Source organism: Streptomyces sp. NPDC039736, assembly GCF_055596485.1.
The window spans coordinates 438,198-494,296 of sequence record NZ_JBVIUQ010000006.1 but is presented as its reverse complement, the minus strand read 5'-3'; the positions used below and the strand labels follow the sequence as shown (position 1 = coordinate 494,296).

Here is a 56,099-nt window from a genome sequence, read left to right as displayed (position 1 = left end):
GAACAGGGTGATCACGGCGACCGTCAGCAGCAACGCCACGGCCGGCCCCGCGAAGGAGGCGGGCCCGGCCCGCAGCCCCCCGAGCGCGAACCTCAGCACGCCGGGCCTCCCAACTGCCGCGCGATCCGGGCGGCGGACGGCCGCACCAGGTCCTCGACCAGCACCCCGTCGGAGAGGAACAGCACCCGGTCGGCGAAACTCGCCGCCACGGGGTCGTGCGTCACCATCACACACGTACGCCCCTGCTCCTCGACGCCCGTGCGCAGCAGCCCCAGCACCTGCAGGCCGGTCGCCCGGTCCAGGGCGCCGGTCGGCTCGTCCGCGAACAGGACCCGCGGCCGGGCGTACAGGGCGCGGGCCACCGCCACCCGCTGCTGCTGGCCGCCGGAGAGCCGCCCCGGCCGCTCCTTGCCCCGCCCGGCGAGCCCCACCTGCGCGAGTGCCCCGGCCACCGCCGCCCGGTCGATCCGCTCGCCCGCGAGCCGGGCGGGCAGCGCCACGTTCTGCTCGACCGTCATGGCGGGCAGCAGGTTGTACGCCTGGAAGACGAAGCCCGCGTCGGCCCGGCGCAGTCGCGCCAGCCGCCGCTCGGACAGTCCGGTGATCTCCGTGGACCCCCAGTGGACCGTTCCGGACGTCTGCCGGTCCATCCCCGCCACGCACTGCAGCAGGGTGGACTTGCCCGATCCGGAGGGGCCCATCACCGCGGTGAAGCTGCCCTCCGCGAAGACGACGTCGACGCCGCGCAGGGCGTGGACGGCGTCGCGGCCACGGCCGTACGAGCGGCGCAGGTTCTCGGCACGGAGCCGCAGCCCCGGACGCGGACTCGGCTCCGGCGGGCCCGGTGCGTGCGGGGGACGGTCGGGGACTTCGGTACGGATCGGCATGGGTCAATTCTTGGCTGCGCGGCCCGCGCGGACCACGGGGGTACCGCCCGTCCCGGGGGTTCGGATATCCGCCCTACCCCCGGGGCCCGACCTCCTGCAAGTACGTCACCACGGCCTTCACCCTGCGGTTGTCCGCGTCGGTCGCCGGCAGGTCGAACTTGGTGAACACGGAGGCCACGTGCTTCTCCACCGCCCGCTCCGAGATGACGAGCAGCCCGGCGATGGACCGGTTCGAGTGCCCCTGGGCCATCAGGTCCACCACCTCCCGCTCCCGGGGGGTCAGCCGGTCGAGCGGCCGGGTCCCGTTGTTCAGCAGCCGGCTGACGATCACCGGGTCGAGCACCACCCCGCCGGCCGCGACCCGGCGCAGCGCGTCGACGAAGTCGGCGGTGGCGGAGACGCGCTCCTTCAGCAGGTAGCCGACGCCCGCCGGGTCGCCCGCCAGCAGCCGGGCCGCCCAGGAGGTGTCGGCGTGCTGGGAGAAGACCAGGACGCCCAGCCCCGGGTGCTCGGAGCGCAGTCGCACGGCGGCGCGCATCCCCTCGTCGGTGTGGGTGGGGGGCATCCGGATGTCGACCACGGCCACCTCGGGAAGGTGGTCGGCCACCGCGGACAGCAGCCCGTCCGCGTCGCCCGCGGTGGCGACCACCTCGCAGCCGCGCGCGGTCAGCAGCTCCACCATGCCTTCCCGGAGGATGACCGAGTCCTCGGCGATGACCACCCGCACTGTCCGCTCCCGCCCTCGCCCGCCGTCCACCGTGCCCTCATTCAACCAGCAGGCCGACGGCCCCGGCGTTTCAGGCGGCACGCCCGAACCCGGTGCGGGCGTGCCGCTTCACCTCCTCGGCGGCGCGGGCCTCCGCCGCCCGGCGGAGCTGACGGTCGACGGTGAGGTCCCGGGCGTGCCCGATGAGCGAGGGAAGTGCGAGGAGGACGGCGACGAACGCCACGGCCAGGAGGTCCAGGAATGTGTTCATGCCTCAACTCTGCTGCTGCGAGGCCGCTTTGATGAGTGGCAGGACTGTCACCATTCATCGAATTACTGCCACACTGAGGACATGCTGAACAACGTGGCCGTCGCCCTCGTCGACGGCGTCAACCCCTTCGAACTCGGCGTGGTCTGCGAGGTCTTCGGCATCGACCGCAGCGACCAGGGCCTGCCCGTCTACGACTTCGCCGTCTGCGCCGTACGCCGGAGCGAACTGGCCACCCGGTCCGGCTCGTTCACCATCAACGTCGCCCACGGACTCGACCGGCTGGAGGAGGCGGACCTGATCTGCGTCCCCGCCGACCAGCACTGCGCGTCCCGCACCTACCCGGAGGAGCTGCTGGCCGCGCTGCGCCGGGGCGTCGAACGCGGGGCGCGGGTGCTGAGCGTGTGCACGGGCGCGTTCGTCCTGGGCGCGGCGGGACTCCTCGACGGCCGCCGCTGCACCACGCACTGGCGGCACGTGGACGAGCTGGCCCGGCGCCACCCGCTGGCCCGGCTGGAGCCGGACGTGCTGTACGTCGACGAGGGCAGCGTGATCACCTCGGCGGGCACGGCCTCGGGCATCGACGCCTGCCTGCACCTGGTGCGGCAGGAGAACGGGCCCGAGGTGGCCAACACCATCGCCCGGCGGATGGTCGTGCCGCCGCACCGGGACGGCGGGCAGGCCCAGTACATCGAGCGCCCGCTCACCCACGGGCCCTGCGACACCGTGGGCGAGGTGCTGGTCTGGATGGAGCGCAACCTCGAACGGGAGGTCACCGTGGAGGAGCTGGCGGCGAGGGCCCACATGTCGCCGCGTACGTTCGCCCGGCGCTTCCAGCAGGAGACGGGGACGACTCCGTACCGCTGGCTGCTGCGGCAACGGGTGCTGCTGGCGCAGGAGTTGCTGGAGGCGACGGACGAGACGATCGACGTGGTCGCCGGCCGTACGGGCTTCGGCACGGCGGCCGGGCTGCGGCACCACTTCCTGCGGACGCTGGGGACGACCCCGCACGCGTACCGCCGGACCTTCCGGGGCCCGGCGCGGGCCGCGTGAAGGGACCCGCGCGCCGGGGCCCCGCGGTGCGCCGCAGCGCCGACCTCGTCCAGGAGGTCCTGCCCGGTCTGCGGCCCCGGCCGTGAACGGGGCACAACGGCCGGTGCCCGGCCGCTCCTTCGAGGGGCCGGGCACCGGGAGGACGACCGGGCACTAGTCGTTGGGGACCGTCTCGTAGCGCGGGGTGCCCTCTTCCATCTGCTTGAGGGCGGCCTTGCGCTCGCGCTTGGAGAGGCGGTCGATGTAGAGGCGGCCGTAGAGGTGGTCCGTCTCGTGCTGGAGGCAGCGGGCGAAGTAGCCGGTGCCCTCGACGGCGATCGGCTTGCCCTGGGCGTCCTGGCCGCGGACGACCGCGTAGTCGGGGCGGGCCAGCTCGGCGTAGGCGGTGGGGACGGAGAGGCAGCCCTCGTTGGAGTCGTCCAGGACCCGGCGGTCGGCGGGCAGCTCGTCCAGGACCGGGTTGACCACGACTCCGGTGTGGCGCACGCCGTCGTCGTCGGGGCAGTCGTACACGAAGACCTTGAGGTCGACGCCGATCTGGTTGGCGGCCAGGCCCACGCCCTCGGCGGCCTTCTGGCTGGCGAACATGTCGTCGATGAGGGAGGCCAGCTCGTCGCCGAACTCGGTGACGTCCCGGCACTCGCGGTGCAGCACCGGGTTGCCGACGACCGTGATGGGCCGGGCGGTGCCGCGCTCGCGGTGTGCCAGCTCGCGCGCCTCGCAGTCCTCCGTGTCCACCACGAACTCCGTACCGACCTGCTCGTCGACCTGCTGCTGTTGCGCCATGTCCGCCGTACGCCTTCCTCAAAACTCAGGTGGGGTTGTTGCCCGTACAGCGTACGCGGCCGACTCGGCGCCCGAGGTCTCAGCAGACCTCTTCGAGGTCCCGCCACTCGCGGCTGTCCGGGCTGTCGGCGACCCACCCGTCGAGCAGCCCGCGCACCAGTTGCGGCGGCGCGGCCAGGCCGCACTCGCGTTCGGGGACCCAGAGGTCGCCGTTGGTGCGGTGGCCGAGCGGGCCGGGGTGGCCGGGTTCGGAGTGGTCGTGCGGGTCGAGGTGCTGTTCGCCGTCGCCCTCGTCGGAGGGCATCCGGGACTCCGAGCAGGAGCGGCACAGCAGGCGTACCGACGAGGACCAGTCCTCGGCGGCGAATCCGGCGTCCGCGGCCAGCCGCTCCAGGGCGTCCCGGTCGGCCTCGGTGGCGGCCTCCAGGAGGACCACCCAGGTGGGGACCGGGGAGGGGGCCCACAGCTCGATCTCGTCGAAGACCGGGAAGGAGGGCCCGGCGGCCGTCACCCGCTCGCCGTGCGGCACCCCGTCGTGCAGGACGACCTCGCCCCAGCGCCGCCCCGAGGAGGGAAGCGGAATGGACAGCACCTCGATGCGGGCGGGGTCCAGCCTGCGCCCCCACACCACTTCGGCCTCGCCCTCGGGCGAGAGCCGGACGGCCGCGCTGCCCAGCTCCATGCCGACCGGTTCGCCGCTCTCGGTGGGGGCGCCGGGCACCTTGAGCCCGTACGCCTGCCAGGCGCGGCGGGCGAGCGGCCAGTCCTGGAGGGCGGTGGCGGCGATGCCGACGTTCCACCAGTCCGGAGCGCCCTCCTCGCGGTCGAGCAGGGCGACGGCCCGCAGGCCGGCGGCCCGCGCCTGGTCCCAGTCGTGCCGGAACTTGTGCAGCAGCGCCAGATTGAACCAGGACTCCGAGAGCCAGGGTTCGAGATCCGCCGCACGCGTCAGCAGCGCTCCCGCGTCCTCGTACCGACCGTCGCCGATCAGCGTGAACGCGCGGTCGGTGGCCTGCCGCCACGAGGCGGAGGGCCGATGCCGTACCTTCCCGAAGATCCTCACGATTCCCGCCTGCCGGTTGGCTCCCTCCCCTGCGCGTCTCCGCTGTCAGGGGCTCTCTTCGCATCCAACCATGCCCGGTCGGAGGCCCGCTCATTACCCACTGGTTACCCCGGTGGGGACAGGGCGACTCCGAGCGCGCGATCCTCCCGTCGCAGGACGCGGGCCAGGGATTCCACGACCTCGCTCTGGTATTCGCGCCCGGTGTCCAGCCGCAGGCGTTCCAGCGCGCTCAGCGGGCCGCCCAGCCCTCCTCCGCATTCCCCCGAGAGGTCGTCGTACGCGTTGACAGTACGGACGATTCTGGCGGCGAGGGGCTGCTCGCGGTACGGATCGGCCTGCCGCTCCACGACCGCGGCGACCTCCGCCGGAACTCCGGTCCGCCGCACGACCGCGCCCCCGAGCAGGGCGATGCGGCGCTGCTCGTCGGCGGGGAGCGAGGCGGTGGCCCCGGCGGGCACCGGGTCGACGAGGGAGAGCTGGCCGATGTCGTGCATGAGGGCCGCGTACTCCAGCACGGTCACCTCGTTCCCCGAGAGCCCCAGCTCGCGGCCGACGGCCGCCGCCAGCGCGGCCACCCGGTGGGCGTGCCCCGGCCGGGTGTACCCGGCGATCTCGGTGGCGCGGGCGAGCGAGGCGATGGTCTGCCGGTAGGTGTCCCTGACCTCCCCGTACCGCCGGAAGGACAACTGGGTGAGCAGCAGCGGCACGCAGAACACGGGCAGCGCCCACAGCCCCACCACGCCCACCGCCAGCGCCATCACCACGCCGGTCGCGCACACGGCCGAGCCGATGCCGCGCAGGGCGCGCAGCTCGTCCCGCAGGAGCGGCCCGTACGGATGCCCGGTCCTGGCCCTGGTCAGTGCGGCGCCGAGCACGGCCTCGCAGAGCCCGGTGAGCGCGAGCAGCACCGCCAGGAGGAGCGCGTACAGCGTGCCGTGCCCGATGAGGCCGTCGACGACGCCGGAGTTGTAGGCGGGCTGGAAGAGGACCGCCGCGAACCCTCCGACCAGCACGCGCCGGGCGCAGCGGTCGGCGTCCGGGCGGCCCCGGCGGGCCAGCACGCCGAGGGCCGCCCCGGCGGTGCTGACGACGACGACCTGGGAGACCCCGTGGGCGGTGGTCTCGCCGCCGCAGTGCCCGAGCAGGGCGTACGCGAGGGTGCCGGCGGCGCCGAGCGGCGCGGCCTCGCCGCCCCGGTGGGCGAGTTCGCCCAGGCAGACGAGCAGGCCGAAGGCGAGGGCGGCGGCGGGCTCGTCGAGGCCGTCCCGGACGAGGAGGACGAGGGCGAGAAGGACCCAGAGGAGGGCGGCCGCGCGCACGGCGAGGACGACCGGAGGCTGCTTCACCCCTTCCCCCCGGACACGTCCAGGCCCTCCGGCAGGTGGGGGGCGGCCCCGGCCGGTTCCGCCGAGGAACGTGGCCGGGCGGGGGCGGGCAGGGGCAGCGGCCGGGGTCCGGCGGCTCCGCGGGAGGGGTCCGCGTCCTCGGTCCGGGGCGGCTCGGCAGCCGTTTCGCCGGCGGTCACCTCGGGGTTCCAGCCCTCCCGGTCCAGCGCGGCGACCAGGGCGTTCACCATGCGGGCGTCGAACTGCGTGCCCGCACACCGCTCCAGCTCCGCCAGGGCCTCGGGCACCGGGCGGGCCCGCCGGTAGGAGCGGGTCGAGGTCATCGCGTCGAAGGCGTCCGCGACGGCCACCACCCGTGCGAACTCCGGGATGCGCTCGCCGGAGAGGCCGTACGGGTAGCCGCTGCCGTCCATCCGTTCGTGGTGGTGCAGGATCGCCGCGCGGGCCTCGCCCAGGAAGCCGATGCCGCGCACCATCTCGTGCCCGTACTCCGGGTGCAGTTCGATGACCCGGCGTTCCTCCGGGGTCAGCGGCCCGTCCTTGCGCAGGATGCGGGTGGGCACGCCGAGCTTGCCGACGTCGTGCAGGATTCCGGCGAAGCGCAGGACCTCCCGGCGTTCCTCGTCCATGCCGAGTTCGGCGGCCATCATGGCGGAGGCGCGGCCGACCCGTTCGCTGTGGCCGCGGGTGTAGCGGTCCTTGATGTCCACCGCCTGGACGAGCGCCCGGATGGTGGACCGGTGGGCGTCGCGCTCGCGCTGGTACTGCGTGAAGACCCAGCAGGACAGGTACATCGGCAGCAGCACGAAGAGGGCGGCGACCGGACCGTACGGGCTGCGCCACAGGACGGCCATCATCAGCCCGGCGAGGCCGTGCACGCAGTGCGGGGCCAGCGAGCGCGGGAAGAGGCCGCGCCAGGCAGTCCGTACCGGCATCCTCTCCGCGGTGACCAGGATCCCGCCGTCCAGCGCCGTCAGGACGGCGCAGAAACCGAGGACCGCCACCCCGGCGGGCACCAGCGCCCCCGGGAAGCCGCCCGCCCCCTCGCCCCACCAGGTGCGCAGGAACGACGCCGTCCACACGGCGACGGACAGCTCCGCCGCCCGCCACACCCGCCGCACCCCGCTGGGCCTGCGCCACACCCGCCCCAGCAGCGCCCCGGGCAGCACGGCCAGCGCGGCGGCGGACGGCGGCAGCAGGAAGACGGCTGCCAGCGGTACGGGGAAGAAGGCGCCCGGATCGACGGAGACGGAGTGCCCGACGAACGTGCAGCGGGGCAGCAGCTCGCAGACCGCGTAGAGGACGGCGAGCAGGGCGACGGCGTCCCAGGGGGCCCGCGCCAGGCCGCTCGCGCCGGACAGGACGCACCCTCCCGCGAGCAGCACGGCGCAGGAGAGGTAGACCCGCGCACCCGCCGGCAAGGCTCGCACCCGCTCCCCCGCAACCTGTTCAGCTCCGCTGCCGAAATCGTGCGCCAGGCTAGCGAGCCGGGGGGCCGGAAAAGCGCGAAGGCCGCCGGTTCCCCCCAACGGGTGACGGGGAGGGCCGGCGGCCGGCGGTGGCGTCGTTCCGCCCCGGGCCGGCGGCCCGCGGCGGTTCTGCTACTTCTTGGCCTCGGAGGCGACGTCCGCCGGAACCTCGGACGGCATCAGGTCCGGCGCCGCCACGTCCTGCTCGGGCACGGCCTGGCCGGCACGAATCAGGTCGATCCGGCCGAGCACCTTGGACCGCAGGTCGGCGGGGACGTCGTCGGAGCCGCAGCAGCGCTTGACGAGCTTCTTCACGGCCTGCTCCAGGCCGTACTTCTCCAGGCACGGCGAGCACTCCTCGAAGTGCTCCTCGAACTTGGTGCACTCGCCGTCCGGCATCTCTTTGTCGAGGAACTCATAGAGATGGTCGAGCACCTCTGAGCAGTCCGTCTCGTGCGGATCTCCGCAGCTCATGAGCCCGAGCCTTTCCCGTCGTTCGACTCTCCGGAGGCGGAGGAGGCGCCCGCGGGCACCAGTCCGCGCTCGCGTGCGTAGTCCTCCAGCATGCCGCGCAGCTGGCGGCGGCCCCGGTGCAGCCGGGACATGACCGTACCGATGGGTGTCCCCATGATGTCCGCGATTTCCTTGTAGGCAAACCCCTCGACATCCGCGAGATACACCGCGATGCGGAACTCCTCCGGGATCGCCTGGAGGGCGGACTTGACGTCCGAGTCGGGCAGGTGGTCCAGCGCCTGCGACTCGGCGGAGCGCAGTCCGGTCGACATGTGCGACTCGGCGCGGGCCAGCTGCCAGTCCTCGATCTCCTCGGAGGCGCTGCGCAGGGGTTCGCGCTGCTTCTTCCGGTAGGAGTTGATGAACGTGTTCGTGAGGATCCGGTAGAGCCAGGCCTTGAGGTTCGTGCCCTCGCGGAACTGGTGGAAGGAGCCGTAGGCCTTCGCGTAGGTCTCCTGGACCAGGTCCTCGGCGTCGGCGGGGTTGCGCGTCATGCGCAGCGCCGCCGAGTACATCTGGTCGAGGAAGCCCAGCGCGTCCCGCTCGAAGCGCGCGTTGCGCTCGGCGGTGGTCTCCTCCGCGTGGCCGGCATCGGTCCCTGCGTCGGTCCCTGTGACCGGACCCACCTCCTTCAGCGCCGTGGCGGACCCGAACGCGGACCCGCTCGACTCGGAGGATAGACGACTACCCTGCTTGCCCGCCGCCCGAGCGGCCGTGGCCGCCGCCCCGGAGATCACCGTCCACTCCAGGTCGGAGGCCTGCGGGCGGCGTGGGCAGATGGTGGAACCCATGCGGCGAACTCCCTCTTGTTTCTGCGTCGGACGCAGGTGACAACAGCGGTCCGGCGCCGCGCATTCCCGGGGGGTCAGCGGAGTGAGCGGGTCCACTCCAGGACGGCGTCCGTGATGACGCCGAGGACCTCCTCCTCGGTGCGGCCCGCCCTCCCGGGGACCTTGAAGCCGTGGTCGGCGTGCGGGACTTCGACGAGAGCGAAGTCACCCCCGGGGAACTCTTCGGGTTTGCCGAAGGGGTCGTTCCCTCCTTGTACGACGAGGGTGTCGACCCCGGTCCCCAGGAGCTCGTCCCGGCGCGACTTCTCGGGCCGGCCCGGAGGGTGCAGGGGGAAGCTCAGGGCGAGCACGGCGCGGGCGCCCAGGTCCCGGGCGGTGCGGCAGGCGACGCGGGCCCCGGCGCTGCGGCCGCCGACGACGACGGGCAGGCCGGGCCCGCGGAGTTCCGGCCACAGGCCGCGCCAGGCCAGGTCGAGGGTCTTGGGGGCCGGGGCCAGCTTCTTGCCGGCGACGCGCCAGGGCTGCTCGACGAGGACGACGGTGACGCCCTCCGGGGGCAGGGCCCGGGCCAGGGCCTGGAGGTCCCGGGCCTCGATGCCGCCGCCGGCTCCGTGGCCGAGGGCGAGTACGGTGCGGGGGTTCCGGGCCCGGTGCCAGTGGAGCCTGGCGGCTCCGGCGTCGGTCTCCACGGTGACGACGTGATCCATCCGCCCATCCTGCCGGTTCCGGACCCCGGCTCCCGCGCGGGTGCGCCGTGGTCCCCGTCCCGTGCGGGGCCGTTCGTGGTCCCGGTCCCGGTCCCGTGCGGGTGCGTCGTGGCCGGTCGCGCGGTTCCCGGCGCCCCTGACGGCACGCGCTCCGGGCAGCCGCCCCCGCCCCGGCGCCGGCCGGGCCCGTACCCCTCAGAAGAGCGTGGCGACCTCCGGGCCCGCCAGCTCCTCCAACAGCTCCGGACCGTTGTTGCGGACATTGCTGACCGCCGTCCCCACCGGGTACGCCCGCACCGCCCCCGCCCCCGGTGGCACCAGCAGCCCCCGGGCCTCCTCGACCTCCGTCACGGAAGGGTCCAGCCACGCCCGCCACTTGTCCGGCGTCAGCATCAGCGGCATCCGGGGGTGGATCTCCGCCAGCGACGACGGGCCGCCCTCCCCCGCCGGGCCCCCGGCCAGCGGCGTCGTCTCGGCCTCGGTCGTGACCACCGAGCAGGTCGCCCACCAGGCCCGGGGGTGCTCGTCGGGGAGGGTCCGGTCGCGCCAGAACTCGTAGATCCCGGCCAGCGCCATCACCGAACCGTCGGCCGGCGTCACGAAGTAGGGCTGCTTGCGGGGGCGCTTCTTCCTGCCCTCCTCCTCCAGGCCCCGCTCGGCGGCGCCCGTCACCCACTCGTAATAGCCGTCCGCCGGCACGATGCACCGCCGCGTCGCGAACGCCCGCCTGAACGACGGCTTCTCGTGGATCGTCTCGGCCCGCGCGTTGATCATCCGGGCGCCGCCCTCCGGCGTCTTCGCCCAGGACGGGACCAGGCCCCACTTCAGCATCCGGAGCTGACGAACCGGACGCGGGTCCTCGGCGTCCTTCACGGCACGTTCGAGAATCACCGGCACCGTCTTCGTCGGCGCCACGTTCCAGTCCGGGACCAGGCTCTCGGCCGGGTCCCACTTCTGCACCTCGAAAATTCCGGCGAGGTCTTCGGCCCCCCGGCTCACCGCGTAGCGTCCACACATACGTGCCACACTGCCACGCCCGTACCGCCAGCAAGGAGCCGTCCGCAGAAATGAACGTCCTCGCCGCCCCCGAGCTCGGCACCCTGTGGGACCGGCTCACCGGCACGCAGCCCGATCCCGAGCGCTGGCTCCTGTACGCGACGGCCGCCCTGGCCCTCATAGCCGTGGTGCCGCACCCGCTCTGGCGGCTGTCCCGGAACGCCGTCACCATCGCCCACGAGGGCGGCCACGGGCTGGTCGCCCTGCTCACCGGCCGCACCCTGACCGGCATCCGGCTGCACTCCGACACCAGCGGGCTGACCGTCAGCCGGGGCAGGCCCACCGGCATCGGCATGATCCTCACGGCCGCCGCCGGGTACACCGCGCCGCCCCTGCTCGGCCTGGGCGGCGCGTGGCTGCTGGCCGCCGACCACATCACGCTGTTCCTGTGGCTGGCGACGGCGCTGCTGCTGGCGATGCTGGTGATGATCCGCAACGCGTACGGGGTCCTGACGGTCGTCCTCACCGGCGCGGCCTTCGTGCTGGTCTCCTGGCTGACCGGACCCGACGTGCAGGCCGCCTTCGCGTACACCGCCGTGTGGTTCCTGCTGCTCGGCGGCGTGCGGCCGGCCTTCGAGCTGCAGTCCAAGCGGCGGCACGGCGGGGCTCCCGACTCCGACGCCGACCAACTGGCCCGGTTGACCCACGTGCCGCCGCTGCTGTGGCTGGGGATGTTCCACGTGGTGTCGGTGTGCGCGCTGCTCGGCGGAGGGCGCTGGCTGCTCGGTCTGTAGTCGCCGGTCACGGGGCCGGGAGCCGTGGCGGGTACCCACTAAACTCGGCGGCATGACCGAAAGCGCCGTGCACCCTGCCCTCTGGCCCGCCCCCCATGCGACCGGGGCCGTCGACGCGACGGTGACCGTGCCCGGCTCCAAGTCGGTCACCAACCGTGCGCTCGTCCTGGCCGCCCTCGCCGCCGAGCCGGGCTGGCTGCGCCGCCCGCTGCGCTCCCGCGACACCCTGCTGATGGCGGAGGCGCTGCGGTCGATGGGAGTCGGCATCGAGGAGACCGTGTCGTCCAGCTCCTCCGTCGCGGGCGGTCCCGTGGGCTCCGGCGAGGCCTGGCGGATCATCCCGAATGGGCTGCGCGGCCCGGCGACCGTCGACGTCGGCAACGCCGGCACGGTGATGCGCTTCCTGCCGCCGGTGGCCGCCCTGGCGGACGGCCCGATCCGTTTCGACGGCGATCCGCGGTCGTACGAGCGTCCGCTGGGCGCCGTCATCACGGCGCTGCGCGCGCTCGGCGCCCGCATCGACGACGACGGCCGGGGCGCGCTGCCGCTGACGGTGTTCGGCGGGGGCGCGCTGGACGGCGGCCGCGTCGAGATCGACGCCTCGTCCTCCTCCCAGTTCGTCAGCGCGCTGCTGCTGTCCGCGCCGCGCTTCAATCAGGGGGTGGAGGTACGGCACGTGGGCTCGACCCTGCCGTCCCTGCCGCACATCCGGATGACCGTCGACATGCTGCGCGCCATCGGGGCGCAGGTCGACACCCCCGAGTCCGGGGGCGAGGCGAACGTCTGGCGGGTCACCCCCGGCGCCCTGCTGGGCCGCGACCTCGTCGTCGAGCCCGACCTGTCCAACGCGCAGCCCTTCCTGGCCGCCGCCCTCGTCACCGGCGGCCGCGTCACCGTCCCGGACTGGCCCGAGCGCACCACTCAGCCCGGCGACGCGCTACGCGAGATCTTCACGGCCATGGGCGGCACGTACGAACTGACCGAACGCGGCCTGACCTTCACCGGCACCGGCTCGGTGCACGGCATCGACTGGGACCTGAGCGAGGTCGGCGAGCTGACCCCGGGCATCGCCGCCGTCGCCGCCCTGGCCGACTCCCCCTCCACGCTGCGCGGCGTCGCCCATCTGCGGCTGCACGAGACGGACCGGCTGGCCGCGCTCACCAAGGAGATCAACGGGCTCGGCGGCGACGTCACCGAGACCGCCGACGGCCTGCACATCCGGCCGCGCCCGCTGCACGGCGGCACCTTCCACACGTACGACGACCACCGCATGGCGACGGCCGGTTCGATCATCGGCCTCGCGGTGAAGGGCGTGGAGATCGAGAACGTGGAGACCACCGCGAAGACCCTGCCCGACTTCCCGGCCATGTGGTCCGACATGCTCGCGGGCAACTGACGGGCCGGGCGAAGACGATGCGCCGCTACGGCAAGAACCCCGACGAGGACGACATCCGCGTCCGGCCCAACCGCAAGGGCAACCGCCCCCGCACCCACATCCGGCCCAAGCACGAGGACGCCCGCGAGGGCATGGTCCTCACCGTGGACCGGGGCCGGCTGACCTGCCTGGTCGAGGACCGCCAGGTCATGGCGATGAAGGCCCGCGAGCTGGGGCGCAAGGCGGCCGTCGTGGGCGACAAGGTCATGATCGTCGGGGATCTCTCGGGCGCCAAGGACACCCTCGCCCGCATCGTCCGCATCGAGCCGCGCACCTCCGTGCTGCGGCGCACGGCCGACGACGACGACCCCTTCGAGCGGGTCGTCGTCGCCAACGCCGACCAGCTCGCCATCGTCACCGCCCTCGCCGACCCGGAACCGCGCCCCCGCATGATCGACCGCTGTCTGGTGGCAGCGTACGACGGGGGTCTGACCCCGCTCCTGGTCCTCACCAAGTCCGACCTGGCCCCGGCCGACTCACTGCTCGAGATGTACGTGCCGCTGGGCGTCCCGTACATCGTCACCAGCCGCGAGGAGCTGGAGAACGGCGCGGCGAGCGAGGTGGTGCGCGATCACCTGGACGGCCGGATCACCGCCTTCGTCGGTCACTCGGGCGTCGGCAAGACGACCCTGGTCAACACGCTCGTCCCCGAGGAGCGGCGGCGCACCACCGGGCACGTCAACGCGGTCACCGGACGCGGCCGGCACACCACCACCTCGGCGCTCGCGCTGCCCCTCGCGGGTGAGTCCGGCTGGGTGATCGACACCCCGGGCGTGCGGTCCTTCGGGCTGCACCACGTGGACCCCTCGCGCGTCATCCACGCGTTCCCGGACCTGGTGCCGGGGACGGAGGAGTGCCCGCGCGGCTGCACGCACGACGACCAGGCGGTGGACTGCGCGCTGGACAAGTGGGTGTCGGACGGGCACGCGGACCCGGCCCGGCTCTACTCGCTGCGCCGACTGCTGGCCACCCGGGAACGGCGCGACGGGGACTGAACCGTGGGCGCTCCCCGCGGCGTCCCTCCGGTAAAGGCATAATCGCACCGAGCGAGACGAAGCAGTCACCGAACCGGGTCCGCGGACCCGGGCTGACGCGGGAGGCACACAATGGCGTGGCTGCTGGTGGTGGTCGCCGGAATCCTGGAAACCGGTTTCGCGGTCTGCCTGAAGCTCTCCCACGGGTTCACCAGACTCTGGCCGACGATCGCCTTCGCGGCCTTCGCGCTGGGCAGCTTCGGGCTGCTCACGCTGGCGCTGAAGCGGCTGGACGTGGGTCCCGCGTACGCCGTCTGGACGGGGATCGGGGCGACCGGGACCGCCATCTACGGCATGGTCTTCCTGGACGACGTGGTCTCCACCCTGAAGCTCGTCTCCATCTCCTTCGTCATCATCGGCGTCATCGGCCTCCAGCTCTCCGGCTCCTCGCACTAGCACCGCGGGCACACGTCCACGGCTTCCCCGGCCCGCCCCCTCACAGCAGCCCCCGCACGACCTCCCCCACCCCGCCCGGTCCCGGCGCGACCACCCACGACACCGCCACCCGCACCGCCGCCTCGCACGCGGCCGGCGTCCCCGCCCCCGCCGCCGCGACCCGCGCCCGTACGGCCTCCACCAGCTCCGCGGCTCCCGGCGCACCGGCGTCCGCCCGTCGCTGCGCCGCCCCCGCGGCCCCCGCCGACGACCCCCGGGCAGGCCGCCCCGACGGCAGCCGGTCCGACCAGCAGTCCGTCACCAGCGCCCGCACCAGCACGCTCCCCCGCGCCGCCCGTACGATCCACTCCGCGACCCCGGCCAGCCGGTCCGCGTCGGAGCCGGTGCGGTCGGCCAGCACCCGGTCGACGCCCGCCAGGAAGCCGTCCGCCTCCCGCCGCACCAGCGCCCGCGCCAGCCCCTCCTTGCTGCCGAACTCGTTGTAGAGGGTCTGCCGGGACACCCCGGCCGCGGCGGCCACGTCGACCATCCGCACCGCCGTCCAGGACCGCGCCGCCAGCGATGTGCAGGCGGCGTCCAACAGGGCTTCTCGCGCAGTGGGCATGGCCTCGCCTCCCGGCTGCCAGCGTTGACGGCCCGTCACGCACTGTCAAGACCGCCCGCGCGGCGCCGGACCCGCTGCCGCTACTGTGGCGCCCATGCCCGACTATCACGATGACCTGCGCCTCGCCCACGTCCTGGCCGACGCCGCCGACGCCGCCACCATGGAGCGGTTCAAGGCCCTGGACCTCCAGGTCGAGACGAAGCCGGACATGACCCCGGTGACCGAGGCCGACAAGGCGGCGGAGGAGTTGATCCGCGGACAGCTGCGGCGCGCCCGCCCGCGCGACGCGGTCCTCGGCGAGGAGTACGGCCTGGAGGGCGACGGCCCGCGCCGCTGGGTGATCGACCCCATCGACGGCACGAAGAACTACGTGCGCGGCGTCCCGGTCTGGGCCACCCTCATCTCGCTCATGGAGGCGGGCGAGGGCGGCTACCGCCCCGTCGTCGGCGTGGTGTCCGCCCCCGCGCTCGGCCGCCGCTGGTGGGCCGCGAAGGGCGCGGGCGCCTACACCGGCCGCAGCCTGACCTCCGCGACCCGCATCCACGTCTCGAAGGTCCCCGAGATCGCCGACGCGTCCTTCGCGTACTCCTCGCTGACCGGCTGGGAGGAGCAGGGCCGCCTCGACGGCTTCCTCGATCTCACCCGGGCCTGCTGGCGCACCCGTGGCTACGGCGACTTCTGGCCGTACATGATGGTCGCCGAGGGCTCGATCGACATCTGCGCGGAGCCGGAGCTCTCGCTGTGGGACATGGCCGCGAACGCGATCGTCGTCGAGGAGGCCGGCGGCAGTTTCACCAGTCTGGACGGTGTTCCGGGCGTCGACGGCGGCAACGCCGCGGCCTCCAACGGCCTGCTCCACCCCGAGCTCCTCGGCTACCTCGACCGGCGCTCCTGAGCGGCATGAGGGGCGTGTGACGAGATTTTGCGCGCCCCTCAACTTGCCTCTACCTCCCTCTTGTTGACCCCCGGCGTCCCTGCGACTCTGAAAGCTCCCTCACTTGTGAACTTGTGAATCCGTTCCCGTTGCGCAGCGCGCGGCGGGGCCGCGGGTCCACACCCAGGAGGTGGCTTCTCCCATGCTCGTACGCGACGCCATGAGCACGATGGTCCTCACCATCGGCCCCGCCCACACCCTCCGCCAGGCCGCCCGGCTGATGTCCGCCCGTCACGTCGGCGCGGCCATCGTCCTCGACTGCGACACCAGCGGTCCGGGCATCCTGACCGAGCGCGATCTCCTCAACTCCGTCGGCGCGGGCCAGGACCCCGACCTGGAAACGGTCTGCTCCCACACCACCACCGACGTCGTCTTCGCCTCCCCCTCCTGGACCCTGGAGGACGCCGCCGACGCCATGGCGCACGGCGGCTTCCGCCACTTGATCGTGCTGGACGAACGGGGCGAGCCGGTCGGCGTCGTCTCGGTCCGCGACATCATCCGCTGCTGGGCCCCGAGCCGCCGCCACCCGGCGTCACTGGCGGGCTGAGGCCCGTACCGTACGGAAAAGGCCGGTGGGCCGGACCCCCAGGGGAATCCGGCCCACCGGCCTCACACCGTGACGCCGACGCCTACGCGGCGCGCAGCTCGCGCACCGCGGTCTCCAGGCGCTTGCCGAAGTCGGCGTCGGCCTGGCGGAAGTTGTGCACCGCGCGCTCGGCGATGTCCTCGCGCGAGACCTTGGAGATGAACCCGGCGAGGTTGTCGATCAGCCGGTCCTTCTCGTCCTCCGTCATCAGCCGGTAGAGGTTGCCCGCCTGCACGAAGTCGTCGTCCTCGGCGTGGCGGGGGGTCTCGTGGTTGCCCGTCGGACCGGTGACCGCGACCGGCTGCCACAGCGGCCGGCCGGTCTGCGCCGGGCCGCCGAAGCTGTTCGGCTCGTAGTTCTTGGCGCCGTCGTGGCGGCCGTCGTAGAGGTGGCCGTCACGGGAGTTGGTGCGCGCCTCGGTGGCGTGCGGGCGGTTCACCGGCAGGTGGTCGGCGTTGATGCCGACGCGGTAGCGGTGCGCGTCGCCGTACGCGAACAGGCGGCCCTGGAGCATCTTGTCGGGGGACGGGCCGATGCCCGGCACGAAGTGCGCGGGGCTGAAGATCGACTGCTCGACCTCGGCGAAGACGTTCCGCGGGTTGCGGTTGAGCTCCAGCCTGCCGATCTCGATCGGCGGGTAGTCCGCGTGCGGCCACACCTTGGTGAGGTCGAACGGGTTGAAGCGGTACGTCGCCGCGTCCGCCGCCGGCATGATCTGCACCTGCACCGTCCAGGACGGGAACTCGCCGCGCTCGATGGACTCGCGCAGGTCGCGCTGGTGGCTGTCGGGGTCCATGCCGGAGAGCTGGTTGGCCTCCGCGGTGGTGAGGTTCTTGATGCCCTGGTCGGTCTTGAAGTGGTACTTGACCCAGAAGACCTCGCCCGCCTCGTTGTTCCACTGGTACGTGTGCGAGCCGAAGCCGTCCATGTGGCGGTAGGACGCCGGGATGCCGCGGTCGCCGAAGAGCCAGGTGACCTGGTGGGTGGACTCCGGGCTCAGGCCCCAGAAGTCCCAGACGTTGTCGGCCTCCTGGGAGCCCGTGTACGGGTCGCGCTTCTGGGTGTGGATGAAGTCGGGGAACTTGATGGCGTCCCGGATGAAGAACACGGGGGTGTTGTTGCCGACGAGGTCGTAGTTCCCCTCCTCCGTGTAGAACTTCACCGAGAAGCCGCGCGGGTCGCGCACGGCGTCGGCGGAGCCGAGGTTGCCCGCGACGGTGGAGAAGCGCAGGAAGGTCTCGGTCTGCTTGCCGACCTCGGAGAGGAACGCGGCCCGCGTCCACTGCGAGACGTCACGGGTGACGGTGAAGGTGCCGTACGCCCCGGCGCCGCGGGCGTGCACCACGCGCTCCGGTATGCGCTCGCGGTTGAAGTGCGCGAGCTTCTCCAGCAGCGCCTGGTCCTGGACGAGGACCGGCCCGCCGATGCCCGCGGTCTCGCTGTTCTGGTTGTCAGCGACCGGCGCGCCGGCCTCGGTGGTGAGCGGCCCCTGGGTCGTCATGTGCGCCTCCTGCGTCATTCCCGCAAATCCTGTCCCTTGTTCGCCCCGGCCTGTCCGCCTTGGCTCTCGCTGCACCCGATCCTACTCTGGACTTTGTCCAAGTCAAACAACCATCCAACTCCACATCGATTCGGGACTACGGCCCCCGTCCTGTTAGGCTGGAGGACATGAGCGACCTTTTGGAACGACTGCGCACACGCGGCTGGCGCATGACGGCGCAGCGCCGCGTCGTGGCCGAGGTCCTCGACGGGGACCACGTGCACCTGACCGCGGACGAGGTGCACGCCCGCGCGGTCGACCGGCTGCCGGAGATCTCGCGCGCCACGGTCTACAACACGCTGGGCGAGATGGTCTCCCTGGGCGAGGTCGTCGAGGTCTCCACGGACCGCCGCGCCAAGCGCTACGACCCGAACGCCCACCGCCCGCACCAGCACCTGGTGTGCGCGAAGTGCGGCGCCATCCGCGATGTGCACCCCTCGCGCAACCCGCTGTCCGACCTCCCGGACACGGAGCGCTTCGGCTTCACCATCTCGGACGTGGAAGTGACCTACCGGGGCATCTGCCCCAACTGCGCCCCGTAGCCCGCGCCCCCGGCAGGGGCGCGGGGAACCGCGCGCGCAACCCGTCACGAGCCGCGCGGCCGAGCGCTTCGGGTGACGGCGTGCAGGAACTGAAAAACGGCCGAAGGCCCGGAACTCTGACGAGTTCCGGGCCTTCGGCCTCTAGTAGCGGGGACAGGATTTGAACCTGCGACCTCTGGGTTATGAGCCCAGCGAGCTACCGAGCTGCTCCACCCCGCGTCGGTAGACCCAACCCTACGCCGCGCCCCCGACCAGCGCAAATCCGTTTCCCCGCCCGCCCGGCGCTCACGCCGTCAGCTCCTGGTGCAGCGCGTCCCGCAGCCGGGCCGCCCGCTCCGCCACCTCGGCGGGCCCCAGCTCCACGGCCCGTACGCACCACCGCTCGCCCTCGTCCAGCTCGCCCCGCCGCGCCGCCAGCAGCGCCAGGCGCAGCGCCGCCCGGCCGTGCCCGGCGTGCGCCGCCCGCGTCCACCACAGCTGCGCCTCGGGCTCGCGGCCCTCGCGCGCCAGCAGCAGCCCCAGGTTGAAGGCGCCCCCGAGGCTGCCCGCCTCGGCCGCCTCGCGGTACCAGCGCGCCGCGGCCTCCGCGTCGCCGCGCCCGGCGGCCAGCATCCCGACCCGTACCTGTGCCCGGCGGTGGCCCTGCTCGGCGGCCCGCTCGTACCACTCCTCGCACTCGGACTTCTCGTCCACCGGCTCGCCGAGCACGGGCGGCCCGGCGGGCGGGCGGCGCGCGTCGAGCAGCATCCCGAGCCGGAAGGCGCCCTCGGCGCTCCCGCCGCCCGCGGCCCGGCGCAGATGGGCCTCCGCGTCCTGCTCGTCGCCCTCGCGCAGCAGCGCGATGCCGACCTGGAGGGCCGCCTCGGTGTGCCCGGCGGCGGCCGCCCGCTCGTACCACTCGAAGGCGCCCTGCTCGTCGCCGCGGCCCGCGTACAGGATGCCGAGGTTGAAGGCGGCGTCGACGCTGCCCGCCTCGGCGGCCTTGGAGAACCAGGGCTCGGCCCCCGCCGCGTCGCCGCCCTGCATCAGCAGGATGGCCAGCGCGTTCGCCGCCTCCCGGTGGCCCGCGTAGGCGGCGCGCCGGTACCACTGCTCGGCCTGCGCGGTGCGCTTCTGGGCGGCGCACAGCAGCCCGAGGTTGTACGCCCCGTTGATGTCACCGGCGTCCAGGGCGGCCCGGTACCAGCGCTCGGCGGTCTGCTGCTCGCCCCGGGCGGCGTGCAGCGCCCCCAGCGCGTTGGCGGCGTTGCCGTCGCCCTCCTGGGCGGCGCGCAGCCACCACACGGCGGCGCTCTCCTCGTCGCCGGCGTCGCGCAGCAGGAAGCCCAGCGCGCAGGCGGCGCGCGGCTCGCCGTCCTTGGCGGAGGTCAGGTACCAGCGCCCGGCCTCCTTGAGCTCGCCGCGCGCCTCCAGGATGACGCCCAGGTGGAGGGCGGCTCTGCGGTGCCCGCGCGCGGCGGCCTGGCGGTACCACTGCTCGGCCTCGACGGCCGGCGGCTTCTCGCCGGGGGCGGCGGAGGAGGTGCGGAGCATCCGGGGGTCGGTGTCCCAGGTGATGCCGCGCCGGTTGGCGACGTCGGCGGCGGGACCGTCGCCCGTGGGGGTGCCGGCCCGCCGGTCCAGCAGCCGTGCCAGGCGGTACGAGGCCTCCCGGTGCCCCTGTTCGGCGGCGGCCCGCAGCCAGCGCTCGGCGCCGACGTCGCCCCGGTGCTCCAGGAGGTCGGCGAGGGCGTACGCGCCCAGCGCGTGGCCGTGCTCGGCGGACTGGCGCAGCCAGTACTCGGCGGCGGGCTCGTCGCCGCGCTCGCGGTAGTGGCGGCCGAGCGCGTGGGCGGCGGCGGAGGACCCGGCGACGGCGGCGACGCGCCACCATCCGGCGGCCTCGTCGGCGTATCCGCGCTGGTGCAGCAGGACGCCCAGGTTGTTGGCGGCGGACCGGTCCCCGGCGGCGGTGGCGGCGCGCAGGTGGGGTTCGGCGCCGTCGAGGTCGCCGCGGCGCAGCAGCAGGGAGCCGAGCACGCTCATGGAGGCGGTGTCGCCGTTGGCGGCGGCCTGCCGGTGGCGCAGCTCGTACTCCGCCGTGGCGGTGTCCGTGTCCGCCGTGACGGTGTCCGTGCCTTCGTCGGCCGTATCAACCTGCCCTGTCTCCAACAGAGTTGCCCTGTCCCCCATAGTTTTCATCGTCGCACCACCCGCAACCCGGGTACACCTGGTATACCGCAGCCCGTGAGGTCACTTCAGCGTTTTGTCGACATGCCCACAGGGCGACAAGTCAAACACATCTGGGGTACGGACATGCGAAGAGGGCCCGAATCCTCAATGGATTCGGGCCCTCTTCCTTCAGTAGCGGGGACAGGATTTGAACCTGCGACCTCTGGGTTATGAGCCCAGCGAGCTACCGAGCTGCTCCACCCCGCGTCGTTGTTCTGCAACCGTACCACGACGCGGGAGGGAGCCTTTCCGGCCTGCGACTACTCGTTCTTCGCGGGCTCCTGCGGGTCCTTCTGGTCGGGCGCCTTCGGGTCGTCCGAGGCCGGGGGCGCCGCCTTCTGGGCGTCGGCCGCCCGCTGGAGCGCCTCCTGGAGCTTCTCCTGCGCCTTGCCGTACGCGACCCAGTCCTGCGGGGTCTTCTGCAGCGCCTTCTGGCCCTCGTCGTACGCCGCGGTGGCGTCCGCGATGGCCTTCTGGAGCGCGGCGGAACCGGTGGCCGGCGGCTTGGTGGTGCCGTCGCCCTTGTCCGGCGGGGTCTCCGCGCCCTTGTCGCCGAAGACCTCGTTCAGCGCCTCGGGCAGGCTGTTCTTGAAGACGGTCTCCTTGCCGTAGGACACGGCGACCCTCTTGAGCAGCGGGTACTGGGCGCTGTTGCCCTCCGCGTACACCGGTTCCACGTACAGGAAGCCGTCGTTGAGCGGGATCGTCAGCAGGTTGCCGTACTCGATGTTGGAGTTGGCGCCCTTCATGTTGCGGACGAACTCGGCGACGTCGGCGTTGCCGTTGAGGCGGCTCTGCACCTGCTGCGGTCCCGGCACGTCGCCCGTGACCCGCAACAGCCTTATCGTGCCGTAGCTCGGGCTGGAGGCATCCGCGTCGACCGCCATGAAGCCCCCGAGGTTGGGGCGCCCGTTGGGCGTGAAGGTCGTCGTCAGGGAGAAGTTCTGCTCCTTGTCACCGGGCATCTTCAGGCTCAGGTAGTACGGCGGGACCGCGCCCTTGGCGTCGGTCGTCGGGTCGTCCGGGACCTGCCAGGCGTCGGAGCCGGCGTAGAACTGCTTGGGCTCCTCGACGTGGTAGCGGGTGAGCAGCTCGCGCTGGACCTTGAACATGTCCTGCGGGTAGCGCAGGTGCTCCTTGAGCTGCGCGGGGATCGCGCTCTTGTCCTCGACGGTGCCCGGGAACGCCTTCTTCCAGGTCTTGAGGACCGGGTCCTTCTCGTCCCACTCGTAGAGCTTGACCGTGCCGTCGTACGCGTCGACGGTCGCCTTCACCGAGTTGCGGATGTAGTTGACCTGGTTCTGCTGGGCGACGACGGCGCGCTGGTTGGTGGTCAGCGAGTCGGTCGTGGTGTCGCCGAGCGTGGTGCGCGAGGCGTACGGGTAGCCGTTGGTCGTGGTGTACGCGTCGACGATCCACTGGATGCGGTCGCCGATGACCGCCGGATAGGCGTCGCCGTCGATGGTCAGCCAGGGGGCGACGGCCTCGACGCGCTGCTTGGGCGTGCGGTTGTAGAGGATCCGCGAGCCCTCGCCGATGGCGCCGGAGTAGAGGATCTGCGGCTCGCTCATGGTGACGGCGTAGGCCGCCCGGTTGAACGGGTTCGAGAGGTTGACGCCGCTGTCGCCCCGGTAGCTGGTGGTCTTGGTGGGCTCGCCGTTCTTCTCGTAGTCGAGCTCCTGCTGCGGGCCGCCGACGATCGAGTACTGCTCGGTCTTCTCGCCGTAGTAGATCCGCTGCTCGTACTTGGCCTTCCCGGAGAGGACGCCCTCGGACGGCAGGCCGGACTCGGTGAACTCCGGGCCGCCCTCGGTGTCCGTGTTGATGGACGTGCCCTTGGCGGTCACCGCACCGTAACCGTGCGTGTAGTAGAAGTGGTCGTTGATCCAGTTCCGCTTCGGGATGCCCTTGAGGTCCAGCTCGCGCAGGCCGATGACGGTGTCCTGGCCGTTGTAGCGGTCCACGTCGAGGGTCTGCGGGAACTGGTAGTACTTCCGCTCCTGCTGGAGCTGACGGAAGGTGGGCGAAACCACGTTCGGGTCGAGCAGGCGGTAGCTGGCCGCCGTGTCGGCGTCCTTGCGCAACTGCGCGTTGTCGACGCTGTCGTTCGAGCCCTTGTAGTCGGTGACCTTGGCGCCGGCGATGTCGTACGCCTTGCGGGTCGCGTCGATGTTCTTCTTGATGTACTCCGCTTCCTTGGCCTGCTCGTTCGGCTGGACCTGGAACTTCTGCACGATCGCCGGGTAGAGGCCGCCGATCAGGATCGCGGAGAGCACCATCAGGCCGAAGCCGATGACCGGCAGCTGCCAGGTGCGGCGCCACAGCGTCGCGAAGAACAGCACGGCGCAGATGACGGCGATGCAGAACAGGATCGTCTTCGCCGGGAGATAGGCGTTGGCGTCGACGTAGCGCAGGCCCGTCCAGTTGCCGGTGGCCTTGAAGTCACTGGACTTCACGGCCAGTCCGTACCGGTCGAGCCAGTACGCGACGGCCTTCAGCGCGACGAACACGCCGAGCAGCACCGACAGGTGCCCGGTCGCGGCGGCGGTCGCGCGTGCGCCGGGGCTGGTGAGCCGCAGCCCGCCGTACAGGTAGTGCACCAGCGCGGCGGCGACCAGGGAGATCACCGCGGCGGCGAACCCGAAGCCGAGCAGGAAGCGGTACCAGGGCAGGTCGAAGGCGTAGAACGCCACGTCGAGCCCGAACTGCGGGTCCTTCTGCCCGAACAGCTCGCCGTTGACCCACAGCAGCCAGGTGCGCCACTGTCCGGCGGCGGAGGCGCCCGCGATCAGCCCGACGAGGGCGGTGATCGCGATCAGCACCCACTTCTTGTACGGGGCCAGGCCCATCCGGTAGCGGTCGAGGCTCTGCTGCTCCATCGACATCGCGCTGAGCGGCGGCCGCAGCCGGTGCGCCAGCCAGACGTTCACGCCGACGGCGGCGGCCATGAGGAGACCGAAGACGGCGAACAGCCCGATCTTGGTCCACAGGGTGGTGGTGAAGACGGAGGAGAACTTGACCGACCGGTACCAGAGCCAGTCCGTCCAGAACCCTGCGAACATGACGAACGCCATGGCCAGGACGGCCAGGACCCCCAGTGTCATGAGCAGGGTCCGGGCACGCCGGGAGGGCCGGCCCACTCTGATCCGTGGCCCGGTCGGGCCTCCGCCGCGGTCCGGCATCTGGAAAGCCAACGTGCGCACCTCGAAGTTCGCTGTGTTGTTTGCGGTGTCTAGCGGGTCTAGCAGGTGTCTCCGGAACCCGCGAGGGCAGGGCCCGTACCTATGCAACTTACTGAAGCTTTACTCAGTTCCCGCTTTGGGGGCCGAAGGAGGCAGGATATTCACCATGTCCAACTCCTCCCCCTCAGACCACACCCCTCCGATGCCCGCTCCGGGCACGCCGATGGCCGCCTCGCCGCTCACCCGGGCGGTGCTGGAGATCGACGAGTACGCCTCCGGTCTCGGCTGGGACAAGCCCGCCCGGCTGTTCGCCCTGGTGGACACCGCGAAGCTGCGCAAGCAGGAGCCGGGGCTCGCCAAGCAGCTCGGCATCGAGCCGGGGCAGGCGGCCGGCTACACGCCGATCGAGCAGGCGGAGATCCCGCGCGGCAAGGCGCTGGACGAGTTCCTCGGCACGATCGCCTGGCCCGACCAGGTGACCGGCTGCGCGCTCACGGTGGAGCGCCTGATGCTGCCGCCGTCGGCGGAGGCGTCGGTGCCCGAGGGCATGAAGGGCAAGCAGCTCACCAAGTGGGTGGCCGCGCACCCGGACCGGCAGGAGGTCCGGATGACGGTGGCGGTGCTGCGCGGCGGGGCCCGCGAGTCGGCGATCCGGCTGCGCGAGAAGGACTCGCCGAACGAGGTGCTGACGGGACCGGACCTGGTACCGGGGCTGGCGGAGGCGCTGGCGGCGACGTTCGAGTCGTAACCCCGGCGGTCCGGCCGGGGCGGGTCAGCCTGTCGTGCACCGCGGCAGGCTGGACCGGTCTCCCCTGCTGATGCCGTTCATCGCCTTCATGGCGTCGTCGAGGGTGTCGACCTTGACGAGGGTGAGCCCCTCGGGCACGTCGGCGGCGGCCGTCGCGCAGTTCTCCTTGGGCGTCAGGAAGTACTCCGCGCCCGCCTTGCGCGCCGCGACGGTCTTCATCTGGATGCCGCCGATCGGGCCGACCTTGCCCTTCTCGTCGATCGTGCCCGTGCCGGCGACGAACTTTCCGCCGGTCATGTCGCCCTCGGTGAGCTTGTCGACGATGCCGAGCGAGAACATCAGCCCGGCGCTGGGGCCGCCCACGTCGGCCAGCTTGATGTCGATGGTGAACGGGAAGGTGTGGTCGGTCCCGGCCTGGATGCCGACGATCGCCCTGCCGTTGTCCTCGGCCTTCTTCGTGGTGACGCTGACCTTCCCGGTCGTCGTGGGCTCCTTGTGCGCCTTCTCGGCGGCCTCGGCGTCCTTGACCGGCACGATGGTGAAGACGACCGTCTCCCCGGGCTTGCGCTTGGTCACCAGCTTGGCCACGTCGCCCGGCTCCTCGACCTTCGTGCCGTCGACCTCGCGGATGACGTCGCCCGCGTGCAGCTTGTCCTCCGCGGGGCTGTCCTTGACGACGCTCGCGACGACCACCCGGGTGGCGACGGGGATCTTCAGCGCCCGGAGGGCGGCCACCTTGGCGCTCTCCTGGGACTGGCTGAACTCCTCGGCGTTCTCCTGGGTGGACTGCTCCTCGGTCTTGCCGTCCGGGTAGAGCGTGTCGTGCGGCACCACGATGCTGTCGTGGGCGAGCCAGCCGTACACCGTCTCGGCGAGGTTCATCCGGTAGTCGGCGCCGGTGACGCGGACCGTGGTCATGTTCAGGTGACCGGTCGTCGGATACGTCTTGCGGCCCGCGATCTGGAGCACCGGCTCGCCGCCCGCCTCGCCCAGCGTGTTCACCGTCGGGCCCGGGGACATCTCCGCGTACGGGACCTTGATGAGGACACCCGCACAGAGCAGCGCGATGAGAACGAGGGTGGAAGCGAGCATCGTCGCAGTGCGGCGTGGCATGGAACGACAGTACGGGACGGGTGCGCACGTGCACCGCTGGGGCCGGTCCGTACGGGGCGCAGCGGCGGCTCTCGCGTACGAACGGCGGAGCGGGGCCGTCTCCGGCGGGGCGCCGGGCAGGAGCGTCCTCAGGGGCGCGTGGGCGCCGGGGCGTCAGGCGGCTTCTGAACCGGAACGCGGTTTCTGCATGGCTTCGCGGAACTTCTCGTAGCCCGCCAACTCGGCGACATCACCGGTTGTGCGATCGCGGGCGGCCCAGCTTCCCCATATCGCAGCCCCTATGGCTGCGAAAAGCGGAATCAGCAACCAGGCAAGTGCAGCCATTTCCGACCTCCCGACCCAGTGAGCGACCGCTGGACAATCCCGAGCGATCGCAGCCAGCCGATCAGCAGATTAACCATCCGCTGCTCCAACGCTCCGCCCCGGGGTCGGGTTACGCAAATCGGGGCGGTTGACGGCGTCCGTGTTTAGAGCGCGGAGTTGCGGCTAACAGGCTCCGACCCATTCCTCCGTGCCGTCGGAGAACTTCTGGTGCTTCCAGATCGGCACGTCGTGCTTGAGGTCGTCGATGAGCATGCGGCAGGCCTCGAACGCCTCCGCCCGGTGCGGGCAGGACACGGCGACCACGACCGCGAGGTCGCCCACCGCGAGATCGCCCACCCGGTGGACGGCCGCCAGCGCCCGGACCGGGTACTTGGCGACGACCTGCTCGGCCACCCTGCGCATTTCCGCCTCCGCGGTGGGATGGCAGGAGTAGCCCAGCGCGTCGACGTCCGCGCCGCCGTCGTGGTTGCGCACGGTGCCGACGAACAGGGCGGTGCCGCCCGCCGCGTCCTCGCCGACGGCCCGGAAGACCTCGTCCAGGGAGAGCGCCGTGTCGCGGATGGCGAGGAGGCGGATCGGGTCCTGCGCCGCCTGTTCGCCCGGGTGGGTGCTGATGGTGCTGGGAGTGCCTGCCATGCCCTCCATCGTGCCGTACGCCACCGACAACGCGGTATTGCGTCATCGCCCGGCGCGGGCGGGCGGCCTCTGGAGCCTCCTACAGTTGCGCCCGGCACGGAGGCCGTGCCGGGCGCGGTGGCGCGACGGACGAAGGGCGCGTCGGGGCGTCAGATGCGGCGGCGGGCCTTGCGGGCGCGGCGCACCAGTGCGGCCGTGCCGAGCAGGGCGACGGTGGCGCCGGCGGCTCCGGCGGCGGTGGCGTCCTTGCGGCCGAGCCGGCGGCCGGCGACGGTGTGCCGTCCCTCCACCTCCTTGAGGAGCTCGGCGAGCACCTCCTCGTTGGTCCACCGCGGCCGCCAGCCCGCGTCGTGCAGTTGCGAGACGCTCACCACCCAGGGGTGCATGGTGTACGCCAGGTCGCCCGCCGGGGACGGGGTGAGGCCGATCCGGTGCAGGCGCGCGGCCGCGCCGAGCGCGACCGCCGAGGGCAGTTCCATGCGGCGGATGCCGCTGAGCTCCTCGACCTCCTCCTGCTCCAGCCAGCCGTCGCAGCCCACCGCGACCTCGCCCTCGACCTTCTCCAGGACGGCGTACTCCAGGGCGCTGACCAGGTCGTCCACATGGCAGAACTGCCAGGTGGGGCGGGAGCCGGCGGCGACCAGCAGGCGCGGCGACTCGAAGTAGCGGGTCAGGGCCGTGTCCGTGCCGCCGACCAGGACGGCGGGGCGCACGACCGTGACGTTGAGTCCGGGGTGGGCGCGCGGGGCGCGGCGGCCCAGGCGCTCCACCTCCAGGAGGTCGCCGACGCCGGTGGCCTCGGCGGTGGCGCGCAGTTCGGCGTCCTCGGAGAGCGGGACGTCGTTGTCGGGCAGGGCCCCGTAGACCATGGCGCTGGTGCACAGGACGACCCGGTGCACTCCCGCGGCGGCGGCCGCGGTGAGCACCGTCTGCGTGCCGCGCACGTTGTAGGCGGTGCGGGCGGCCGGGTCGGTCTCCAGGTCGAGGTCGAGCGCCAGGTGCACGACGACGTCCGCGCCGCGCAGCTTCTCGGCGATGGCCGGGTCGCGCACGTCGAGGATGTGCCACTGCGCCTCGGACACCTCGCCGCGCCGCTCGTCGATCGCGACGACCTGCTTGATCTCGGCGGACTCGGCGAGGCGGCGGGTCAGGTGGGCGCCGACTCCGGAGGCGGCGCCGGTGACCGCGACGACCGGGCCGCGCGCGGGGCCGCGCGACGGTGGGGTGGGGGTTGACGGGTTTCGCGCTGCGCGAACCTTGGGATCTGTTGCGCGAACCTGCGGATCTGGGGAACTCACCGGGCGTCTCCAGCGGTTGTCTTCAGTACGTACGCGAGTTGGCGCGTACGGACCAGGTGGCGTCCATCCTGCCGCAGGCCTTGAGCCGGCGGAGCACCGAGCCCGGAACCTGTTCGGGTGTCTACGCTGGGTGCAGAAGCCGGGCAGCCGCCGCCGGCCAACTCCGGCGGCCCTACGAGCCGAGGAAACCCGTGAGTGACACCCCATTCGGATTCGGCCTTCCGCCGGAGGAGCCGGAGGACGGCGACGGCAAGAAGAAGGACCCTGCCGGTGGTGGGCAGGGTTCCGGCGGTCCGCAGAACCCCTTCGGGTTCGGCGGTCTGCCCGGCATGGGCGGCATGGGCGGTGACAACCCGTTCGCCGCGATGTTCGGTTCGATGAACCCCAACGACCTGGGCGCCGCCTTCCAGCAGCTCGGCCAGATGCTGAGCTACGAGGGCGGTCCCGTGAACTGGGACATGGCCAAGGACATCGCCCGGCAGACCGTCGCGCAGGGCACCTCCGACGGCACCAAGGACGCCAGCGTCGGCCCGGCGGAGCGTTCGGCCGTCGAGGAGGCCGTGCGGCTGGCCGACCACTGGCTGGACGGCGTGACCTCGCTGCCCTCCGGTGCGACCACCGCGGTGGCGTGGAGCCGTGCGGAGTGGGTCGAGGCGACCCTGCCCGCGTGGAAGCAGCTCGTGGACCCGGTGGCGGAGCGCGTCGGCGCGGCCATGGGCGACGTGCTGCCGGAGGAGATGCAGGCCATGGCGGGCCCGCTGATCGGCATGATGCGCTCCATGGGCGGCGCCATGTTCGGCCAGCAGATCGGGCAGGCCGTCGGTGTGCTGGCGGGCGAGGTGACCGGGTCGACCGACATCGGCCTGCCGCTGGGACCGGCCGGCAAGGCCGCCCTGCTGCCGCTGAACGTGGCGGCGTTCGGCAAGGACCTGAGCGTCGACGAGAACGAGGTCCGGCTGTACCTGGCGCTGCGCGAGGCCGCCCACCAGCGCCTCTTCGCGCACGTGCCCTGGCTGCGCTCGCACCTGTTCGGCGCGGTCGAGGGGTACGCCCGCGGGATCACCGTGGACACCTCGAAGCTGGAGGAGGCGGTCGGCGGTCTCGACCCGTCCAACCCCGAGCAGCTCCAGGAGGCCCTCCAGCAGGGCATGTTCCAGCCGGAGGAGACCCCGGCGCAGAAGGCGGCCCTGGCCCGTCTGGAGACGGCGCTGGCGCTGGTCGAGGGCTGGGTGGACGCGGTGGTGCACGAGGCCGCCAAGCCGCGCCTGACGTCGGCGGACGCGCTGCGCGAGACGCTGCGCAGGCGGCGTGCCACCGGTGGCCCCGCCGAGCAGACCTTCGCGACGCTGGTGGGCATGCAGCTGCGGCCGCGCCGCCTGCGCGACGCCGCCCGGCTGTGGGCCTCGCTCACGGACGCGCGGGGCCACGAGGGCCGCGACGGGCTGTGGGAGCACCCGGACATGCTGCCGACGGCCGCCGACCTGGACGACCCGGACGGTTTCGTGCACCGCGAGCAGATGGACTTCTCCGAGCTGGACAAGATGCTCGGCGAGGCCGCGAACGGCTCCTCCCCCCAGGAGAAGCCCAAGCTCACGAAGGACGACGAGGGCGACGAGGGCGCCAAGTGACCCTGCACGACGACGCGGTCCTCGTCCTTGAGAAGTACGAGGACCAGGCAGAGCTGCGACAGCAGTACCTGGACCACCTCGCGGCGCACCCGGACGGGATGTGGAAGGCCTGCACGGCCGGCCACCTCACGGCCAGCGCGCTGGTGGTGGACGCCGAGCGCGGCCGGGTGCTGCTGACGCTGCACAAGAAGCTGAAGATGTGGCTCCAGATGGGCGGTCACTGCGAGAGCGGCGACGCCACGGTGGCGGACGCGGCGCTGCGCGAGGCCACCGAGGAGTCCGGCATCAAGGGTCTGACGCTGCTTCCGGGCGGCCCGGTCCGCCTGGACCGGCACCCGATTCCGGCGCCCTGCCACTGGCACCTGGACGTGCAGTACGCGGCGATCGCCCCGGCGGGCGCGGTCGAGGCGATCAGCGACGAGTCGGACGACCTGCGCTGGTTCGCCTACGACGAGGTCGCGGACGTGGCCGACGAGTCCGTCGTACGGCTGGTGGAGCGGACGCGGGCGGCGCTGGCGTCGCAGTAGTCCTCCGTGCACGTGAGTAAGGGGCGGTCTCCAGGAGGCCGCCCCTTACTTCGTGCCCTGGTGCTAGTTCCAGGCGTTGTTCTGGTTCTGGCCGTGCGCGCCGTGCTGGCCCACGCCGTACTGGGCGGCCATGCCCTGGCCGATCACCGCGTTCTGCGGCGGCATGACCTCGCTGGGCTGGACCAGGACGATGCCCTGCCCGAGGAAGCTGAGCTCCCAGCCCTCTCCGGTGTTGCCGCGCCTGCGCCGTACCCCCGAGGAGTGCGTCTGCGCCTGCATCTGCACCCGCAGCGACGCCGACCAGGCGACCACCGCGTCCGCGTCGGCGCTGACGTACCGGTCGGGCGTGACCTGCATCAGCAGCGGCTGCCCCGAGGTCATCAGGGCGACCTTGCCGCGGCCGGAGATGTTCATCTGGAACTTGCCGGAGCCGGAGATGCCGTACTGGCTGTCGACGGCGACGACCTCGGTGTGCAGCGCCGAGTCCAGGGCCAGGACGTAACCGCTGTCGACGGTGAGGCCGTCCTGGTCGACGTCCACGACGTGGATGTACTGGGCGAGGTTGGCCAGGAAGACGGTGCCCTGCCCGGAGCAGCGCATCAGGTCCAGGCCCTCGCCGGTGTTGGCGCGGGCGCGCTGCTGCTGCTGCGAGACGTACTCGCCGTCGAACTCCATCAGCCCCTGGTAGGCGACCATGCTGCCCTTGCGGGCGAGGACGTCGTCGTGGCCGGTCAGGGCGACCCGCAGGAGCTGCGGGTTCTGCGCGGTGTAGCGCTCGGTGGACTGCACTTCCGTGTGGCCGAAAAGCGGGCTCTGCATGATGTCCGTGTCCCCTTCAGTTCCTGACCCGCAGGCGGTCCGAGCTGTCCTCGCTGGGCTGTACGACGACGACGCCCTGGCCCGAGAAGGCCATCTGGTACGCCTCGCCGCTGCCGCGTCCGATCAGGGAGGACGCCTTGAAGCTGCGCTTGCCCTTGACCTTGAGGTTCGGGGACCAGGCGACCAGGGCGTCCGGGTCGACGTACGTCTCGTCCTCGCCGCGGCCGCAGTCGACGACCAGGGGCGCGCCGCGCGAGGTGAGGGCGACCCAGCCGGTGCCGGTGACCTTCACGTTCCACAGGCCCTGGCCGGCGAACTTGGCGAGGCCCTTGACCCGCTCGACGCCCCACTGGAGGGAGGCGTCGAAGGCGAGGAGGTTGGTGCCGTTGACGGAGAGGGCGTCGTTGGTGAGGTTGATGACGACGACGTCAGCGCCGTAGTCGGCGAGGTAGAGCAGGCCGTCGCCGGAGCACTTCATCAGGGGGGCGCCCTCGCCGGTAATCCACTGCGAGGCGATCTGGCGCACCGCCGGGGGGTTGGGCTCGTACTGGACGAAGCCCTCGTAGGCGACCATCGAGCCGGTGCGCGCGAACAGGTCCTGGCCGGAGACCATGGCGACCTTGAGCATAGAGCGGCCGTGGTTCTCCATGCGGGCGCTGACGGGGGTCGGGGCGAAGCCCGCGAGCTGCTGGTTCATTTCTTCGGGCTCCCTCAGACCTCGTACGGCTGGACGACGATGAAGTTTCCGGGGGCTCCCCGGAACTGCAGGTTCACGGTCTCTCCGCTGTGGCCGGGGAACGCCTGGCGGCGCAGCCGGACCTGGCTGGAGACGATCACCTGGGACGCCGCCGACCAGGCCACGATGGCGTTGCTGTCGGCGAAGGTGGTGGGCGTGACCGGCAGGACGACCGGGACGCCCTGGGTCTTGACGACGACGGTGCCGGTGCCGTGGAACAGCATCGTGAAGAGCGCGCCGCCGGGGATGCCGTGGCCCTCGATGCGGCGGACCTCGTGCTGGAGGGTCTCGTCGAAGGCGAGGACGTTCTCGGCGGAGACGCAGATGCCGTCGCCCTGGAGCTCGATGGGGTGCAGGTGGGCGGCGCTCTCCGCGAAGAAGACCTGGCCGGCGCCGGTGCAGCGCATGAGCTGCATTTCCTGCCCGGTGGCGTTGCCGATGACGCGGCCCTTGAAGCCGGCGCCCTTGTAGCTGAACTCGACCTTGCCCTGGTACATCACCATGCTGCCCTGGCGGGCGAGCACGGCGGTGCCGTTGTTGCCGAGGTCGACCCGCATGAGCTGTTCGTTCTGCGGCGTCCAGCGCTGCCCGGTGGGGGTCTCGCGGAACTTCTGCAGGGCGGCCTGGAGGCCGGGGGCCTGCGGGATTCCCTGGGGCGGGATGCCCTGGGGGATGCCCTGCGGAGGCATGCCCTGCTGCTGGTAGGGCTGGTGGTGCTGGGGCGGGTACTGCCCGCCCGGCTGCTGTTGTCCGTACGGTCCGGGGGCGGCGGGTGCGCCCTGCGGGTAGCCGTACTGGCCGCCCTGGCTCTGTCCGGGGACCGGCTGGCCGTAGCTCTGGGGCGGCTGGGGCGCCTGCGGGGCGTGCGGCGGTTGGCCGTAGGGCTGCTGCGTGTGCAGCGGGGCGGCGATGGTCTGCGCGGCGTGCACCGGGGGGACGGCGGGCGCGGGCGCGGGGGGCGGGGTGCTGCCCTGGGGCGGCGGGGTGAACTGCGGGGCCGGCGCCTGGGGCACGGGCGCCGGGGCCGGGGCCTGCGGGACGGCCGGGGCGCCGAAGGCCGGGGCCGGGGGCGGACCCGCCTGGGCCGGCGGGGCGAACCCGGGAGCGGCGCCCTGCTGCGGCACCGGGGCCGCGGGCTGCTGCTGCTCCTCCTCGACCTCGCCGCCGAAGTTCTTCAGCAGCGCCTCCAGGCCGCCGTCGAAGCCCTGGCCGACGGCGGCGAAGCGCCACACGTCCTTGAGGTAGAAGTCGCCGAGCATCACCGCGCGTTCGGTGCTGAACTCCGAACCGTTGAACGAGTACCGGACGACTTCCTCGCCGCCCGCCACGACCCTGATGTACCCGGGGGACACCTGCGACATCTGTCCCGCGCCGTCGATGGTCGCGGTGAACGACAGCTTGTGGATGTGCGCCGGGATCCGGTCGAGCGTGACGCGGAACGACTCCGTGTCGCCGGCCTGCGCGCCCAGGAGCTGGATCGACTCCTCGGGGGACTTCGGCTGGTTGAAGAAGACGAAGTACCGGTCGTCGGTCAGCTGCTCGTTCGCGTCGAGGCCGAAGCAGCTGATGTCGAAGGTCAGCCCGGGAGCGCCGATCTGCACGCCTACGTACAGGTCCGTCCCCGCTGTGAGGTCACTGATCTTGGCCTTGTGGCCGCGCTGGAATTCCCTGGCCATACGTAACGACCGTCCCCCGTCCCGGATGTGGATGCGTCGCGAAGCAGGCTATCCGCAATCTCCGACAGTGCGGCGGGCCGGTACACAGTCGGTACAGATCACCGCAGGACGGCTACGTGCTTCGGCGGCGGACGGCGGCTGCCGTCACCGCTCGCGCGCTGTGGGCAGGTGGGGCAGCCGGTCGGCGGCGGCCACCCCCTCGAGGTAGCCGCGGGCCCGCTCGGTGCGCGGGTAGGCCTCCAGGAGCTGCCAGAAGCGGGAGCCGTGGCCGGGGACCAGGAGGTGCGCCAGCTCGTGCAGGAGCACGTAGTCGATGACGTACTCGGGCATTCCCTGGAGCCGGTGGGAGAGCCGGATGCTGCCCTCGGAGGGGGTGCAGGAGCCCCAGCGGGTGTTCTGGTTGGTCACCCAGCGCACCGAAGCGGGCCTGGCGCGGCCGTCGAAGTACTGGTCGGAGAGGTGGACGGCGCGTTCGGAGAGGTCGTCGTCGCCGAGGGCGCGCCTGCTCTCCTGGGCGGCCAGTTTGTCGAGCATCACGCCGACCCAGCGCTGCTCCTCGGCCTCGGACATGCGGGCCGGAATGAGCACGATGGTGCGGTCGCCCTCGCGGTACGCGGAGACGGTGCGACTGCGCCGGGCACTTCTGCGGACCTCGACGGCGAGGCGGGGGGACGGGTCGACGGACACGCCCCGACGTTACCCGCTGTGCGCGGCGGGCGTCCCGCCTTGGCGGGGTTACGGCCGGATGCCGCGGTCCGCCGCCGCTCCTGGACGGATCGGGTCTGCGGCTCACGGATCGGCTGCGCGGCTCCCGGACGGCCGGCTCGGTCGCTTCCCCCCATGGCCGGCTCGGTCGCTCCCGGACGGCCTGTTCGTACGACTAACGCTCGGGCCTGTGGACAACTTTCGGCACGGATTTTCACCGGCGCGCATTCTGGTCCCAGTCGATCTCGCGGACCCGCCGCGGGAGGGGCGACGACGGGAAGACGGGGGTGGGACCGATGCATCCGAAGGTGAAGCCCGCGCTGCGGCGGGCCTGGCGGGACCGGCAGAGCGTCCAGTTCGGGGTGACGTCCGCGCACGCGGTGCTGGTCGGCCCGGTGGACACGGCGACCGGCACGCTGCTCGGGCTGCTGGACGGGACGCGGGGCATGCCGCTGCTGCGTGCGGAGGCGCGGGCCCGGGGCCTGCCGGAGGAGCAGGCCGACCGGCTGGTGGCGCGGCTCGCGGCGGCGGGGCTGATCGACGACGTGGGGGCGGGCGGTCCGGAGGCGGTGGCCCTGCACGCCAGGGCCGGGGAGGCGGACCGGCTGCGACCCGACCTGGCCTCGCTGAGCGTGGTGCATCCGGAGCCGGGCGGCGGGGCGCGGCGGCTGGCGGCGCGGCGCACGGCCCGGGTGCAGGTGCGGGGTGCGGGACGGGTCGGCGCGACGCTCGCCGCGGTGCTGTCGGCGGCGGGGGTGGGCCGGGTCGACGTGCTGGACGGCGGGTGCGTGGAGCCGTGGGACGTGGCCCCGGGCGGGGCGGGGACCACCGCGGTGGGCATGCGGCGGGACGTCGTGGCCCGTCGGACGGTACGGGACTGTGCCCCGGGGCGCCCTCCCCGGCAGCGGCCCGGGGCGGGACCGGACGCCGAGCCTCCGCTGTCGCTGGTCGTGGTGGCGCCCCGGGACGGGCTGGACGCCCATGTGCCGGACCCCGCGACGGCCGAACCCTGGATGACGGGCGGGGTGCCGCATCTGTACGCGGGGGTGGTGGAGGCGACGGGGGTGGTGGGGCCGCTGGTGCTGCCGGACGGGACGGGGTGCGCCGGGTGCCTGGAGCGGGTGCGGGCGGAGCGCGACCCGGGATGGCCGAGGATGCAGGCGCAGTGGCGTTCCGGGCGGCGGGAGGCGGTGCCGGGGTGTGACATCGCGCTGGCCACCGCGGTGGCGGGGCTGGCGGCCGCGCACGCGCTGGCTTTCCTGGACGGAGAGCTGCCGTCGAGTGCCGGGGCGCGGTGGGAGGCGGCGCTGCCGCTCCTGGACTGGCGGCGCGAGGAGCTCGCCGCGCACCGGGACTGCCCCTGCGGCGCAGGTCGGGAGGGGGAGGGGGACGCCCCCGGTGAGGGCTTGAGGCCGCACGACACAATGGCACCGTAGGCGCCGTCGGAAGTGCCGGGGAGAAGGCCGCGGAAGCGGGGGCTCCGGGGCAGGTGCGGCGCGGCTGTCTGGGATTTGGAGGGGCTCATGTCTGATCTTCCCCGGAAGGCGGTCACCCGTACCGCCAAGCTGGCCGCGTTGCCACTGGGCTTCGCCGGCCGGACCGCGTGGGGCCTGGGCAAACGGATCGGCGGGAAGTCGGCGGAGATCGTCGGGCGGGAACTGCAGCAGCGCACGGCGGAACAGCTCTTCAAGGTCCTGGGGGAACTGAAGGGCGGGGCGATGAAGTTCGGGCAGGCCCTGTCCGTCTTCGAGTCCGCGCTGCCGGAGGAGGTCGCCGGGCCGTACCGGGCGGCTCTGACGAAGCTCCAGGAAGCGGCTCCTCCGATGCCGACGAGCACGGTGCACAAGGTGCTCGACGAGCGGCTCGGCGAGGGCTGGCGGGAGCTGTTCCAGGAGTTCGAGGACAAGCCGTCGGCAGCCGCGTCGATCGGGCAGGTGCACCGCGCGGTGTGGCACGACGGGCGGACGGTGGCCGTCAAGGTGCAGTACCCGGGGGCCGGCGAGGCACTGCTGTCGGACCTCACCCAACTGGGGCGGTTCGCCAGGCTGTTGGGGCCGCTGATCCCCGGCATGGACATCAAGCCGCTGATCGCGGAGCTGCGCGACCGGGTGACGGAGGAGCTGGACTACGGACTGGAGGCGCGGGCGCAGCGGGAGCACGCGGTGGAGTTCGCCGGTGACCCGGACGTGGTGGTGCCCGACGTGGTGCACCAGTGCGACGAGGTGCTGGTGACGGAGTGGATCGACGGTGTGCCGCTGGCCGACGTGATCGCGGACGGCACGCAGGAACAGCGCGACCGGGCCGGGCAGTTGCTGGCCCGGTTCCTGTTCTCGGGTCCCGCTCGCACGGGGCTGCTGCACGCCGATCCGCATCCCGGCAACTTCCGGCTGCTGCCCGCGCGCTCCGGTGACGGGGGCGACGCCGGCGACGCGGGGCCGTGGCGGCTCGGCGTGCTGGACTTCGGAACCGTGGACCGGCTGCCGGGCGGCCTGCCGGAGACGATCGGCGAGGCGCTGCGGATGACGCTGGAGGGCGACGCGGAGGGGGTGTACGACATGCTGCGCCGCGACGGGTTCGTCAAGGAGGACATCGAGCTGGACCCCGGTGCGGTGCTGGACTACCTGCTGCCGATCATCGAGCCGGTCCAGGTCGAGGAGTTCACCTTCAGCCGGGGCTGGCTGCGGCAGCAGGCGGGCCGGATCGCCGACGTCCGCTCCCCCGCCCACCAGTTGGGCAAGCAGCTCAACCTGCCCCCCGCCTACCTGCTGATCCACCGGGTCACCCTGAGCACCATCGGGGTGCTGTGTCAGCTCGGGGCGACGGTGCGGCTGCGGGAGGAGCTGGAGGGCTGGCTGCCCGGATTCGTGCCGGAGAAACCGGAGGAGGGGGAAGCGGAGGAGGGGCAGGCGGAGCCGGTGGAGCGGACCCGGGCGGAGTAGCGGCGGGGTGCGTCCGCTTCACCACCAGGCGGGGTCGAGGCGGCCCTCGATCGCGCGGAGGTTGGCGCGGGCACAGCCGACGCAGTAGTGGCGTCGGCTGCCGTTCTCGACGGAGAGCGTCCAGGTCGGCGGGGGTCCCGGGGCGCGCACACCGCACTGGGCGCACACGGCGACTCCGCCGTCTGCGGAGCCCTCGGCATCGGCGGCGTCCGGTGCGGCGGGCCGGTCGGGGTCTGGCTGCTGTCGCGGAGTCACCTCGCGACGATAACTCCGGCCGCGCGCGGCGTCTTCCCCGCACGTGTGTCCGGACGCGCCGTGGGGCCGGCCCTTCCGGCCGGCCCCACGGGGTTCTGCTCAGTGTTCCTCCGCGCACGTGCCCTTTCGGCGGTCTGTTACTGCATGACCGCCATGGCCAGCGCGCGGCGGGCGCGGAGCGAGACGCGCTCCGCGCGACGCTGCATGCGCCGGGCCGCGACCAGGCGCACGGCCTGGCGCTCGGCGTCGGCTTCCCGCCGACGCTCTTGCATATGGGCCCGGGCGAGGGCTTCTGGAATGAGTTGCATTTCGCGGGTCCTGTTCTGACGCGAGGCGTTCGCGCCGATGGTGCTTGCGGTGGAGGTCGCGGAGCCGGACGGCTCGTAGGTCGTGGGGGTCATCGGGTCCTGCTTCTGGGGATCGTGCGTGTGGGGGCGGTCGATGGGTCCTGTGCCGGTGATGTTCATGCGGCGACCGGGTTCTTGCGCGGACGGCCACGCGGGCGCTTGCGGGCGACCACCACGCCCTGGACGAACAGCTCCCCGCCCCAGACGCCCCAGGGCTCGCGGCGCTCCTTGGCCCCGGCGAGGCAGGCCTCGACCAGCGGGCAGGTGCGGCAGAGCGACTTGGCGTACTCGACGTCGGCCGGGGACTCCGCGAAGAAGACCTCCGGGTCGTACGAACGGCAGGGGACGGGCACGCCGAGGTTCTCGATGGCGTCGTCGAGCGCGGTGAGGGGGGTGAGGGGGGTCAAGGTCGGGTCCTCCGTGGAGCCGGGCGGCGGGAGCGGGTGGGAAGTCGGTACGGACGGGGCGTGCGTGTCGAGTTGCACGGTGGTGGATTCCTCGTCTGGTCGTTCCGGCCGGTTGGCCGGGTGGTGGCTGGTACCGGTGCTGCTTGGTCCCGAGGCCCCTTCGCTCCGTTCTCCCCGTTTCGGGAAAAACAGAAGGGCCGCGGATCCCGGGTGGGGTTCCGCGGCCCTGAAGGCGCCGGCCTGATCGTCGTCAGGCTGGATCGCTCCAGGGTTCGAGCCCACGGAAGGCCCACATCTTGTGGTGGTGCTGCGTCGTCGTCTGCTTGGTAAATCCGGCACCGGTCGCCGCGAACGCATAGGCCTGCGCCTGTGCCTTCGCTACTGCTGCCACCGGTGCCCCGGTCGGTCGCTCATTGCCGCCCTCGACGGTTCCCCGGACGGGGGCGATCGACAGCGGGGCGGGGCTGAGGGCGGGGACGCCAGACAGACCGGTGCCACGAAGCGAAGCGGCGGAGGAGGCGACGAGCAGGGAAGAGCCGAGGGTGCAGGCGGAGACGACGGAGCGATCGGTCATTTTGGTGAAGGCAATGAAGCTGGTCACTGGAGTCGCCTCCTCTCGGCGTCTAGGGGTCCCGGCCGAAGCCGACACACACGTATTCGGATAAGTACAGCACAGAGACAGGGCTTCAGAGAAGAGCCGCTGTTCCCGTGGTTAAGAACCTATGGGGCTCCCCGGGAGAAGCGCAAACTATTTTTCCGACGAGTTCCTCCCGCCTTCCCGCCGCTCCCCGATCAGTCCGTCTGCCCCTCCTCGTCGAGCTCCTGACCTGCGCAGAGGGCGAGAACGGCCGTTCCGTACAACTTCGTCTTGCGGTGTCCCACCCCGGCGATCCTGGTGAGGTCGCCCGCGTCCTCGGGGCGGGCCTCGGCGATCGCCATGAGGGTCTTGTCGGTGAAGACGCAGTACCCCGGCAGCCCCACCTTCTTCGCCTGCCGTCCGCGCCAGCCGTGCAGCCGCTCGTACAGTCCCTCGTCCATGTCGGAGGGGCAGTCCTCGCAGCGCATCAGCTTCATCTCGCCGCCGTCGATGAGCGTCTTGCCGCACACCCGGCAGCGGACCGGTCCCCGGAAGGTCCGCACCGTGGTGCCGGGAGCGGCGCCCGTGGCGCCCGGGGCGCCGCCCGCGGCGGTCCGGGACACCTGGTGGCCCGAGCCGGGGCGCAGGCCCCTGAGGAAACGGCTGGCGAGCCGGGAGGGACGGCCGCCGGGCGAGCGGGCCAGCGCCCAGGACAGGCTGAGGTGGACCCGGGCCCGGGTGACGCCGACGTACAGCAGCCGGCGCTCCTCCTCGATCTGCTCCTCGGTCCTGGCGTACGTGATCGGCATCATGCCCTCGGTGAGGCCGACCAGGAAGACGGCGTCCCACTCCAGGCCCTTGGCGGCGTGCAGCGAGGCGAGGGTGACGCCCTGGACGGTGGGCGCGTGCTGGGCGGCCTTGCGCTCCTCCAGTTCGGTGACGAGGGCGGCGAGGGTGGCCCCCGGGGCGGCCCGGGCGAAGTCCTCGGCGAGGCGGACCAGCGCGGCGAGGGACTCCCAGCGGTCGCGGACGGCACCGGAGCCGGCCGGTGGGGTCGGTTTCCAGCCGTTGCCGCTGAGGAGGGCGCGGACCTGGGAGGGCAGGCCCTCGACGCCGTCGAGCAGCGCGTCGTTGCCGCCGAAGCGGGCGGCGCCGCGCAGGGCGTGGATCGCCTCGTTCACCTCGGGCCGCTCGAAGAAGCGCTCGGCGCCGCGCAACTGGTAGGGCACCCCGGCGTCGGCGAGGGCCTGCTCGTACACCTCGGACTGGGCGTTGACGCGGTAGAGCACGGCGATCTCCCCGGCGGGGACGCCCGCCGCGATCAGGTCGCGGATGCGCCGGGCGGTGCCCTCGGCCTCGGCGGGCTCGTCGCCGTACTCGCGGAAGACGGGGGCGGGGCCCTGCTCGCGCTGGGAGACGAGTTCGAGGCGGTTGTCGGCGGCGCGGCCGGTGGCCGGGGCCAGGACGCCGTTGGCGAGGTGCACGACCTGGGGCGTGGAGCGGTAGTCGCGGACCAGTTTGACGACGGTCGCCTGGGGGTGGCGGGTGCGGAAGTTCAGCAGGTGGTCGGGGGTGGCGCCGGTGAAGGAGTAGATCGTCTGGTTGGCGTCGCCGACGACGCACAGGCTGTCGCGCTCGCCGAGCCACAGTTCGAGCAGCCGCTGCTGGAGCGGGCTGACGTCCTGGTACTCGTCGACGACGAAGTGCTGGTACTGGCGGCGGAACTCGTCGGCGATGAGGTGCTGGTCCTGGAGGATGCCGACGGTCAGCAGCAGCACGTCCTCGAAGTCGATCAGCCCGCGCTCCCGCTTGAGCTGCTCGTACGCGGTGTAGATCTGGCTGATTTCCGCCGCACCGCGCGGGGCCGCGCGGTGGGCCTTGGCGACGGCGGCGGGGTAGTCGTCGGGGACGGTCTGGGTGACCTTGGCCCATTCGATCTCACTGGTGACATCGCGCAGCTCGCCCCGGTCCAGGCGGATGCCGAGACGCCCGGCGGCCTCCGAGACCAACTGGACCTTGCGCTCGATCAGCCGGGGAAGGTCACCGCCGACGACCTTGGGCCAGAAGTAGCGGAGCTGGCGCAGGGCGGCGGCGTGGAAGGTGCGGACCTGGACGCCGCCCGCGCCGAGCTGGCGGAGCCGGCCGCGCATCTCGCCGGCGGCGCGGGTGGTGAAGGTCACGGCCAGCATGCTGTTCGGCTCGAACGTGCCGAGCCGCACTCCGTAGGCGATGCGGTGCGTGATCGCGCGGGTCTTGCCCGTCCCGGCTCCGGCGAGGACGCACACCGGGCCGTGCAGGGCGGTCGCGACCTGGCGCTGCTCGGGGTCGAGCCCGGCGAGCACCGCGTCGGCCGTCTCCGGGACCTGCGGGAAAAGGGAGGAGTGCGTTGCTGCTGTCACCCTGCCATGCTGCCAGGTCGGCCGGGACAGCCGTGGTGGTTGTCCACAGGGGGTGCGGTGCAGTCGTACCAATGCGGCGGTGATGGTGGGAATGGTGCGGAGGTCGCGTACGTTCGAGTCACTGGGAGTACGGATCGGTGATGGATTCACCCCAGTCAAGCAGAGGAGCATGAGGGACATGTCGGGCACCGTGACGATGTACAGCACCACGTGGTGCGGCTACTGCCGTCGGCTGAAGAGCCAGATGGACCGCGAAGGCATCGCGTACAACGAGGTCAACATCGAGCACGACGCCGACTCGGCCGCGTTCGTGGAGAAGGCCAACGGCGGCAACCAGACCGTCCCGACCCTGCTCGTCGTGTCCGAGGCGGGCACCGAGTCGGTCATGACGAACCCGTCGCTGGCGCAGGTCAAGCAGGCGCTGGCCGCCGCCTGACCGCGCTTTCCACCGGGCCGACGACGACGGCCGCCCCGCAGGTCGCGGGGCGGCCGTCGTCGTGCGTACGGGACGGCACAGGCGGTGCGGCCCGAGGGCGGGACGGCACATGCCGTGCGGCTCGGGTGCGGGACGGCACAGGCGTCGGCCCGGGTGCGGGACGGCTCAGGCCGCGCGGCCCGGCTTCGGGAGCGGCTCGCCGTACCAGTGCTCGATGAGGCGGGCGGCGATGGAGATGCCGTACGGCGGCAGCACCTCGCCGGACGCGAAGGCGGCGGCCAGGTCCTCGCGGGAGAACCAGCGGGCCTCCTCGATCTCCTCGCCGTCGACGGTGATCTCCGAGCTGGTGGCGCGGGCCGTGAAGCCCAGCATCAGGCTGGAGGGGAACGGCCACGGCTGACTGGCCAGGTACTCGACCTCGCCGACGACGACGCCGGCCTCCTCGAAGACCTCGCGGGCCACCGACTGCTCGATGGACTCGCCGGGCTCCACGAAGCCCGCGAGGGTGGAGAAGCGGCCCTCGGGCCAGTGCACCTGACGGCCGAGGAGCGCGCGGTCCCGGTCGTCGGTGACCAGCATGATCACGGCCGGGTCGGTGCGCGGGTAGTGCTCGGCGCCGCAGGCCTGGCAGCGGCGGATGTGACCGGCGGCGGCGATGACGGTGCGCTCGCCGCAGCGGGAGCAGAAACGATGCAGCCGCTGCCAGTTCTCCAGCGCGACGGCGTGCACCATCAGGCCCGCGTCCCGGGGGGACAGCAGCAGGCCCGCCTCGCGCAGCCCGGCCGGGCGCGCGGACTGGTCCATGCGGCCGGGCAGGGTGTCCTTCTGGAGGGCGAAGTAGCTGACGCCGTCCTCGTCGGTGCCCAGGAAGTAGCGGTGGGTCTCGGTGAGCGGGGCCTCGAAGGCCGGGGTCATCACGAGTTCGGTGCGGCCGTCGGGGGTGTCGTCGATCAGTGCCTGGCCGCCGGAGACCACGAAGACCCGGGTCGAGGGGTGGCTCCAGGCGGCGGCCAGCCAGGCCTCGTCGAGACGGTGGTGCGCGGCGCGGTCGATGCCGCTGGCGGCGGCCAGGGTGACCGGCCGGTCGAAGGCGGCGTTCATGCCGACGACACCGGCGCCGGCGCTCGGGCCGCCGGAGCTCGTGCTGTCGGCGCTCGGACCGCCGTCGTTCGTGCCGCCGTCGCCCGTGCTGCTGCTGGTGCTCGTGGTGACGCCGTTGTCGGTGCTGGTGCTCACAGGTGCTTCCAACTCCCCCGGGTGGATCGGGATTCTGTTCTGCTCAGCGGTGCGGTCAGCGAAGGGGCTGCGCGGCGAGGTCGCCCCACAGGTACGCGGTGGTCTCGACGCCCTTGAGCAGCAGGTCCAGCTCGACCTTCTCGTTGGGCGCGTGCCAGCCGTCGGACGGCACGGAGACGCCCAGGAAGAGCACGGGCGCGCCGAGGACGTCCTGGAGGTCGGCGGCGGGGCCGGAGCCTCCTTCGCGGGTGAAGCGGACCGGCTGCTCGAAGGCCCGGCCCATGGCCCGTACGACGGACTGCAGCGCGGGGTGGTCGAGCGGGGTCAGGCAGGGGCGGGTGGCCGCGCCGAAGGTGATGTCGTACCGGATGCCGGCGGGGACGCGGGTCGCGATCCAGTCCCGTACGGCCTGCTCGATCTTGTCCGGGTCCTGGCCCGCGACCAGACGGAACGACAGCTTCAGCTCGGCGGACGCGGGGACGATGGTCTTGCCGCCGGGGCCCTGGTAGCCGCCGCCGATGCCGTTGACCTCGGCGGTCGGGCGGGCCCAGACGCGCTCCAGGGTGGAGTAGCCCGCCTCGCCGTGGGTGGCGTGGGACTTGGCGGTACGCAGCCACTCCGCCTCGTCGAAGGGCAGCTCGGCGAAGAGCGCGCGCTCCTGCTCGGTGAGGGGGACGATGCCGTCGTAGAAGCCGGGGACGGTGATGCGGCCGTCCTCGTCGTGCAGGGCGGCGACCACGCGCGCGGCGACGGTGGCGGGGTTGGGCACCGCGCCGCCGAAGGAGCCGGAGTGGACGTCCTGGTCGGGGCCGCGGAAGGTGATCTCGCAGTCGGCCACGCCGCGCATGCCCGTGCACACGGTCGGGGTGTCCTCGGACCACATGCCGGTGTCGGAGACGATCACGGCGTCGGCGGCGAGGCGGTCCCGCTCGTCCTCGACGAGCGTGCGGAAGTGCGGCGAACCGGACTCCTCCTCGCCCTCGACGAGCAGCTTGAGGTTCACGGCGGGGGCGGTGCGGCCGGTCGCGGCGAGGTGCGCGCGCACGCCGAGGGTGTGGAAGAACACCTGCCCCTTGTCGTCGGCGGCGCCGCGCGCGTACATCCGGCCGTCGACGGTCGTCGGCTCGAAGGGCTCCGTGTGCCAGCCGTCCTCGCGGGCGGCGGGCTGCACGTCGTGGTGGCCGTAGACCAGGACCGTGGGGGCGTCCGGGTCCCCGGAGGGCCACTCGGCGAAGACCGCGGGGGCGCCGTCGGTGGGCCAGACCTCGACGGCCGGGAACCCGGTCTCCGTCAGCTTGGCGGCCAGCCACTCGGCGCTGCGCCGTACGTCCTCGGCGTGCTCGGGCCGGGCCGACACGGAGGGGATGCGCAGCCACTCGGCCAGGTCGGCCAGGAAGGCGGCGCGGTGCTCTTCGATGTACGTGCGGACGGCGCTGTCCGGGGTCTCGCTCATGGCCTTGAGCCTAACTCTCCGGGGGAGGTGCGGCGTCCGGTGCCCAGGTCACGGACTCCTCGGACGCCTCCTCGCCGGACAGGACGCGCTCCAGCTCACGGCGGCCGGGGAGGTCGCGGGGGCGGACGGTCTCGCCGCTGCGGACGTACAGGAAGGTGGCGAGGACCTCTTCCGGGCGCAGCCCGTGCAGCTCGGCCCAGGCCAGTCGGTAGATCGCGAGCTGGAGGGGGTCGGCGGCGCGGGTGCGGCTGGTCTTCCAGTCGACGATCTCGTACGTCCCGGTCGCCTCGTCGTAGTAGACGGCGTCGATCCGGCCCCGGACGACACGGCCGGCCAGGGTGAGGTGGAAGGGGGTCTCCGTGCGGTACGGGGTGCGGCGGGCGTACGGGGTGCGCTCGAAGGCCTCCTTGAGGGCGGCCAGGTCGCGCTCGTCGGCGATCTCGGTGTCGTCCTCGTCGCCGCCGGGCAGCTCCTCGGGGCCGAGCATCGGCAGGGGCAGCTCCTCGAAGCGGGACTCCACCCAGGCGTGGAAGCGGGTGCCGCGCCGGGCGGCGGGCTGCGGCGGCCGGGGCATGGGGCGGGCCAGCTCCTGGGCGAAGCCGTCGGGGTCCTCGGCCAGGCGCATGAGCTGGGTGGCGGACAGCGCGGGCGGAACCGGCACGTCGCGGGTGGTGGCGCGGGCGCGGCGCAGTTCGTCGGCGAGGGCGTCGAGGTCCCGGTCCCAGGAGTCGACGGCACGGGCCTCCTCGGGGGACAGCGCGGCGCGGGCCTCCTCGGGGCCGGGGAACTGCTCCTCGGGGCGGGGGGCCCGCTGGCCGGGGAGAGGGGTCCGCTCCTCGGGACCGCCGGGCTGCTCCTCGGGACCGCCGGGCTGCTCCTCGGGACCGCCGGGCTGCTCCTCGGGACCGCCGGGCTGCCCGTCGAGGTCGGGGGCCGGTGCCTCTTCGGAACGGGGGGTCCGCTCCTCGGGGTGCGGGCGCGCCTCAGGGCCCGGCGGCGGGGTGCTGCCCGGGGTGTCGTGCCCGGTGGCCCCGGTGTCCGGGCGTGCGGCGGCCCCGGAATCCGGGCGCGGGGCGGCCTCCGGGTCGCGGTGGCGGGGCGGTCCGGGCTCCGGGCGGCGGGTCGACAGGGCGTCCCAGTCGGCGGCCTCCGCCTCTTCGTCCGGCGCCGGCGGCACGGGCCAGGCCTCCGGGTCCTCCGGGGCCTCCTGCGGAATCCAGTCGTCCCAGGCCGTGGGCTCCGGCACGGGAGGGGGCTCGGGGGCGCCGCGGAGGGCGTCCAGGTGGGCCAGGACGGTGGCCCGGGCCCGGCGGCGGCGGGCGAGGGCCTCGTCGTCCAGCGGCAGCGGCCAGGCCCGGTCGGCGGCGGACTCCTGGAGGGCCGGGTTCTCCTCGCCCTCCTCGGGCGCGTCCGCCCAGACCTCGATCTCGCCGGAACCGGCCGCGCAGTGCTCGTACAGGGCGGTGAGGAAGTCCGAGGGGCCGCGGGTCTTCTTCTGGTTCGGGCCCCACCAGTGGCCGGAGCCGAGCAGCAGGCGCTTGGGGCGGGTGAAGGTGACGTAACCGAGGCGCAGTTCCTCGGTGTGCTGGTGCTCCTTCATCGCCTCCTTGAACCGCTTGACGCCCTTGGCGTCCCACTCCTCGACGTCGGGCAGCGTCTGCGCGTCGCCGCGCAGGGCGTGCGGCAGGACCTGCGGCTGGGAGGTCCACGACTCGCGGCCGCGGTCGCTGGGGAAGGCGCCCTTGACCAGGCCGGGGGCGGCGACCACCGGCCACTCCAGGCCCTTGGACTTGTGCGCGGTGAGCACCTTCACGGTGTTCTCGCCGCCGGGCAGCGCGTTGTCGAGGCCCTTCTCGTACTGGGCGGCCGTGCGCAGGAAGCCGAGGAAGGCGAGCAGGGTGGCCTCGCCGTCGAGGGAGGCGAAACCGGCCGCGATGTCCAGGAAGTTGTTCAGGGTCTCGCGGCGGCGGGCGGCCAGCGCGTGCGGGGACGCGGAGAGCTCGACCTCCAGGCCCGTGGTGTGCAGGACCCGGTGCAGGACGTCCATCAGCGGGTCGGCGAGCGAGCGGCGCAGTTCGCGCAGCTCGCGGGCGAGGTGGGCGAAACGCACCCTGGCCTCGGACGAGAACGGCAGCCCGTCGTCCTTGGCCTCCGGCGACTCCAGGAAGGTGTCCAGGGCGTCCGCGAGCGATATCACCTCCGAGGGGTCGACCCCCTCGACGGCCTCCGCGAGCCTGCGGTCCGGGTCGTCGCCGCCGCTCCCCCGGTGCACCAGGAGGCGGGCGCGGCGGCCGAGGAGGGCCAGGTCGCGGGGGCCGATGCGCCAGCGCGGGCCGGTCAGCAGACGTACGAGGGAGGCGTTGGCGCCCGGGTCCTGAAGGACCTCGCAGACGGCGACCAGGTCGGCGACCTCGGGCAGGTGCAGCAGCCCGGAGAGGCCGACGACCTCGACGGGGACGTCCCGGGCAACCAGGGCGGCCTGGATCTCGGGGAAGTCGCCCGCCGTACGGCACAGGACGGCGATGTCCCCCGGCGGCGTGCCGGTGCGCACCTGGTGGGCGAGGGAGTCGGCGATCCAGGCGATCTCCTCCTCGTGCGTGCGCAGCAGGGCGCAGCGCACCGTGCCGGAGTGCTCGGCGCCCGGGGCCGCGCGCAGGGCCTCCACGCCCTGGTGCATGGCGCGCAGGGGGGCGGCGAGCGTGTTGGCGAGGTCCAGGAGACGGCCGCCGCTGCGGCGGTTCTCGCTGAGCGCGTACCGGTCGGCGGGGCGGCCGTCGGCGTGCGGGAAGTGCTCGGGGAAGTCGTCGAGGTTGGCCACCGACGCGCCGCGCCAGCCGTAGATCGCCTGGCAGGGGTCGCCGACGGCGGTGACGGGGTGTCCGGTGCCGCCGCCGAACAGCCCCGACAGCAGCAGCCGTTGGGCGACGGAGGTGTCCTGGTACTCGTCGAGGAGGACGACCCGGAACTCGCCGCGCAGGATCCGGCTCACCTCGGGCAGGGCGGCGAGCCGGGCGGAGAGCGCGATCTGGTCGCCGAAGTCCAGCAGGTCCCGGCTGCGCTTCTGGTCCTGGTAACGGGCGGTCAGCCCGAGCAGTTCCCGGCGGGCCTCGGCGGTCTCGGGCACCTTGCGCAGGTCGGCGTTGGAGAGGGCGGTGCCGGCGAGGGTGCGCAGCAGTTCCGTGTCGTACGCGTGCAGGGCCGCCGGTCGTACGAGGTGCTCGGCGAGCTCCGCGTCCAGGGCCAGGAGGTCGCTGACCAGGGTGGCGAAGGAGCGGGTGAGGGCGGGGTAGGGGCCGGGGGCCTCGCGGAGCACGCGGGCGGCGAGCTGGTAGCGGGTGGCGTCGGCGAGCAGGCGGGCGGAGGGCTCCAGGCCGATGCGCAGCCCGTGGTCGGTGAGGAGCTGGCCGGCGAAGGCGTGGTAGGTGGAGATGCGGGGCTCGCCGGGGGGATTGTCGGGGTCGATGGCGTCCGGGTCGGTGACCCCGGCGGCGATCAGGGCCTTGCGGACGCGCTCGGCGAGTTCGGCGGCGGCCTTGTTGGTGAAGGTGAGGCCGAGGACCTGCTCGGGGGCGACGCGTCCGGTGCCCACCAGCCACACCACCCGGGCGGCCATCACCGTCGTCTTGCCCGACCCGGCCCCGGCCACGATGACCTGCGGGGCGGTGGGCGCCGTGATGCACGCCAACTGCTCCGGGGTGAAGTCGATGCCGAGGAGCTCCTTGAGCTGCTCGGCATCGGTGATGGTGGTGGTCACCCCGAAAAGGCTAACCGGCGCCACGGACAACGCCCGCACAGGGTCGCCGGCCCGCGGTTCCGGCGGGAGGTGTCGCCTAGTCGACCACGTGCTTGCCCTCCGGCAGGGCGCTGCACGAGGCCCGGAAGGCGCAGTGGGCGCACTGGCTGCCCGTCTTCGGGGCGAACCGTTCGTCCAGGACCCGGCCGGCCGCCGTGGCGAGCAGGTCGCCGACCCACTCCCCCGCCAGGGGCGCCTGTGCCTGGATCTTGGGCAGGGACTCCCCGCCGTCCTTCTTGGCCGCGCCCTGCCGCAACTGGACGAGTTCCGCGCCGCCCGCCTCGGGGCGCCGGCCACCGAAGACGTCGTCGACGGCGCCCTCGCGGACGGCGAGCTGGTAGACGGCGAGCTGCGGGTGGTGGACGACCTCGTCGCGGGTGGGCGCGGACTTGCCGGTCTTGAAGTCGACGACGTACGCCCGGCCCTGTCCGTCGGTCTCCACGCGGTCCATGGAGCCGCGGATGCGCACCTCGAACTCGCCGCCCGCCTCCAGGGTGACGTCGAAGCCGTGCTCGGTGGCGACGACGGTGCGCCCGCCCCGGTCGGTGACGTGCCAGGCCAGGAAGCGCTCCAGGGCGGCGCGCGCGTTCTCCTTCTCCTGGCGGGACTTCCAGGGCGCGTCGAAGGCGAGGGCGTCCCACACCGAGTCGAGGCGCTCCATGAGGACGGCCAGGTCGGCGGGGGTGCGCCCGGAGGCGACCTCGTCGGCGAGGACGTGCACGACGTTGCCGAAGCCCTGGGCGGCGGTCGCGGGGGCGTCCGCCTTGACCTCGCGGCCCAGGAACCACTGGAGGGAGCAGGTGTTGGCGAGCTGGTCGAGCGCACTGCCGGACAGCGCGACGGGCTGGTCGCGGTCGCGCAGCGGCACCGCGCTGTGCGTCGGCTCGTGCAGCCCCCACCAGCGGTCCGGGTGGGCGGCGGGCACCATCGGCTGCCCGTCCTCGTGGCTGAGCGCGGCGAGGCGGGCCAGCCGGCGGGCGGCGGCGTCGCGCAGCGCCTCGGTGGCGTTCGGGTCGACGGTGGTGGCGCGCAGCTCCGCCACCAGCGCGGAGACGGCGAGGGGGCGCCGGGGCCGGCCGGTGACGTCCTTGGGTTCGACGCCGAGTTCGGTGAGGAAGCGGGAGGGCTGGTCGCCGTCGTCGGCGGGGGTCTTGACGGCGGTGACGACCAGGCGTTCACGGGCGCGCGTGGCGGCGACGTAGAAGAGCCTGCGCTCCTCGGCGAGCAGGGCGCCGGGGGTCAGCGGCTCCGCGAGGCCGTCGCGGCCGATCCGGTCGGCCTCCAGGAGGGAGCCCCGGCGGCGCAGGTCGGGCCAGAGCCCCTCCTGCACGCCCATGACCACGACGAGCCGCCACTCCAGGCCCTTGGAGCGGTGCGCGGTCATCAGGCGTACGGCTTCGGACCGTACGGTGCGCCTGCTCAGGGTGTCGGCGGCGATGTCCTGGGCGTCCAGCTCCTCCAGGAAGTTGAGCGCGCCCCGGCCGCCGGAGCGCTCCTCGGCGCGGGCCGCGGTGTCGAAGAGGGCGCACACGGCGTCCAGGTCGCGGTCGGCGTTGCGGCCCGCCGCGCCGCCGCGCAGGGCGGCCCGCTCCAGGCGCGTCGGCCAGTTGGTGCCGTCCCACAGGACCCACAGGGCCTCCTCGGCGGTGCCGCCGCCTTCCAGGAGCTCGCGGGCCTTGCGCAGGAGCGCGCCCAGCACTTGGGCGCCGCGCGCGTAGGCGGGGTCGTGGGCCACCAGGCGCTCGGGCTCGGCGAGGGCACGGGCGAGCAGGACGTCGGAGGGCGGCGGCACCTTGCTGCCCGCTTCCCGCTCCTCGTCGCGCAGGGCGCGCCCGAGACGGCGCAGGTCGGCGGCGTCCATGCCCGCGAGGGGCGAGGCGAGGAGCTCGGCGGCGGTCTCGGCGCCGAGCCAGGAGGGGGCGGCCGGGACCTCGCCCGGCCGCGTCACCGGGGCGGTGTCGGGCGTGTCCTCGGCGGGGGTGCGGGACGTGTCCTCCACGACCGTGTCGGGCATGTCCTCCACGGCCGAGTCAGACGTGTCCTCGGCGGGGAGGTCAGGCGCGTCCTCCGCGAGCGTGTCAGGCGCGTCCTCCACGACACCGCCCGGCTCGTCGGCGGTCGCGTCCCCGTCCTGCCGCTCCCCCGTGAACGCCGTCACCGGCACCTGGGCCAGCGCCGCCTTCGCCACCGCCCGCAGGGCCGTCAGCAACGGTGTCACCGCCGGTTCGTGCCGCAGCGGCAGGTCGTCGCCGTCGATCTCCAGCGGCACCCCCGCCGCCGTCAGCGCGCGCCGCACCGACGGTATGGTCCGCCCGCCCGCACGCACCAGCACCGCCATCTCGCTCCACGGCACGCCCTCCTCCAGGTGGGCCCGGCGCAGGATGTCCGCCACGTTGTCCAGCTCGGCGCCCGCCGTCGGGTACGTGTTGACCTCGACCCTGCCGCCCTCGCGCACGGGAGCGAGGTCCCGGTGCGCCCGCACGGCCGCCGCCGGGAGCCGGTTGAGCGGCATCCTGCGGGTCAGCAGCCGGGTGGCGGCCAGCAGCGCGCCCCCCGAGCGGCGGGAGGTGGTGAGGACCTCCACGCGGGCCGGTCGGCCGTCCGTACGGCGGAAGGTGTGCGGGAAGTCGAGGATGCCGCCGACGTCGGCGCCGCGGAAGGCGTAGATCGACTGGTCGGGGTCGCCGAAGGCCACCAGGGTCCGCCCCTGCCCGGCGAGCGCGCGCAGCAGCCGGACCTGCGCGGGGTCGGTGTCCTGGTACTCGTCGACGAACACGGCGTCGTAGGCGGCGGCCAGCCGTCCGGTGCCCGCCTCGCGCTCGGCGAGCAGCACCGCGCGGTGCACCAGTTCGGCGTAGTCGAGGACGCCCTGCATGTCGAGCACGTCGAGGTACTCGGCGAGGAAGGTCGCGGCGGCCTGCCAGTCGGGGCGGCCGATCCGCGCGGCGAAGTCCCGCAGGGCCCCGGGGCCGAGTCCCAGTTCGCGGCTGCGGGCGATGACGGCGCGCACCTCGTCGGCGAAACCGCGGGTGGTGAGGCAGGCGCGCAGTTCGTCGGGCCAGCGCACGTGCGCCAGCCCGGACTTCTCCAGGTCGATCTCGCCGGCGAGCAGCTCGCGCACCGCCACGTCCTGCTCGGGGCCGGACAGCAGCCGCAGCGGCTCGCTGAACAGGTCGCTGTCCTGGTGCGCGCGGACCAGGGCGTAGCAGAACGAGTGGAAGGTGGTGGCCTGCGGCGACTGCCGGGAGCCCAGGCGCAGCGCCATCCGGTCGCGCAGTTCGACGGCCGCCTTGCGGCTGAAGGTCAGCACCAGGACGCGCTCGGGGCGCGTTCCGGCGGCGATCCGGGCGGCGACGGCCTCGACGAGGGTGGTCGTCTTGCCGGTGCCGGGGCCCGCCAGGACGAGCAGGGGGCCTTCGGCGTGGTCAACCACCGCGCGCTGCGGTGCGTCCAGCAGAGGAGGGTCCACGCGGCCCGGTGCCGTCCGGATCAGCCGGTAGGCGCCCGGAGGCCGCTGCCGCGACCGTGGGGAGTGCCGGTACGTCTGGTTGCGGGAGGCCCCCGGGTGGCCCGAGGAAGTGGAGGTGCTCACGTGGATTGCTGGTCCTGGTGGGTGATGTGCCGGCCGTCTCGCGGCCGTAGGGGGTGACTGTGCCGTACGGGGTCGGTGTGCCGTGCGCGTCCGGCGTACCGCGTGCTGTGGACGCTACGCCAGTGAACGCCCCGGACGCAGCGCCTCCGGTGGCCGCGGGGGCGCACCGGAGTGCGCGACGGCGTACTCCGTACGGTCTGCGGACCGCCCGTGACGGCGGCGGATGGCGGAAGCTGGACGGTGTGAGCCCTGCGATCCGCCGCGCACCGGGCCCGGTCTCAGGGGCCGTCGCTCCCGGGTTCCGCCCCGGTGACCGCCCCCGTGTCCGCTCCGGCGCCCGTGCCGCCGTCCCATCGGGCCCGCCTCATGTCGAGGCGGGGCAGGTGGCCGTCGGCGCTGCGGGGGGCGGTGCGCAGCGGGGTGCCCTCCTGCCGGTAGCGCTCCAGGGCGCGCAGTTCGTGCCCGGGCAGCAGGCGGCCGTCCGAACGCACCACGCGCCACCAGGGCACCGCGCCGCCGTACAGGGCCATCACCCGCCCGACCTGGCGCGGGCCGCCCTCCTCCAGCCACTCCGCCACGTCGCCGTACGTCATGACCCGGCCGGGAGGGACCTCCTCGGCGACCGCCAGGACCCGTTCCGCGTACTCGGGGTACTCGGGCGGTTCGTCACCGGGGGACAGCTCGTCGCTCATCCGGCCCATCCTGCACCACGCCACCGACAACGGGCCGGCGCGGGCCCCCGGCGCCGAACAACACAGTGGGCCTGTGACCACGCGCGCGCGTACCGTGCACGGGACGAACGGGGGCCCGGCACCCTGCGGCCCCCTGTCATCATCCGGTCATGCCACCATCATCCGGACGGTGACCGGTGAGACGAGAGCAAGAAGACACGACGATGAAGGAGCAGGACGTGCAGCCTCGACCGGCGGCGGGCGCTCCTGACGCCGTCCCGCGCCCCGAGACGGACGCCCCGCACGGCGGCGGCGAACAGACCGACGACGGCCCGCCACGGCCGGACACGGCCGCGGACAGGACCGCAGACAGCGCTGCGGGGGCGGCAGCGGACAGGGCCTCCGCGGGGGCGGGCGACTGGTCCTCCGCGGAGGCGGCCGACAGCTCCTCCGCGGGGGCGACGCTCGTCACGCTCGACAAGGGGCACTCCGAGCGGGTGTCGGGCGACGAGCCGCTGCTCGCCGCCCGGGTGCACCGGCCCGCCGACCTGGTGCGGCTGCTGTCGGGCCTGTTCGGCATCGTCTGTGTGATCGCGCTGGCGGCGTTCGCGCACGGCACCGCGTCCGGCCTGGAGCAGGACATCATCGACGGCACGGCGCAGACCCCGGTGGTCTTCGTACGGCTGGCGGGCCTGATCTCCAGCATCGCCGTGCTGATCCTCCCGGTGGCCTTCGCGATCGAACGGCTGATCAAACGCGACGGCCTGCGCATCGCCGACGGCGTGCTGGCCGCGGTGCTCGCGCACGGTGTCGCGCTCGCCACCGACCTGTGGGTCTCCGGGTCCGCCCCGAAGCCCATCCGGGAGGCCCTCACCCGGCTCGCGAGCGACGGTTCCGGCCTCACCGACCCGGTGCACGGCTACCTCGCACCGGTGATCGCGTACATGACGGCGGTCGGGATGGCGCGCAGGCCGCGCTGGCGGGTGGCGCTGTGGGCGGTGCTGCTGCTCAACGCGTTCGCCGTGCTGGTGGGCGGTCAGACGACGCCGCTGTCGATCGTCGTGACGGTGCTCATCGGCTGGACGGTGGCGTACGCGACCCTCTACGCGGTGGGCTCCCCCAATGTGCGCCCCACCGGGCAGACCCTCCTCGCCGGGCTGCGGCACGTGGGCTTCCGTCCGGTGTCGGCGATGCGCGCCGAGGACGACCCCGACATGGGCGACCAGGGCGACCGGGGCCGGCGTTACCTCGTCACCCTGGAGGACGGTCCGCCGCTGGACATCACGGTCGTCGACCGCGAGCAGCAAGCGCACGGGTTCTTCTACCGGGTGTGGCGGCGGGTCACCCTGCGCGGCATCACCCAGCGCCGGTCGATCCAGTCCCTGCGCCAGGCGCTGGAGCAGGAGGCGCTCCTCGCGTACGCGGCCATCGCCGCCGGTGCGAACGCCCCGAAGCTGATCGCCACCTCCGAGCTGGGCCCGGACGCCGTGATGCTCGTGTACGAGCACCTGGGCGGCCGGTCGCTGGACTCGCTGCCCGACGAGGAGATCACCGACGAGCTGCTGCGGGACGCCTGGCGGCAGGTGGAGGCCCTCCAGTCGCGGCGCATCGCGCACCGCAGGCTGACGGGCGACGCGATCCTGGTGGATCGTTCCGGCACGGTGATCCTCACCGATCTGCGGGGCGGCGAGATCGCCGCGGGCGACGTGGTGCTGCGGATGGACGTGGCGCAGCTCCTGACCACGCTGGGGCTGCGCGCGGGGGCCGAGCGGGCCGTGGCGAGCGCCCTGGACGTGCTGGGCCCTGACCGGGTCGCCGACAGCCTGCCGCTGCTCCAGCCGATCGCGCTGAGCCGTTCCACCCGTGCGACGCTGCGCAAGCTGGGCCGTGAGCGGGCGCAGCGCCAGCGCGAAGCGGTCCTGGCGGCGTCGGAGGCGGCCAAGGAGGCCAGGGCCCGGGAGAAGGGCGCGGACGCGGACGTCCCCGGGCGCAAGGCCGTGCGGGCGGAGAAGAAGGCCGAGAAGGAGGCCATCGACGACGCGATCGAGGACGCCAGGGAAGAGGACCTGCTGGCCCAGATCCGCCACCAGGTGCTGCTGATCCGCCCCCAGGCGCCGGTCGAGGCGGCCCGGCTGGAGCGCATCAAGCCGCGCACGCTCGTCAGCGTGCTGGCGGGCGCCTTCGCCGCGTACTTCCTGATCTCGACGCTGCTGGAAAACCCGGTGACCGACGCCTTCGCGCAGATGAACTGGGGCTGGGTCGCGGTGGCGGTGCTCTTCTCCGCGCTCAGCTACGTGGCGGCGGCGATGAGCCTCCTGGGCTTCGTCCCGGAGAAGGTCTCGTTCTGGCAGACCGTCAAGGCGCAGGTGGCCGGGTCGTTCGTCAAGCTGGTGGCGCCGGCGGCGATCGGCGGCGTCGCGCTCAACACCCGTTTCCTGCAACGGTCGGGCGTACGGCCCGGACTCGCCGTGGCGAGCGTGGGCGCCGCCCAGCTCTTCGGCCTGGGCAGCCACATCGGCCTGCTGATGATCTTCGGATACGTGACCGGGACCTCGCAGAGTTCCTGGGAGACCCCGTCCCGGACGGTGATCGCGGGCCTGCTGACGGCAGCGGTGCTGGCGATGATCGTGACGGCAGTACCGTTCCTGCGGAAGTTCGTCGTCACCCGTGTGCGGTCGCTGTTCGCGGGGGTGGTGCCGCGCATGCTGGACGTGCTCCAGCGGCCGAAGAAGCTCGCCACCGGCATCGGCGGCATGGTGCTGCTGACGGTGGTGTTCGTGATGTGCCTGGACGCGTCGATCCGCGCGTTCGGACAGGGCGACAACGAGCACCTCAGTTACGCCGCCGTCGCCGTGGTGTTCCTGACGGCCAACGCGGCGGGTTCGGCGGTGCCCACGCCCGGCGGTGTCGGCGCGGTCGAGCTCGCGTTGATCGGTTCGCTGACGTTCGTGGGGGTGCCGAAGGAGGTCGCGACGCCGGCGGTGATGCTGTTCCGGCTGCTGACCTTCTGGCTGCCGGTGCTGCCGGGGTGGCTGTGCTTCAACAGCCTCACCCGCAAGGGCGCCCTGTGACCACCCGCCGGGTGCCTCCCTGTCCCCTCGAAGAAGGTGGCAGGGGCACCCGCTTGGACCCCGGCGCGCGCGGACCGGCACCCCACCGCGCACGATAGAGGGCATGCCTACCCCTTCCGCTCTGCGCGTTCCGGCCCTGGCCGCCTCCGTTGTCGTACTGCTGTCCCTCGCGGGATGCTCCGACGGCGGTGAGAAGCAGGACGACAAGAAGCAGGACCTCGCCACCCAGGAGCTGACGTGGGAGGAGTGCCCGGCCCCGACTCCCGCCCAGGGCGAGGGCGGCAAGCCGTCGCCGCTGCCCGGCGGCGCCCGGTGGAAGTGCGCGACCATGCAGGCCCCTCGCGACTACGCCAAGCCGGACGGCGAGCGCATCGACCTGGCGCTGATCCGCGCGGAGGCCTCCGACAAGGACAGCCGCATCGGCTCGCTGATCTTCAACTTCGGCGGGCCCGGCGGCTCCGGGGTGAGCACCCTGCCGAGCGCCGCCAAGGACTACGAGAAGCTGCGCACCCGGTACGACCTGGTGAGCTTCGACCCCCGGGGAGTCGGCCGCAGCGCTCCTGTGAAGTGCCAGGGCGACAAGGAGCTCGACGCGTACTACGCCGAGGACGCCACCCCCGACGACGCCGCCGAGGAGAAGAAGTACGCCGACGGCGTCAAGGCGTACGCGGCGGCCTGCGAGAAGAACTCCGGCAAGGAACTGCCGTACGTGGGCACCACCAACGCGGCCAAGGACCTCGACCTGATGCGACAGGTCCTCGGTGACGAGAAGCTGCACTACTTCGGCATCTCGTACGGCACCGAACTGGGCGGCGTGTACGCCCACCTGTTCCCGAAGAAGGTGGGCCGGGCGGTCTTCGACGCGGTCGT

50 protein-coding genes and 2 tRNA genes (2 of these 52 cut by a window edge) are annotated in these 56,099 nt (G+C 73.1%); 16 read left to right on the top strand and 36 right to left on the bottom strand.

From position 1 onward, the window contains the following. The 4 genes from ACZ56L_RS21700 to ACZ56L_RS21685 form a co-directional block, all read right to left on the bottom strand. On the bottom strand, positions 1–99 hold the beginning of the coding sequence (locus tag ACZ56L_RS21700) for an FtsX-like permease family protein (protein WP_471065666.1). 1,239 nt of this gene lie to the left of the window's left edge; 99 of the gene's 1,338 nt are visible here — the first part of the coding sequence; it begins with the start codon at positions 97–99; its stop codon lies beyond the left edge, outside the window. Then, complete coding sequence (locus tag ACZ56L_RS21695) at positions 93–887, bottom strand: ABC transporter ATP-binding protein (RefSeq protein WP_401756101.1); 795 nt, start codon at positions 885–887, stop codon at positions 93–95. The genes ACZ56L_RS21700 and ACZ56L_RS21695 overlap by 7 nt, the downstream gene beginning before the upstream one ends. 73 nt (positions 888–960) lie before the next feature. Continuing rightward, positions 961–1,644 carry a response regulator transcription factor gene (locus ACZ56L_RS21690; protein WP_471065664.1) on the bottom strand — a complete coding sequence of 228 codons (684 nt, stop codon included), beginning with the start codon at positions 1,642–1,644 and terminating at the stop codon, positions 961–963. A gap of 40 nt (positions 1,645–1,684) precedes the next feature. After that, entirely contained in the window at positions 1,685–1,864 is a 180-nt protein-coding gene (locus ACZ56L_RS21685) for a hypothetical protein (protein WP_345228511.1), read from the bottom strand. Between the two features lie 81 nt (positions 1,865–1,945). Between ACZ56L_RS21685 and ACZ56L_RS21680 the strand changes: the two genes are divergently transcribed. After that, the gene (locus tag ACZ56L_RS21680) at positions 1,946–2,914 is read left to right on the top strand and encodes a helix-turn-helix domain-containing protein (protein WP_345228512.1); all 969 of its coding nucleotides are present in this window, start codon (positions 1,946–1,948) and stop codon (positions 2,912–2,914) included. Between the two features lie 153 nt (positions 2,915–3,067). Here the strand turns inward: ACZ56L_RS21680 and def are convergent, their stop codons facing one another. From def to ACZ56L_RS21640, 8 genes are all read right to left on the bottom strand, one after another. Continuing rightward, positions 3,068–3,700 (bottom strand): peptide deformylase, encoded by a 633-nt coding sequence (gene def / locus ACZ56L_RS21675; RefSeq protein WP_471065662.1) that lies wholly within the window; start codon positions 3,698–3,700, stop codon positions 3,068–3,070. Positions 3,701–3,779: 79 nt separating this feature from the next. Beyond that, positions 3,780–4,763, bottom strand: a complete 984-nt coding sequence (locus tag ACZ56L_RS21670; protein WP_345228514.1) for a tetratricopeptide repeat protein — start codon at positions 4,761–4,763, stop codon at positions 3,780–3,782. A 104-nt stretch (positions 4,764–4,867) separates the two neighbouring features. Beyond that, positions 4,868–6,109 (bottom strand): HD domain-containing protein, encoded by a 1,242-nt coding sequence (locus ACZ56L_RS21665; RefSeq protein ID WP_380837197.1) that lies wholly within the window; start codon positions 6,107–6,109, stop codon positions 4,868–4,870. Further along, on the bottom strand, positions 6,106–7,539 hold the full coding sequence (locus tag ACZ56L_RS21660) for an HD-GYP domain-containing protein (protein WP_471065659.1): 1,434 nt from the start codon (positions 7,537–7,539) through the stop codon (positions 6,106–6,108). Before ACZ56L_RS21660 ends, ACZ56L_RS21665 begins: the two co-directional genes overlap by 4 nt. A gap of 171 nt (positions 7,540–7,710) precedes the next feature. After that, positions 7,711–8,052 (bottom strand): mycothiol system anti-sigma-R factor, encoded by a 342-nt coding sequence (gene rsrA, locus ACZ56L_RS21655; RefSeq protein WP_345228516.1) that lies wholly within the window; start codon positions 8,050–8,052, stop codon positions 7,711–7,713. Then, on the bottom strand, positions 8,049–8,717 hold the full coding sequence (locus ACZ56L_RS21650; protein ID WP_189821317.1) for a sigma-70 family RNA polymerase sigma factor: 669 nt from the start codon (positions 8,715–8,717) through the stop codon (positions 8,049–8,051). Before ACZ56L_RS21650 ends, rsrA begins: the two co-directional genes overlap by 4 nt. 239 nt (positions 8,718–8,956) lie before the next feature. Then, positions 8,957–9,589 (bottom strand): alpha/beta hydrolase family protein, encoded by a 633-nt coding sequence (locus tag ACZ56L_RS21645; protein WP_471065657.1) that lies wholly within the window; start codon positions 9,587–9,589, stop codon positions 8,957–8,959. 195 nt (positions 9,590–9,784) lie between these two features. Further along, the gene (locus ACZ56L_RS21640; protein WP_471065654.1) at positions 9,785–10,606 is read right to left on the bottom strand and encodes an SOS response-associated peptidase; all 822 of its coding nucleotides are present in this window, start codon (positions 10,604–10,606) and stop codon (positions 9,785–9,787) included. 50 nt (positions 10,607–10,656) lie between these two features. On the opposite strand from ACZ56L_RS21640, the gene ACZ56L_RS21635 reads away from it, so the two are divergent. From ACZ56L_RS21635 to ACZ56L_RS21620, 4 genes are all read left to right on the top strand, one after another. Further along, positions 10,657–11,379 (top strand): M50 family metallopeptidase, encoded by a 723-nt coding sequence (locus tag ACZ56L_RS21635; protein WP_345228519.1) that lies wholly within the window; start codon positions 10,657–10,659, stop codon positions 11,377–11,379. A gap of 52 nt (positions 11,380–11,431) precedes the next feature. Then, a complete protein-coding gene (aroA, locus tag ACZ56L_RS21630; protein WP_345228520.1) occupies positions 11,432–12,775 on the top strand; it encodes a 3-phosphoshikimate 1-carboxyvinyltransferase in 1,344 nt (447 codons plus the stop codon). 17 nt (positions 12,776–12,792) lie between these two features. Beyond that, on the top strand, positions 12,793–13,809 hold the full coding sequence (gene rsgA, locus ACZ56L_RS21625; RefSeq protein ID WP_345228521.1) for a ribosome small subunit-dependent GTPase A: 1,017 nt from the start codon (positions 12,793–12,795) through the stop codon (positions 13,807–13,809). A 111-nt stretch (positions 13,810–13,920) separates the two neighbouring features. Continuing rightward, the gene (locus tag ACZ56L_RS21620; protein WP_345228522.1) at positions 13,921–14,244 is read left to right on the top strand and encodes a DMT family transporter; all 324 of its coding nucleotides are present in this window, start codon (positions 13,921–13,923) and stop codon (positions 14,242–14,244) included. A 40-nt stretch (positions 14,245–14,284) separates the two neighbouring features. On the opposite strand, the gene ACZ56L_RS21615 is transcribed toward ACZ56L_RS21620, so the two are convergent. Continuing rightward, positions 14,285–14,848 carry a TetR/AcrR family transcriptional regulator gene (locus tag ACZ56L_RS21615; protein WP_471065651.1) on the bottom strand — a complete coding sequence of 188 codons (564 nt, stop codon included), beginning with the start codon at positions 14,846–14,848 and terminating at the stop codon, positions 14,285–14,287. 94 nt (positions 14,849–14,942) lie between these two features. On the opposite strand from ACZ56L_RS21615, the gene hisN reads away from it, so the two are divergent. Further along, entirely contained in the window at positions 14,943–15,743 is an 801-nt protein-coding gene (hisN, locus tag ACZ56L_RS21610) for a histidinol-phosphatase (protein WP_345228524.1), read from the top strand. Positions 15,744–15,924: 181 nt separating this feature from the next. Next, the gene (locus ACZ56L_RS21605) at positions 15,925–16,329 is read left to right on the top strand and encodes a CBS domain-containing protein (RefSeq protein ID WP_345228525.1); all 405 of its coding nucleotides are present in this window, start codon (positions 15,925–15,927) and stop codon (positions 16,327–16,329) included. Between the two features lie 82 nt (positions 16,330–16,411). Here the strand turns inward: ACZ56L_RS21605 and ACZ56L_RS21600 are convergent, their stop codons facing one another. Further along, a complete protein-coding gene (locus ACZ56L_RS21600) occupies positions 16,412–17,887 on the bottom strand; it encodes a catalase (protein WP_471065649.1) in 1,476 nt (491 codons plus the stop codon). A gap of 149 nt (positions 17,888–18,036) precedes the next feature. Between ACZ56L_RS21600 and ACZ56L_RS21595 the strand changes: the two genes are divergently transcribed. Beyond that, on the top strand, positions 18,037–18,450 hold the full coding sequence (locus ACZ56L_RS21595; RefSeq protein WP_345228527.1) for a Fur family transcriptional regulator: 414 nt from the start codon (positions 18,037–18,039) through the stop codon (positions 18,448–18,450). Positions 18,451–18,595: 145 nt separating this feature from the next. Here ACZ56L_RS21595 and ACZ56L_RS21590 read toward each other — a convergent pair. From ACZ56L_RS21590 to ACZ56L_RS21575, 4 genes are all read right to left on the bottom strand, one after another. Continuing rightward, positions 18,596–18,669, bottom strand: a tRNA-Met gene (locus ACZ56L_RS21590). A gap of 66 nt (positions 18,670–18,735) precedes the next feature. Then, positions 18,736–20,631, bottom strand: a complete 1,896-nt coding sequence (locus ACZ56L_RS21585; protein WP_345228528.1) for a tetratricopeptide repeat protein — start codon at positions 20,629–20,631, stop codon at positions 18,736–18,738. 163 nt (positions 20,632–20,794) lie between these two features. Further along, positions 20,795–20,868: transfer RNA gene (locus ACZ56L_RS21580), tRNA-Met, on the bottom strand. Between the two features lie 53 nt (positions 20,869–20,921). After that, on the bottom strand, positions 20,922–23,843 hold the full coding sequence (locus ACZ56L_RS21575) for a UPF0182 family membrane protein (protein ID WP_471065724.1): 2,922 nt from the start codon (positions 23,841–23,843) through the stop codon (positions 20,922–20,924). Between the two features lie 166 nt (positions 23,844–24,009). On the opposite strand from ACZ56L_RS21575, the gene ACZ56L_RS21570 reads away from it, so the two are divergent. Then, positions 24,010–24,591 carry a PPA1309 family protein gene (locus tag ACZ56L_RS21570; RefSeq protein WP_345228529.1) on the top strand — a complete coding sequence of 194 codons (582 nt, stop codon included), beginning with the start codon at positions 24,010–24,012 and terminating at the stop codon, positions 24,589–24,591. 24 nt (positions 24,592–24,615) lie between these two features. Here ACZ56L_RS21570 and ACZ56L_RS21565 read toward each other — a convergent pair whose 3' ends face one another. The 4 genes from ACZ56L_RS21565 to ACZ56L_RS21550 all read right to left on the bottom strand — a co-directional run bounded on the left by ACZ56L_RS21565 (position 24,616) and on the right by ACZ56L_RS21550 (position 27,962). Continuing rightward, positions 24,616–25,704: a YlbL family protein gene (locus ACZ56L_RS21565; protein WP_471065646.1), complete on the bottom strand. Its 1,089-nt coding sequence runs from the start codon at positions 25,702–25,704 to the stop codon at positions 24,616–24,618. 153 nt (positions 25,705–25,857) lie between these two features. Next, on the bottom strand, positions 25,858–26,028 hold the full coding sequence (locus ACZ56L_RS21560) for a hypothetical protein (protein ID WP_345228531.1): 171 nt from the start codon (positions 26,026–26,028) through the stop codon (positions 25,858–25,860). A gap of 162 nt (positions 26,029–26,190) precedes the next feature. Then, the gene (locus ACZ56L_RS21555) at positions 26,191–26,664 is read right to left on the bottom strand and encodes a molybdenum cofactor biosynthesis protein MoaE (RefSeq protein WP_401756127.1); all 474 of its coding nucleotides are present in this window, start codon (positions 26,662–26,664) and stop codon (positions 26,191–26,193) included. A gap of 149 nt (positions 26,665–26,813) precedes the next feature. Continuing rightward, positions 26,814–27,962, bottom strand: a complete 1,149-nt coding sequence (locus tag ACZ56L_RS21550; RefSeq protein WP_345228533.1) for an SDR family oxidoreductase — start codon at positions 27,960–27,962, stop codon at positions 26,814–26,816. A 191-nt stretch (positions 27,963–28,153) separates the two neighbouring features. Between ACZ56L_RS21550 and ACZ56L_RS21545 the strand changes: the two genes are divergently transcribed. After that, a complete protein-coding gene (locus tag ACZ56L_RS21545; RefSeq protein WP_471065643.1) occupies positions 28,154–29,590 on the top strand; it encodes a zinc-dependent metalloprotease in 1,437 nt (478 codons plus the stop codon). Further along, positions 29,587–30,117: an NUDIX hydrolase gene (locus tag ACZ56L_RS21540; RefSeq protein WP_471065641.1), complete on the top strand. Its 531-nt coding sequence runs from the start codon at positions 29,587–29,589 to the stop codon at positions 30,115–30,117. The genes ACZ56L_RS21545 and ACZ56L_RS21540 overlap by 4 nt, the downstream gene beginning before the upstream one ends. Positions 30,118–30,180: 63 nt before the next feature. On the opposite strand, the gene ACZ56L_RS21535 is transcribed toward ACZ56L_RS21540, so the two are convergent. The 4 genes from ACZ56L_RS21535 to ACZ56L_RS21520 form a co-directional block, all read right to left on the bottom strand. Further along, positions 30,181–30,936, bottom strand: coding sequence for an AIM24 family protein (locus ACZ56L_RS21535; RefSeq protein WP_401756136.1), 756 nt, complete (start codon positions 30,934–30,936; stop codon positions 30,181–30,183). A gap of 16 nt (positions 30,937–30,952) precedes the next feature. Further along, positions 30,953–31,633 (bottom strand): AIM24 family protein, encoded by a 681-nt coding sequence (locus ACZ56L_RS21530; protein WP_345228537.1) that lies wholly within the window; start codon positions 31,631–31,633, stop codon positions 30,953–30,955. A gap of 14 nt (positions 31,634–31,647) precedes the next feature. Then, on the bottom strand, positions 31,648–33,348 hold the full coding sequence (locus tag ACZ56L_RS21525) for a TerD family protein (RefSeq protein ID WP_471065639.1): 1,701 nt from the start codon (positions 33,346–33,348) through the stop codon (positions 31,648–31,650). A 144-nt stretch (positions 33,349–33,492) separates the two neighbouring features. Continuing rightward, on the bottom strand, positions 33,493–34,035 hold the full coding sequence (locus tag ACZ56L_RS21520) for a M48 metallopeptidase family protein (RefSeq protein ID WP_401756142.1): 543 nt from the start codon (positions 34,033–34,035) through the stop codon (positions 33,493–33,495). Positions 34,036–34,349: 314 nt separating this feature from the next. On the opposite strand from ACZ56L_RS21520, the gene ACZ56L_RS21515 reads away from it, so the two are divergent. Both ACZ56L_RS21515 and ACZ56L_RS21510 read left to right on the top strand, forming a co-directional pair. Beyond that, positions 34,350–35,489, top strand: coding sequence for a ThiF family adenylyltransferase (locus tag ACZ56L_RS21515; protein ID WP_471065637.1), 1,140 nt, complete (start codon positions 34,350–34,352; stop codon positions 35,487–35,489). 87 nt (positions 35,490–35,576) lie between these two features. After that, the gene (locus ACZ56L_RS21510) at positions 35,577–36,992 is read left to right on the top strand and encodes an ABC1 kinase family protein (protein WP_345228541.1); all 1,416 of its coding nucleotides are present in this window, start codon (positions 35,577–35,579) and stop codon (positions 36,990–36,992) included. 18 nt (positions 36,993–37,010) lie between these two features. On the opposite strand, the gene ACZ56L_RS21505 is transcribed toward ACZ56L_RS21510, so the two are convergent. From ACZ56L_RS21505 to ACZ56L_RS21485, 5 genes are all read right to left on the bottom strand, one after another. Beyond that, on the bottom strand, positions 37,011–37,247 hold the full coding sequence (locus ACZ56L_RS21505; RefSeq protein WP_468691501.1) for a hypothetical protein: 237 nt from the start codon (positions 37,245–37,247) through the stop codon (positions 37,011–37,013). 137 nt (positions 37,248–37,384) lie between these two features. Beyond that, entirely contained in the window at positions 37,385–37,714 is a 330-nt protein-coding gene (locus ACZ56L_RS21500) for a hypothetical protein (RefSeq protein ID WP_189820681.1), read from the bottom strand. Then, complete coding sequence (locus tag ACZ56L_RS21495; RefSeq protein ID WP_471065634.1) at positions 37,711–38,079, bottom strand: WhiB family transcriptional regulator; 369 nt, start codon at positions 38,077–38,079, stop codon at positions 37,711–37,713. The genes ACZ56L_RS21500 and ACZ56L_RS21495 overlap by 4 nt, the downstream gene beginning before the upstream one ends. A gap of 172 nt (positions 38,080–38,251) precedes the next feature. After that, complete coding sequence (locus ACZ56L_RS21490; RefSeq protein ID WP_468691504.1) at positions 38,252–38,602, bottom strand: hypothetical protein; 351 nt, start codon at positions 38,600–38,602, stop codon at positions 38,252–38,254. 191 nt (positions 38,603–38,793) lie between these two features. Further along, positions 38,794–40,977, bottom strand: a complete 2,184-nt coding sequence (locus ACZ56L_RS21485; RefSeq protein WP_468691506.1) for an ATP-dependent DNA helicase UvrD2 — start codon at positions 40,975–40,977, stop codon at positions 38,794–38,796. Positions 40,978–41,155: 178 nt separating this feature from the next. On the opposite strand from ACZ56L_RS21485, the gene ACZ56L_RS21480 reads away from it, so the two are divergent. Continuing rightward, on the top strand, positions 41,156–41,413 hold the full coding sequence (locus ACZ56L_RS21480; protein ID WP_345228545.1) for a glutaredoxin domain-containing protein: 258 nt from the start codon (positions 41,156–41,158) through the stop codon (positions 41,411–41,413). Between the two features lie 165 nt (positions 41,414–41,578). Here the strand turns inward: ACZ56L_RS21480 and nudC are convergent, their stop codons facing one another. From nudC to ACZ56L_RS21455, 5 genes are all read right to left on the bottom strand, one after another. Beyond that, entirely contained in the window at positions 41,579–42,514 is a 936-nt protein-coding gene (nudC, locus tag ACZ56L_RS21475) for an NAD(+) diphosphatase (protein ID WP_401756999.1), read from the bottom strand. A gap of 190 nt (positions 42,515–42,704) precedes the next feature. Then, positions 42,705–44,102, bottom strand: coding sequence for a dipeptidase (locus ACZ56L_RS21470; RefSeq protein ID WP_471065631.1), 1,398 nt, complete (start codon positions 44,100–44,102; stop codon positions 42,705–42,707). A gap of 10 nt (positions 44,103–44,112) precedes the next feature. Then, complete coding sequence (locus ACZ56L_RS21465) at positions 44,113–47,856, bottom strand: UvrD-helicase domain-containing protein (protein WP_471065629.1); 3,744 nt, start codon at positions 47,854–47,856, stop codon at positions 44,113–44,115. Between the two features lie 76 nt (positions 47,857–47,932). Further along, entirely contained in the window at positions 47,933–51,487 is a 3,555-nt protein-coding gene (locus tag ACZ56L_RS21460; RefSeq protein WP_471065627.1) for an ATP-dependent helicase, read from the bottom strand. Positions 51,488–51,765: 278 nt separating this feature from the next. Continuing rightward, positions 51,766–52,179, bottom strand: coding sequence for an MGMT family protein (locus tag ACZ56L_RS21455; protein ID WP_401756165.1), 414 nt, complete (start codon positions 52,177–52,179; stop codon positions 51,766–51,768). A 218-nt stretch (positions 52,180–52,397) separates the two neighbouring features. On the opposite strand from ACZ56L_RS21455, the gene ACZ56L_RS21450 reads away from it, so the two are divergent. Further along, a complete protein-coding gene (locus tag ACZ56L_RS21450) occupies positions 52,398–55,229 on the top strand; it encodes a lysylphosphatidylglycerol synthase domain-containing protein (protein ID WP_380837205.1) in 2,832 nt (943 codons plus the stop codon). A gap of 103 nt (positions 55,230–55,332) precedes the next feature. Further along, positions 55,333–56,099, top strand: partial view of an alpha/beta hydrolase gene (locus ACZ56L_RS21445; protein WP_468691513.1) — the start only. 790 nt of this gene lie beyond the right edge of the window; 767 of the gene's 1,557 nt are visible here — the first part of the coding sequence; its start codon is at positions 55,333–55,335; its stop codon lies off the right edge, out of view.

What these genes read in the sequence shown, in the direction of transcription:
- ACZ56L_RS21560 (WP_345228531.1), bottom strand. Translation starts at nt 26,028, where the DNA reads ATGGCTGCACTTGCCTGGTTGCTGATTCCGCTTTTCGCAGCCATAGGG.
- ACZ56L_RS21515 (WP_471065637.1), top strand. Translation starts at nt 34,350, where the DNA reads ATGCATCCGAAGGTGAAGCCCGCGCTGCGGCGGGCCTGGCGGGACCGG.
- ACZ56L_RS21695 (WP_401756101.1), bottom strand. Translation starts at nt 887, where the DNA reads ATGCCGATCCGTACCGAAGTCCCCGACCGTCCCCCGCACGCACCGGGC.
- ACZ56L_RS21480 (WP_345228545.1), top strand. Translation starts at nt 41,156, where the DNA reads ATGTCGGGCACCGTGACGATGTACAGCACCACGTGGTGCGGCTACTGC.
- ACZ56L_RS21575 (WP_471065724.1), bottom strand. Translation starts at nt 23,843, where the DNA reads ATGCCGGACCGCGGCGGAGGCCCGACCGGGCCACGGATCAGAGTGGGC.
- ACZ56L_RS21555 (WP_401756127.1), bottom strand. Translation starts at nt 26,664, where the DNA reads ATGGCAGGCACTCCCAGCACCATCAGCACCCACCCGGGCGAACAGGCG.
- ACZ56L_RS21600 (WP_471065649.1), bottom strand. Translation starts at nt 17,887, where the DNA reads ATGACGCAGGAGGCGCACATGACGACCCAGGGGCCGCTCACCACCGAG.
- ACZ56L_RS21680 (WP_345228512.1), top strand. Translation starts at nt 1,946, where the DNA reads ATGCTGAACAACGTGGCCGTCGCCCTCGTCGACGGCGTCAACCCCTTC.
- ACZ56L_RS21535 (WP_401756136.1), bottom strand. Translation starts at nt 30,936, where the DNA reads ATGCAGAGCCCGCTTTTCGGCCACACGGAAGTGCAGTCCACCGAGCGC.
- ACZ56L_RS21605 (WP_345228525.1), top strand. Translation starts at nt 15,925, where the DNA reads ATGCTCGTACGCGACGCCATGAGCACGATGGTCCTCACCATCGGCCCC.
- ACZ56L_RS21525 (WP_471065639.1), bottom strand. Translation starts at nt 33,348, where the DNA reads ATGGCCAGGGAATTCCAGCGCGGCCACAAGGCCAAGATCAGTGACCTC.
- ACZ56L_RS21640 (WP_471065654.1), bottom strand. Translation starts at nt 10,606, where the DNA reads ATGTGTGGACGCTACGCGGTGAGCCGGGGGGCCGAAGACCTCGCCGGA.
- rsrA (WP_345228516.1), bottom strand. Translation starts at nt 8,052, where the DNA reads ATGAGCTGCGGAGATCCGCACGAGACGGACTGCTCAGAGGTGCTCGAC.
- ACZ56L_RS21685 (WP_345228511.1), bottom strand. Translation starts at nt 1,864, where the DNA reads ATGAACACATTCCTGGACCTCCTGGCCGTGGCGTTCGTCGCCGTCCTC.
- ACZ56L_RS21470 (WP_471065631.1), bottom strand. Translation starts at nt 44,102, where the DNA reads ATGAGCGAGACCCCGGACAGCGCCGTCCGCACGTACATCGAAGAGCAC.
- ACZ56L_RS21500 (WP_189820681.1), bottom strand. Translation starts at nt 37,714, where the DNA reads ATGAACATCACCGGCACAGGACCCATCGACCGCCCCCACACGCACGAT.
- ACZ56L_RS21530 (WP_345228537.1), bottom strand. Translation starts at nt 31,633, where the DNA reads ATGAACCAGCAGCTCGCGGGCTTCGCCCCGACCCCCGTCAGCGCCCGC.
- rsgA (WP_345228521.1), top strand. Translation starts at nt 12,793, where the DNA reads ATGCGCCGCTACGGCAAGAACCCCGACGAGGACGACATCCGCGTCCGG.
- ACZ56L_RS21585 (WP_345228528.1), bottom strand. Translation starts at nt 20,631, where the DNA reads ATGAAAACTATGGGGGACAGGGCAACTCTGTTGGAGACAGGGCAGGTT.
- ACZ56L_RS21620 (WP_345228522.1), top strand. Translation starts at nt 13,921, where the DNA reads ATGGCGTGGCTGCTGGTGGTGGTCGCCGGAATCCTGGAAACCGGTTTC.
- ACZ56L_RS21510 (WP_345228541.1), top strand. Translation starts at nt 35,577, where the DNA reads ATGTCTGATCTTCCCCGGAAGGCGGTCACCCGTACCGCCAAGCTGGCC.
- ACZ56L_RS21455 (WP_401756165.1), bottom strand. Translation starts at nt 52,179, where the DNA reads ATGAGCGACGAGCTGTCCCCCGGTGACGAACCGCCCGAGTACCCCGAG.
- ACZ56L_RS21615 (WP_471065651.1), bottom strand. Translation starts at nt 14,848, where the DNA reads ATGCCCACTGCGCGAGAAGCCCTGTTGGACGCCGCCTGCACATCGCTG.
- ACZ56L_RS21595 (WP_345228527.1), top strand. Translation starts at nt 18,037, where the DNA reads ATGAGCGACCTTTTGGAACGACTGCGCACACGCGGCTGGCGCATGACG.
- ACZ56L_RS21570 (WP_345228529.1), top strand. Translation starts at nt 24,010, where the DNA reads ATGTCCAACTCCTCCCCCTCAGACCACACCCCTCCGATGCCCGCTCCG.
- hisN (WP_345228524.1), top strand. Translation starts at nt 14,943, where the DNA reads ATGCCCGACTATCACGATGACCTGCGCCTCGCCCACGTCCTGGCCGAC.
- ACZ56L_RS21565 (WP_471065646.1), bottom strand. Translation starts at nt 25,704, where the DNA reads ATGCCACGCCGCACTGCGACGATGCTCGCTTCCACCCTCGTTCTCATC.
- aroA (WP_345228520.1), top strand. Translation starts at nt 11,432, where the DNA reads ATGACCGAAAGCGCCGTGCACCCTGCCCTCTGGCCCGCCCCCCATGCG.
- ACZ56L_RS21645 (WP_471065657.1), bottom strand. Translation starts at nt 9,589, where the DNA reads ATGGATCACGTCGTCACCGTGGAGACCGACGCCGGAGCCGCCAGGCTC.
- nudC (WP_401756999.1), bottom strand. Translation starts at nt 42,514, where the DNA reads ATGAACGCCGCCTTCGACCGGCCGGTCACCCTGGCCGCCGCCAGCGGC.
- ACZ56L_RS21635 (WP_345228519.1), top strand. Translation starts at nt 10,657, where the DNA reads ATGAACGTCCTCGCCGCCCCCGAGCTCGGCACCCTGTGGGACCGGCTC.
- def (WP_471065662.1), bottom strand. Translation starts at nt 3,700, where the DNA reads ATGGCGCAACAGCAGCAGGTCGACGAGCAGGTCGGTACGGAGTTCGTG.